56 protein-coding genes, 1 tRNA gene, 1 rRNA gene and 1 other annotated feature (1 of these 59 running past the window's edge) are annotated in these 57671 nt (G+C 38.2%); of the genes, 40 read left to right on the forward strand and 18 right to left on the reverse strand.

All coding sequences use genetic code 11. From position 1 onward, the window contains the following. From O3793_RS04400 to rpmH, 7 genes are all read right to left on the reverse strand, one after another. A 16S ribosomal RNA gene (locus O3793_RS04400) occupies positions 1–76 on the reverse strand; the annotation flags it as partial. 453 nt (positions 77–529) lie between these two features. Beyond that, positions 530–739, reverse strand: coding sequence for a hypothetical protein (locus O3793_RS04405; protein ID WP_048783664.1), 210 nt, complete (start codon positions 737–739; stop codon positions 530–532). A 2-nt stretch (positions 740–741) separates the two neighbouring features. Beyond that, positions 742–1602, reverse strand: a complete 861-nt coding sequence (locus tag O3793_RS04410) for a helix-turn-helix domain-containing protein (RefSeq protein WP_371445947.1) — start codon at positions 1600–1602, stop codon at positions 742–744. Positions 1603–1913: 311 nt separating this feature from the next. Beyond that, complete coding sequence (gene jag / locus O3793_RS04415; protein WP_371445949.1) at positions 1914–2705, reverse strand: RNA-binding cell elongation regulator Jag/EloR; 792 nt, start codon at positions 2703–2705, stop codon at positions 1914–1916. A gap of 76 nt (positions 2706–2781) precedes the next feature. Beyond that, positions 2782–3594: a membrane protein insertase YidC gene (yidC, locus tag O3793_RS04420; protein WP_371445951.1), complete on the reverse strand. Its 813-nt coding sequence runs from the start codon at positions 3592–3594 to the stop codon at positions 2782–2784. 60 nt (positions 3595–3654) lie between these two features. Beyond that, on the reverse strand, positions 3655–3999 hold the full coding sequence (rnpA, locus tag O3793_RS04425; RefSeq protein WP_285252849.1) for a ribonuclease P protein component: 345 nt from the start codon (positions 3997–3999) through the stop codon (positions 3655–3657). 66 nt (positions 4000–4065) lie between these two features. Further along, positions 4066–4200 carry a 50S ribosomal protein L34 gene (gene rpmH / locus O3793_RS04430; RefSeq protein ID WP_005608206.1) on the reverse strand — a complete coding sequence of 45 codons (135 nt, stop codon included), beginning with the start codon at positions 4198–4200 and terminating at the stop codon, positions 4066–4068. Positions 4201–4732: 532 nt separating this feature from the next. Here rpmH and dnaA point away from each other — a divergent pair. From dnaA to O3793_RS04465, 7 genes are all read left to right on the forward strand, one after another. Then, positions 4733–6091 (forward strand): chromosomal replication initiator protein DnaA, encoded by a 1359-nt coding sequence (gene dnaA / locus O3793_RS04435; RefSeq protein WP_371445954.1) that lies wholly within the window; start codon positions 4733–4735, stop codon positions 6089–6091. A gap of 174 nt (positions 6092–6265) precedes the next feature. Then, on the forward strand, positions 6266–7423 hold the full coding sequence (dnaN, locus tag O3793_RS04440; RefSeq protein ID WP_048783672.1) for a DNA polymerase III subunit beta: 1158 nt from the start codon (positions 6266–6268) through the stop codon (positions 7421–7423). Positions 7424–7789: 366 nt separating this feature from the next. Continuing rightward, complete coding sequence (yaaA, locus tag O3793_RS04445; RefSeq protein ID WP_005608200.1) at positions 7790–8044, forward strand: S4 domain-containing protein YaaA; 255 nt, start codon at positions 7790–7792, stop codon at positions 8042–8044. Continuing rightward, positions 8041–9168 carry a DNA replication/repair protein RecF gene (gene recF / locus O3793_RS04450; RefSeq protein WP_371445956.1) on the forward strand — a complete coding sequence of 376 codons (1128 nt, stop codon included), beginning with the start codon at positions 8041–8043 and terminating at the stop codon, positions 9166–9168. The genes yaaA and recF overlap by 4 nt, the downstream gene beginning before the upstream one ends. 3 nt (positions 9169–9171) lie before the next feature. Then, positions 9172–11109 (forward strand): DNA topoisomerase (ATP-hydrolyzing) subunit B, encoded by a 1938-nt coding sequence (gene gyrB / locus O3793_RS04455; RefSeq protein WP_371445957.1) that lies wholly within the window; start codon positions 9172–9174, stop codon positions 11107–11109. Between the two features lie 45 nt (positions 11110–11154). Next, complete coding sequence (gyrA, locus tag O3793_RS04460) at positions 11155–13731, forward strand: DNA gyrase subunit A (RefSeq protein ID WP_371445959.1); 2577 nt, start codon at positions 11155–11157, stop codon at positions 13729–13731. 737 nt (positions 13732–14468) lie between these two features. After that, positions 14469–14624, forward strand: coding sequence for a hypothetical protein (locus tag O3793_RS04465; protein WP_371445961.1), 156 nt, complete (start codon positions 14469–14471; stop codon positions 14622–14624). 477 nt (positions 14625–15101) lie between these two features. Here O3793_RS04465 and O3793_RS04470 read toward each other — a convergent pair whose 3' ends face one another. Beyond that, on the reverse strand, positions 15102–15311 hold the full coding sequence (locus tag O3793_RS04470; RefSeq protein WP_371445963.1) for a hypothetical protein: 210 nt from the start codon (positions 15309–15311) through the stop codon (positions 15102–15104). Between the two features lie 697 nt (positions 15312–16008). Here O3793_RS04470 and O3793_RS04475 point away from each other — a divergent pair. The 7 genes from O3793_RS04475 (at position 16009) to O3793_RS04505 (ending at position 24318) form a co-directional block, all read left to right on the forward strand. Then, complete coding sequence (locus O3793_RS04475; protein ID WP_371445965.1) at positions 16009–16752, forward strand: ABC transporter ATP-binding protein; 744 nt, start codon at positions 16009–16011, stop codon at positions 16750–16752. Continuing rightward, the gene (locus tag O3793_RS04480; RefSeq protein WP_371445967.1) at positions 16742–18385 is read left to right on the forward strand and encodes a hypothetical protein; all 1644 of its coding nucleotides are present in this window, start codon (positions 16742–16744) and stop codon (positions 18383–18385) included. The genes O3793_RS04475 and O3793_RS04480 overlap by 11 nt, the downstream gene beginning before the upstream one ends. Positions 18386–18547: 162 nt before the next feature. Continuing rightward, positions 18548–18786 (forward strand) — a binding site (T-box leader). 44 nt (positions 18787–18830) lie between these two features. Continuing rightward, entirely contained in the window at positions 18831–19967 is a 1137-nt protein-coding gene (locus O3793_RS04485) for a 5-methyltetrahydropteroyltriglutamate--homocysteine S-methyltransferase (protein WP_371445970.1), read from the forward strand. 46 nt (positions 19968–20013) lie between these two features. Next, positions 20014–21144: a 5-methyltetrahydropteroyltriglutamate--homocysteine S-methyltransferase gene (locus tag O3793_RS04490; RefSeq protein WP_371445971.1), complete on the forward strand. Its 1131-nt coding sequence runs from the start codon at positions 20014–20016 to the stop codon at positions 21142–21144. A gap of 46 nt (positions 21145–21190) precedes the next feature. Next, positions 21191–22321, forward strand: coding sequence for a 5-methyltetrahydropteroyltriglutamate--homocysteine S-methyltransferase (locus tag O3793_RS04495; RefSeq protein WP_371445972.1), 1131 nt, complete (start codon positions 21191–21193; stop codon positions 22319–22321). Positions 22322–22407: 86 nt separating this feature from the next. After that, a complete protein-coding gene (locus O3793_RS04500; RefSeq protein ID WP_371445973.1) occupies positions 22408–23160 on the forward strand; it encodes a cyclase family protein in 753 nt (250 codons plus the stop codon). A gap of 18 nt (positions 23161–23178) precedes the next feature. Continuing rightward, a complete protein-coding gene (locus tag O3793_RS04505) occupies positions 23179–24318 on the forward strand; it encodes a 5-methyltetrahydropteroyltriglutamate--homocysteine S-methyltransferase (RefSeq protein ID WP_371445974.1) in 1140 nt (379 codons plus the stop codon). A 66-nt stretch (positions 24319–24384) separates the two neighbouring features. Here the strand turns inward: O3793_RS04505 and O3793_RS04510 are convergent, their stop codons facing one another. Next, entirely contained in the window at positions 24385–24675 is a 291-nt protein-coding gene (locus O3793_RS04510; protein ID WP_371445976.1) for a helix-turn-helix domain-containing protein, read from the reverse strand. A gap of 253 nt (positions 24676–24928) precedes the next feature. Between O3793_RS04510 and rpsF the strand changes: the two genes are divergently transcribed. From rpsF to rlmH, 14 genes are all read left to right on the forward strand, one after another. Next, complete coding sequence (gene rpsF, locus O3793_RS04515; protein WP_005608182.1) at positions 24929–25228, forward strand: 30S ribosomal protein S6; 300 nt, start codon at positions 24929–24931, stop codon at positions 25226–25228. A 46-nt stretch (positions 25229–25274) separates the two neighbouring features. Then, positions 25275–25772 carry a single-stranded DNA-binding protein gene (ssb, locus tag O3793_RS04520; RefSeq protein WP_371445978.1) on the forward strand — a complete coding sequence of 166 codons (498 nt, stop codon included), beginning with the start codon at positions 25275–25277 and terminating at the stop codon, positions 25770–25772. A 22-nt stretch (positions 25773–25794) separates the two neighbouring features. Then, positions 25795–26037 (forward strand): 30S ribosomal protein S18, encoded by a 243-nt coding sequence (gene rpsR, locus O3793_RS04525; protein ID WP_048713756.1) that lies wholly within the window; start codon positions 25795–25797, stop codon positions 26035–26037. 321 nt (positions 26038–26358) lie between these two features. Further along, positions 26359–28386 (forward strand): DHH family phosphoesterase, encoded by a 2028-nt coding sequence (locus tag O3793_RS04530; protein WP_371445980.1) that lies wholly within the window; start codon positions 26359–26361, stop codon positions 28384–28386. Positions 28387–28401: 15 nt separating this feature from the next. Next, complete coding sequence (gene rplI / locus O3793_RS04535; RefSeq protein WP_175815035.1) at positions 28402–28854, forward strand: 50S ribosomal protein L9; 453 nt, start codon at positions 28402–28404, stop codon at positions 28852–28854. A 197-nt stretch (positions 28855–29051) separates the two neighbouring features. After that, positions 29052–30437, forward strand: a complete 1386-nt coding sequence (dnaB, locus tag O3793_RS04540; RefSeq protein ID WP_371445983.1) for a replicative DNA helicase — start codon at positions 29052–29054, stop codon at positions 30435–30437. 43 nt (positions 30438–30480) lie between these two features. Beyond that, positions 30481–31770, forward strand: coding sequence for an adenylosuccinate synthase (locus O3793_RS04545; protein ID WP_371445984.1), 1290 nt, complete (start codon positions 30481–30483; stop codon positions 31768–31770). A 29-nt stretch (positions 31771–31799) separates the two neighbouring features. Beyond that, entirely contained in the window at positions 31800–32516 is a 717-nt protein-coding gene (yycF, locus tag O3793_RS04550; protein WP_371445985.1) for a response regulator YycF, read from the forward strand. Positions 32517–32598: 82 nt separating this feature from the next. Next, positions 32599–34455 (forward strand): cell wall metabolism sensor histidine kinase WalK, encoded by a 1857-nt coding sequence (gene walK / locus O3793_RS04555; RefSeq protein WP_371445987.1) that lies wholly within the window; start codon positions 32599–32601, stop codon positions 34453–34455. Next, a complete protein-coding gene (locus O3793_RS04560; protein WP_371445988.1) occupies positions 34445–35800 on the forward strand; it encodes a YycH family regulatory protein in 1356 nt (451 codons plus the stop codon). The genes walK and O3793_RS04560 overlap by 11 nt, the downstream gene beginning before the upstream one ends. Then, positions 35790–36659 carry a two-component system regulatory protein YycI gene (locus O3793_RS04565; RefSeq protein WP_371445990.1) on the forward strand — a complete coding sequence of 290 codons (870 nt, stop codon included), beginning with the start codon at positions 35790–35792 and terminating at the stop codon, positions 36657–36659. Before O3793_RS04560 ends, O3793_RS04565 begins: the two co-directional genes overlap by 11 nt. Before the next feature lie 13 nt (positions 36660–36672). After that, positions 36673–37476 carry an MBL fold metallo-hydrolase gene (locus O3793_RS04570; protein WP_371445991.1) on the forward strand — a complete coding sequence of 268 codons (804 nt, stop codon included), beginning with the start codon at positions 36673–36675 and terminating at the stop codon, positions 37474–37476. A gap of 107 nt (positions 37477–37583) precedes the next feature. Then, positions 37584–38795 (forward strand): S1C family serine protease, encoded by a 1212-nt coding sequence (locus O3793_RS04575; protein WP_371445992.1) that lies wholly within the window; start codon positions 37584–37586, stop codon positions 38793–38795. Between the two features lie 517 nt (positions 38796–39312). Further along, the gene (rlmH, locus tag O3793_RS04580) at positions 39313–39792 is read left to right on the forward strand and encodes a 23S rRNA (pseudouridine(1915)-N(3))-methyltransferase RlmH (protein ID WP_371445994.1); all 480 of its coding nucleotides are present in this window, start codon (positions 39313–39315) and stop codon (positions 39790–39792) included. 383 nt (positions 39793–40175) lie between these two features. Here the strand turns inward: rlmH and O3793_RS04585 are convergent, their stop codons facing one another. Next, positions 40176–40961 carry a type II toxin-antitoxin system PemK/MazF family toxin gene (locus tag O3793_RS04585; protein ID WP_371445995.1) on the reverse strand — a complete coding sequence of 262 codons (786 nt, stop codon included), beginning with the start codon at positions 40959–40961 and terminating at the stop codon, positions 40176–40178. Positions 40962–41141: 180 nt separating this feature from the next. On the opposite strand from O3793_RS04585, the gene O3793_RS04590 reads away from it, so the two are divergent. Beyond that, a tRNA-Ser gene (locus tag O3793_RS04590) sits at positions 41142–41229 on the forward strand. Between the two features lie 105 nt (positions 41230–41334). Continuing rightward, the gene (locus tag O3793_RS04595) at positions 41335–41673 is read left to right on the forward strand and encodes a hypothetical protein (protein ID WP_175815059.1); all 339 of its coding nucleotides are present in this window, start codon (positions 41335–41337) and stop codon (positions 41671–41673) included. 67 nt (positions 41674–41740) lie between these two features. Here the strand turns inward: O3793_RS04595 and O3793_RS04600 are convergent, their stop codons facing one another. Beyond that, a complete protein-coding gene (locus O3793_RS04600; RefSeq protein WP_371445997.1) occupies positions 41741–42844 on the reverse strand; it encodes an ABC transporter ATP-binding protein in 1104 nt (367 codons plus the stop codon). A gap of 241 nt (positions 42845–43085) precedes the next feature. On the opposite strand from O3793_RS04600, the gene O3793_RS04605 reads away from it, so the two are divergent. Genes O3793_RS04605 through O3793_RS04615 form a run of 3 tightly spaced genes read left to right on the forward strand, consistent with a single transcriptional unit; the run spans position 43086 to position 46186 of the window. After that, a complete protein-coding gene (locus O3793_RS04605) occupies positions 43086–43649 on the forward strand; it encodes a dUTP diphosphatase (protein WP_371445999.1) in 564 nt (187 codons plus the stop codon). 12 nt (positions 43650–43661) lie between these two features. Beyond that, complete coding sequence (radA, locus tag O3793_RS04610) at positions 43662–45047, forward strand: DNA repair protein RadA (RefSeq protein ID WP_048711112.1); 1386 nt, start codon at positions 43662–43664, stop codon at positions 45045–45047. A gap of 14 nt (positions 45048–45061) precedes the next feature. Then, on the forward strand, positions 45062–46186 hold the full coding sequence (locus O3793_RS04615; RefSeq protein ID WP_371446001.1) for a PIN/TRAM domain-containing protein: 1125 nt from the start codon (positions 45062–45064) through the stop codon (positions 46184–46186). Positions 46187–46485: 299 nt separating this feature from the next. On the opposite strand, the gene O3793_RS04620 is transcribed toward O3793_RS04615, so the two are convergent. Both O3793_RS04620 and O3793_RS04625 read right to left on the reverse strand, forming a co-directional pair. Then, a complete protein-coding gene (locus tag O3793_RS04620; protein WP_005608052.1) occupies positions 46486–46689 on the reverse strand; it encodes a hypothetical protein in 204 nt (67 codons plus the stop codon). 2 nt (positions 46690–46691) lie between these two features. Continuing rightward, complete coding sequence (locus O3793_RS04625; RefSeq protein ID WP_371446003.1) at positions 46692–47714, reverse strand: SPFH domain-containing protein; 1023 nt, start codon at positions 47712–47714, stop codon at positions 46692–46694. A 273-nt stretch (positions 47715–47987) separates the two neighbouring features. Here O3793_RS04625 and O3793_RS04630 point away from each other — a divergent pair, with 273 nt between their 5' ends. From O3793_RS04630 to O3793_RS04650, 5 genes are all read left to right on the forward strand, one after another. Continuing rightward, the gene (locus tag O3793_RS04630) at positions 47988–48692 is read left to right on the forward strand and encodes a metal ABC transporter ATP-binding protein (RefSeq protein ID WP_371446005.1); all 705 of its coding nucleotides are present in this window, start codon (positions 47988–47990) and stop codon (positions 48690–48692) included. Then, a complete protein-coding gene (locus tag O3793_RS04635) occupies positions 48641–49450 on the forward strand; it encodes a metal ABC transporter permease (protein WP_371446006.1) in 810 nt (269 codons plus the stop codon). The genes O3793_RS04630 and O3793_RS04635 overlap by 52 nt, the downstream gene beginning before the upstream one ends. Positions 49451–49562: 112 nt before the next feature. Next, complete coding sequence (locus O3793_RS04640; RefSeq protein ID WP_371446008.1) at positions 49563–50279, forward strand: MBL fold metallo-hydrolase; 717 nt, start codon at positions 49563–49565, stop codon at positions 50277–50279. After that, on the forward strand, positions 50261–50851 hold the full coding sequence (locus O3793_RS04645; protein ID WP_371446010.1) for a TetR/AcrR family transcriptional regulator: 591 nt from the start codon (positions 50261–50263) through the stop codon (positions 50849–50851). Before O3793_RS04640 ends, O3793_RS04645 begins: the two co-directional genes overlap by 19 nt. 29 nt (positions 50852–50880) lie before the next feature. Next, on the forward strand, positions 50881–51819 hold the full coding sequence (locus O3793_RS04650; RefSeq protein ID WP_371446012.1) for an AEC family transporter: 939 nt from the start codon (positions 50881–50883) through the stop codon (positions 51817–51819). Positions 51820–51900: 81 nt separating this feature from the next. On the opposite strand, the gene purR is transcribed toward O3793_RS04650, so the two are convergent. The 5 genes from purR to O3793_RS04675 all read right to left on the reverse strand — a co-directional run bounded on the left by purR (position 51901) and on the right by O3793_RS04675 (position 56781). Then, positions 51901–52728: a pur operon repressor gene (purR, locus tag O3793_RS04655; protein WP_371446014.1), complete on the reverse strand. Its 828-nt coding sequence runs from the start codon at positions 52726–52728 to the stop codon at positions 51901–51903. 231 nt (positions 52729–52959) lie between these two features. Continuing rightward, on the reverse strand, positions 52960–53304 hold the full coding sequence (locus O3793_RS04660; RefSeq protein ID WP_175815074.1) for an ASCH domain-containing protein: 345 nt from the start codon (positions 53302–53304) through the stop codon (positions 52960–52962). A 2-nt stretch (positions 53305–53306) separates the two neighbouring features. Then, positions 53307–54128: a sugar-phosphatase gene (yidA, locus tag O3793_RS04665; protein ID WP_048711321.1), complete on the reverse strand. Its 822-nt coding sequence runs from the start codon at positions 54126–54128 to the stop codon at positions 53307–53309. A gap of 347 nt (positions 54129–54475) precedes the next feature. Next, the gene (locus O3793_RS04670; RefSeq protein ID WP_175815078.1) at positions 54476–55828 is read right to left on the reverse strand and encodes an HD domain-containing protein; all 1353 of its coding nucleotides are present in this window, start codon (positions 55826–55828) and stop codon (positions 54476–54478) included. Between the two features lie 128 nt (positions 55829–55956). Beyond that, positions 55957–56781: a biotin/lipoate A/B protein ligase family protein gene (locus tag O3793_RS04675; protein WP_371446015.1), complete on the reverse strand. Its 825-nt coding sequence runs from the start codon at positions 56779–56781 to the stop codon at positions 55957–55959. A 189-nt stretch (positions 56782–56970) separates the two neighbouring features. Here O3793_RS04675 and O3793_RS04680 point away from each other — a divergent pair, with 189 nt between their 5' ends. Both O3793_RS04680 and O3793_RS04685 read left to right on the forward strand, forming a co-directional pair. Further along, positions 56971–57663 (forward strand): response regulator transcription factor, encoded by a 693-nt coding sequence (locus O3793_RS04680; protein WP_371446017.1) that lies wholly within the window; start codon positions 56971–56973, stop codon positions 57661–57663. Next, positions 57650–57671 carry the start of a sensor histidine kinase gene (locus tag O3793_RS04685; protein WP_371446019.1) on the forward strand. 1187 nt of this gene lie beyond the right edge of the window, so only the first 22 of its 1209 coding nucleotides appear in the window; it begins with the start codon at positions 57650–57652; its stop codon lies beyond the right edge, outside the window. Before O3793_RS04680 ends, O3793_RS04685 begins: the two co-directional genes overlap by 14 nt.

The raw sequence follows: 57671 nt of genomic DNA on the forward strand, positions 1-57671 counted from the left end.
GTCGCTCTCGTTCGACTTGCATGTATTAGGCACGCCGCCAGCGTTCGTCCTGAGCCAGGATCAAACTCTCATGAAAAAATTGAATTTTCATGAGCTTTGAAAAGCTCATTTTAATTACTGACTTATTGTATCTCTTTAAAGAGATAAGAAATTGTTGTTTCTTCATCACTAAGATGAAGTCCCTACACATTTGGTTTGTCTTCTTTGTTCAGTTTTCAAAGGTCAATCGTTGTTTTGCAACAACTCCTATATATTATCATAATATAGGCTCTGCGTCAAACGATTACGTCTGCTGTTTTCAAAACTTTTTTGAAAATGTTTTAAAAGCGAACGTTCGCTTCACAGTGATATTAATTTATCATAACTGATAGGCAATTTCAACTAAAATGCCACTGTTTTTACTAAGAATTTTTTATGAAAAAACTTCAAATAAAATATTTACAGAAATGCTTTTTCAAACATAAAAGAAGACCTCGGCGAACTCACCAAAGTCTTCTTTTTGAATTTGTTTACTATATTATAGTAGAAACTAGTTTTCGAAATCCTCGAGCCACTCTTTTTTGATGTTCTTTTCTAGGTTTTGTTGACGTTTATCTTCTTCCATTTTTGGCATCATAATAAACGCATCTCCAAAACTATCTAAATCATATTCATCATTGACTAGTTCCTCTTTTAATGTTTCAGGAACTTCGAGTTTTTCTTTTTTGAGGAAATCTTCCTTTTTGAGACGAATAGACATATCTATTCTCCTTTCACCACACGGTCTTCAAATACTTTTATCTTTTCTAATAATACAGTATTTTTATTCAGTCTGGCAAATGCGGCAGCGTCTCTAATCAATTCTTTAACTTCTTCTTGACCAAATTCATTTACATATGCATTTTCAGCTTGTAAATATTTAATACGTGCTAAATAGTAAGTAACATGATTTTCCCCACAAATCGTTACCCCACGGCGTAATAACACATCACTTGTATCATATTCCTTAATCGTCGCATAAAATGTTGCTGCGTAATATAGGACTGTTAGGACACGACAAACATCTTCTACAGACTCGATGGTATACGAATCAATTTGGTGAATAGCTTTTTCAAAGAAGTACTCTGCCTTATCGTAATCGGCTTGATTCATATAAATAAGGCCAATTCCGGTGTAGGCTAAAAAGATATACTTATTATCTACGTCTGAATGATCCGCCAATAATTGATTAAAATAGAAGAAACTGTCCGCATCATCTTTGTTCATTAATGTATGCGTGAAGCCCTTTAAATATAGATATCGCCACTCTTGTTGCGTTGTTAAGTGTGCAACATTAATACTCTTAATCAGCTCTTCTGCTTCTTCATATTCCATACTCACGATATTGAATTCTATTTTATCAAGTTTCTTATTTAACACTGAGTCTTTAATCGCTACAGATGGAAATAACTCCCCTACGTCCATTTGCAACTTTTTGCAAAGCAAGGTCAATATTTTCATTGAAGGAATTTGACCGTGATTTTCGAATCGACTCAATGTAGCTTGTGTACAAATACCCTCACTCAATTCAATTTGAGATAAACCTAATTCTTTTCTTCGATTCACAAAAATTTGAATATCCATAATATCTCCTTTCTTTTATTTAATATATGTCCCCTATATCAAATTTATTATACCTTTATTTATCGATATATCCAAAGGAAAAACTTCAATTTGGTAGAGTTTTATAGGAATTTTTCTTTTTTTCTGAATGAAAATGGCGATTATATATTTTTTTATATAACCGTCATTTATTTTAATGAAAGTTATTTTCATTACATTTATTTTCGCTAAAATGATTGATATAATAATCATTCTAAGCATTATCCTTTAAATGTCGATTTTGAAAGCACAAAAAAAGCTTATGACCGAAACGGTCATAAGCTTTCATTTTTCTATTCTGCGATTTCAACTACGAGGTAACGATGTGGTTCTTTACCTTCTGAGTGAGTTGAGATGCGTTTATTTTTACTTAACGCAGCGTGAATTTGTTTTCTTTCATACGCTGGAAGTGGTTCTAAGTAAACAGGTTGTTTTGTTTTTAATACTTTACGAGCTGTTCTTTCCGCAATTTGTTGTAATGTTTCACTACGGCGTTGACGGTAATCACCAACATCCACTTGAACTGAAATACGTCCTTTAACGAAACGGTGTACAGATACTTGTGCAAGTACTTGTAAAGCATTCAAGATTTTACCATGTTTTCCGATTAAAAGACCTTGTTTGTCTGTATCGAATACGAAAGTCATGCGGTCACGACGTGCTTCAACCGTTACTGTTGCTTCAGCGCCGTATGTTTTAGCGATGCCTTCTAAGTATTCTTTTGTCACACGAGCAGCTTCTTCTAATTGGTCTACAGTTTCTTCGTAATCTACTTCTCCTGCTTCTTCTTCTTCGAAATCATCTTCATCGAAGTCTTCTTCAGGAACTTCTACTGTTTCTACAGTTACTTCTTCTGCTGTTTCAACAACAGGTTCCACAACTTCTTCTACTACTTCTTCGCTAACCATTGTAGCCACTGGTGTTAATTCCACTTCAGCATTTTTTTGACCGAAGCCAAACAATCCTTTTTTACCTTCAGAAATGATTTCCACAAACACTTGGTCTTGCGGTAATCCTAACTGACGTAATCCTTTTTGGATTGCTTTTTCTACTGAAACGTCACTTACTTTAATTGTATTTGTCATCGTAAACTCTCCTACTCTATAAAAATCATTGTTATTATCTCATGATTGAGACATTTCAACAAGAGCTCTATAAGAATTATTTTCCGTGTCTTCTTTTCGCTTTTTCGAGCGCCCTTGCACGACGTTTTTTCTCAGCGGCAATTGCTTTTTGCTCTTCTTGGAATTTAAATGGATTATTTAATAGTAATGTTTGGCCTACCATAAATACGTTTCCGACTACCCAGTAGAGTGATAACGCACTTGATAACCCAAGAGACATAAATAGGATCATTGCTGGCATGACATACATCATAACTTTACCAGCGCCACCAGTATCTTGCATTTTCATTGATAACCATGTTGTGATGTACGTAGTTAATGCTGCTAAGACTGGTAAGATGAAATATGGGTCTGGTTGGTCTAATTGGAACCATAAGAAATGACCTGTTTTCAATACGTCTGTACGGCTGATTGCTTGATACAATGCCATCATGACTGGCAATTGAATTAATAATGGTAAACATCCAGCATATTGGTTGATACCTTCACGCTCGTATAAAGCGTTCATTTCAGCTTGAAGCAATTCTTGTGTTGCACGGTCGCGTGCTGAATACTTCTCACGTAAAGCTTTAATTTCTGGTTGAAGAATCGCTTGTTTACGCGTGCTTTGGTATTGGAAGTGCATTAAAGGAACCATAATTAAACGAGTAATAATCGTAAAGACGATAATCCCTAAACCGTAACTTCCACCTAATAGGTTTGATAACCAGATGATAAATTGAGATAAATTATATAGAACAATTCGATCCCAGAATCCTGTACTAGACTCCGTAATTGGAGAAGTTCCACAGGCCGCTAAAAATAAAGTTAAAACTGCTAATGATAAAATCAATTGGCTTTTTTTCTTCACTGAAAAGTCCCACCTTTTAGAATATTTAATTTTCAACGATTCCTATTTATAGTAGGAATCTTAATTTTTAGGTATTAATGTAGCTAATTTTAAAACATGCATCATACTGCTTTTCATTTCTTGATAAGACATTTGTACGATGGGTTGACGAGCAATGACGATAAAATCTACATCTTGCGCCAATTGGTCGTCCAGTTCCATTAAAATATGACGGATTCTTCTTTTAAGACGATTACGCGTAACCGCATTTCCAAGTTTTTTGCTGACAGAGATTCCCACACGAAAATGGGATTGGCCTTCCTTATTATATTTATAAATAACGAATTGACGGTTCGCTGTCGATTTTCCCTTGTGGAATACCTTTTGAAATTCGCGGTCTTTCTTTACTCGAAACGATTTCTTCATCTACTTGAATCTCTCCAGTCACTCAAATGGTTTTTAAAAAAAAAGACCACTGAGACGTTCAGTGATCTAAGCTGCTAAAACTTTTCTACCTTTACGGCGTCTGCTTGCTAATACTCTACGGCCATTTTTTGTGCTCATACGTTTACGGAATCCGTGAACTTTTTGACGTTTGCGTTTGCTTGGTTGATATGTTCTTTTCATTCGTGTGCACCTCCTACTGTAAATGAAATATCTAGTCTCCCTAGACAGTCTAGTACATTATAAATATAAAATGTTTAATTGTCAATATAAACTATCTAATCACTAAATTACTGAAGTATCATAACATAATCAGGCTAAAAATTTCTACAAATAACTGTCTATTTTGTTCTATTTTTTTAGTTATTCACATCGATGGTGGATAGCTTTTTTGCATAAAAGACGATTTCCACAGACTTATAAACAATTTATCCACAAAATAACAATCTGTTTACAAAAATTATGCACAATGGTGGATAACTCTATTAAATTCCTTTTATACCAACTTTCTTTATTGTTTATAACTGCTATTTTTATGTGCATATCTCTGTGAATATCCACTTTTTTCTTCGACTTATCCACCGTTTTGTGGATAAAGTTATCAAAAATAATCTTTTTTTGTGATTTTATCAATCCGATTGTGGAAAACTTTTTGGAAAGATGGTACACTGTTAAATGGATTAGAATCTTGAAAACGATATAAGGAGGTGCATTTATGAATTCCATCCAAGAATTTTGGAAACTATTATTAGAACACTTTGAAAAAACAAATTCCGAATTTACCTTTAATCACTGGATTAAACCAGCTGAACCGATTCGAATTGAACAAAATATTCTCTATATTAAAGTGCCTTCTAAGACATTTGCGAGATATTGGCAAGATAACCTCATTAGAGACATTATGGAAATTGGATATGATTACTTTAGACAATCTTTTGAACCACGTTTTATCGATTCAGAAGATGAAGGTCCAGTAAATACTCCATTCCATCAAGGAGTCGAAGAAATTCAACCAAATATTCCTGAAACTCCAACAATGGTTGCCATCGAGGAAGACTCGCATTTGAATCCTAAATATACATTTGAAACTTTCATTATTGGGAAAGGAAATCAAATGGCCACGGCTGCCGCGCATTACGTTGCGGATAATCCTGGTAATACCTATAACCCTCTTTTCTTCTATGGTGGTGTAGGTCTTGGAAAAACTCATTTAATGCAAGCCATTGGGAATAAATATAAGAAGAGCCATCCAAACGCACGTGTCAAATACGTGACGAGTGAAGAGTTTATGAATGAAATGATCGCTTCGATTGGATCAAAAACGCCGCAAGAATTCCGCAATCGTTACCGTAATGTGGATATCTTATTGGTCGATGATATTCAATTCTTAGCCAAAAAAGAAGCGACTCAAGAAGAGTTCTTCCATACATTTAATGCGCTTTTCAATAACCAAAAACAAATCGTATTAACGAGTGACCGTCAACCAACGGAAATTAAAGAATTACAAGAACGTCTCGTATCTCGTTTCGTATCTGGTTTATCCGTAGATATTACGCCACCAGACTTAGAAACGCGTATTGCGATCTTACAAAATAAAGCCACTTCTCTTGGATTTAATATTCCTATTGAAGTATTGAGTTATGTCGCAGGTCATATTCAATCAAACGTCCGTGAATTAGAAGGAGCATTAATGCGTCTTCAAGCGTACTCAGTTATGGTCGGACAAGATATTTCAACAGACCTTGCTGCAGAAGCGTTGCAATCGTTCCTTCCTGGAGGCGACGAGAAGCTTCTTACAGTTCATGATATCCAAAGCGCCGTTGCGAAATACTACAATATTACAGTAGAAGATATTAAAGGAAAGAAAAGAACGAAGACGATGGTTCAACCGCGTCAAATCGCGATGTATCTTTCTCGTGAATTAACACGTGTTTCTCTTCAAAAGATTGGTGCTGATTTTGGTCGTGACCACTCAACGGTTATTCACGCCTATGAAAAAATTAGCCAAGAAGCTAAAGATGATCCAGAAACGATTCGCGTGATTAATGAAATCAAGCATTCGCTCGGTTATTAAGCTGTGGATAAGTACCATAAAACGGTGGAGTTTTCCACAATGATTATCCACAATTAAAATTGGTCTCTGTTATAAGGAAAATTGACTTTTCCACAATATACACAGGCCCTACTACTATTACTATTTTATTAATAAATAAATTAAATATAAAAGCACACCCTAAAGGAGGCAGTTATGAAATTTTCAGTAAACAGACAAGGGTTCTTAAAAAATCTTGTAGATGTGCAACGTGCAATTCCATCAAAAACAACAATTCCGATTTTGACAGGGATTAAATTAGTTGCAAGTGAAGAAGGATTAACATTAACAGGTAGTGATTCAGAAGTTTCTATCGAAGTATTCTTACCAATCGAAGACGAAGAATTACAATTAACAGTCCAAGAACCAGGTAGCATCGTTCTTCCTGCTCGTTTCTTTGGAGAAATCGTTAAAAAATTACCTTTAAATGTATTCACACTTGAAACAAACGATCAATTACAAGCAACGATTACAGCAGGTAATGCATCATTTACATTAAATGGATTATCAGCAGTAGATTATCCACAATTACCAGAAATCGAAAAAAATCATGTCATTACAATTCCTGTTCCATTATTTAGACAAGTGATTGTACAAACAGCGGTTGCCGTTTCAACTGCAGAATCTCGTCCAATCTTAACAGGGATTCATATGGTGATTAAAGACAACCAATTAAAAGCAGTCGCAACGGACTCTCACCGTTTAAGCCAACGTATCATTCCATTACAAATGCCAGCTGGCAGTGATGCATTGACTTTCGAAATGACATTACCTGGTAAAACATTATTAGAATTATCTCGTATCATCGACGGATTAGAAACAATCGATTTTGCGATTACAGATAATCAAATCTTGTTCCAAACAGAAACATTATCCTTCTACTCTCGTCTATTAGAAGGAATGTACCCTGATACAGACCGTTTAATTAACGACGGAGCGAACACTTCAATTACAGTCGTTGCTAGCGAATTAGTAGCAGCTGTAGAACGTGCTTCATTAATGTCACATACGGATAAAAACAATATCGCGACATTAACACTTTCTCCAGAACGTATTCTATTAACAGGGAAATCTCCTGAAGTCGGTACGGTTGAAGAAGAAATCGCTGTGGAAAACTTCGAAGGAGCTCCACTTGAAATTTCATTCAACCCAGACTACTTAAAAGAAGCGTTGAAATTATTCGGTTCTTCAGAAGCGGTTATCAACTTCTTAGAAGCAAACCGTCCATTCACATTGAAACTAAAAGAAGACCACTCTGGTATTCCACATAGCTTCATTCAATTAGTGACACCTGTTCGTACATTCAATGGGTAATCATAGAGAATCAAACTTTTACTCGAGCTTTCATTTTGAAGGCTCGATTTTTTTTATTTTCAACTGTATTTTTGCATTTTCCCGAAATTCACTTATAAGTGAATTTTGGACAGTGTGATTTTGGGGTGATTTTTGGTCCAAAACTTTCAATTTTTGAAAAAATCCTATTAAATTTTGTTTTTTGTTTTTTTAGGCTTTTTTGTTATTTTTGACCTAAAATTGAAATAACCCCCTAAATTTTGCAATTTCTTTGCGAAAAGCGTGTAAAAATTGTATAATATTGTAGAGTTATTCTACTTAAAAATATGTGAGCATGCATGAGTTTAATGGAGTTCTCACCAATATCCATTAGAAAAGAGGAAGTTCATGACAACTATCGTATCGATCTCTGATGAGTACATTACATTAGGGCAATTTTTAAAACATATTGACGTCATTACAACGGGCGGACAAGCAAAATGGTACCTGCAAGAATATACAGTTTTTGTAGATGGAGAGTTAGAAAATCGACGTGGTAGAAAATTATATCCGAATACACGTGTCGAAATACCTGATGAAGGTATTTTTATTGTGAAAGAAATGAAATCGGATGAAAATGATTTGAACACACATGACGCATGAAGCTGACTAATTTACAATTACAAAACTTTCGTAATTATGAATCTGTCCAACTAGAGTTTACAGACGGTGTGCATGTTTTTATTGGTGAAAATGCACAAGGGAAAACCAACCTGATGGAGTCGATTTATGCCTTGGCGATGACAAAGAGCCACCGCACTACAAACGACAAAGAACTGATTGGATGGAAAAAAGAGTTTGCGACGATTAAAGGGACTGTTGAGAAAACAGCGACAAAGACGAATTTAGAATTGCAATTTTCTAAAAAAGGAAAAATCGCGAAAGTGAATTATTTGGAGCAAAAACGACTCAGTTCCTACCTTGGAAACTTGAATGTCATTCTATTTGCCCCAGAGAACCTCACGCTTGTCAAAGGGTCTCCGCAAAACAGACGTAAATTCGTGGATATGGAACTTGGACAAATGAGTTCCCTCTACCTCTATGATTTAGTGGAATATAATCGCGTCTTAAAACAGCGCAATACGTATTTGAAGCAGCTAGCCATTAAGAAAAAGCAGCCGGACGAATACTTAGAGGTTTTAAGCGAGATGTTAAGCGAGTTAGCTAGTAAAATCGTCTTTCATCGTCTCGATTTTATGAAGCAATTGGAGGCTTTAGCCATTCCGATTCATGACCAGTTATCGCTTGGTCGTGAGAAATTCTCGGTTTCATATCAAGCAACGATTCCGTTGGAGGATGGTTTAACCCCTTCGCAAATGAAAGAAATTTATATCGATCAATTCAAAAAGAATCAAACTCGTGAGGCGGATCAAGCCACAACGCTGATTGGACCGCACCGTGACGATTTGATTTTTTATTTGAACGAGATTCCGGTTCAAACGTACGGTTCGCAAGGACAGCAACGTTCGACCGTTCTCAGTTTGAAGCTTGCGGAAATCGAATTGATGAAATTATCGACAGGTGAGTATCCTCTTCTATTATTAGATGACGTACTTTCCGAACTCGATGATGATAGACAAACTCATCTGATTAAGGCCATTGAAAATAAGGTGCAAACCTTTATTACGACAACGAGCCTGGATGGGATTAAGCAACAATTTATTAATGAACCAGTCGTAATACCGATTGAAAAAGGAACTATTTTAAAAACGGAGAGTGAGAATTAGCATATGACAGAAGAAAACAAAGCTGAATTAGCTGCGCAATATGATGCCAGTCAGATTCAAGTATTAGAAGGACTCGAAGCTGTTCGTAAACGTCCTGGGATGTATATTGGTTCAACAAGTAGTGCCGGGTTGCACCACCTTGTTTGGGAAATCGTGGATAACTCAATCGACGAAGCGTTGGCTGGGTTTGCGACACATATCGAAATCGACATCACTAAAGAAAATCACATTCGCGTAACTGATGACGGACGTGGGATTCCGGTCGATATTCAAGAAAAAACAGGTCGTCCTGCCGTAGAAACTGTATTTACAGTGCTTCACGCCGGTGGTAAATTCGGCGGCGGAGGCTATAAAGTTTCTGGGGGTCTTCACGGGGTTGGGGCTTCTGTTGTAAATGCTCTTTCAACAGACTTAACCGTTCAAGTATTTAAAGAAGGCAATATTTATGAGCAATCTTATAAACGTGGTGCCGTTTTAGATGACTTAAAAATCATTGGGACAACAGATAAACACGGTACAAGCGTTTATTTCGTACCAGACCCAGAAATTTTCCAAGAAACAACAGAGTTCGATTTTGATAAATTAGCAAACCGTGTGCGTGAATTAGCGTTCTTGAACAAAGGATTAAAATTAACGATTACGGATTACCGACCAGAAGAGCCAGTGAGAAAATCTTTCTGCTACGAAGGCGGGATTAAGAGCTATGTAGAACACCTGAATAAATCAAAACAAGTGTTATTCGAAGAGCCAATTTATGTAGAAGGAGAACAAGATGGCATTCAAGTAGAAGTAGCCATGCAATACACTTCTGGATACCATACAAACCTTCTCAGCTTTACGAATAATATCCATACTTATGAAGGTGGTACTCACGAATCAGGGATGAAGACGGCCCTCACACGTGTGATTAATGATTATGCACGTCGTCAAAAATTGATGAAAGAAAACGAAGAAAAACTAAGCGGTGAAGATGTTCGTGAAGGGTTAACAGCCGTTGTTTCTATCAAACACCCTGATCCACAGTTCGAAGGACAAACAAAAACGAAATTAGGAAACTCTGAAGCTCGTACGATTACAGACCGCTTGTTCTCAACACACTTCGATAAATTCTTAATGGAAAACCCTCAAGTCGCACGTAAGATTGTTGAAAAAGGGATTTTAGCTTCGAAAGCACGTCTTGCTGCAAAACGTGCGCGTGAAGTGACTCGTAAGAAATCTGGTTTAGAAATTTCAAACTTACCAGGTAAATTAGCAGACTGCTCAAGCAATGACCCAACGATTTCTGAATTATTCATCGTCGAAGGGGACTCTGCGGGTGGTTCAGCAAAACAAGGACGTTCACGTCATTTCCAAGCGATTCTACCAATCCGTGGGAAAATCTTGAACGTTGAAAAAGCAACACTCGATAAAATTTTAGCCAACGAAGAAATTCGTTCGCTCTTTACAGCGATGGGAACTGGTTTTGGTGGAGATTTTGATTTATCGAAAGCTCGTTACCAAAAATTAGTCATCATGACCGATGCCGATGTCGATGGAAGTCACATCCGTACATTGCTCATTACTCTTTTCTATCGTTATATGCGCCCTGCAGTGGAAGCTGGATATATTTATATCGCGCAACCACCTCTTTACAAGTTGAAACAAGGTAAGAATGAATACTACATTCAAAATGATGAAGAGTTAGAAGCGAAACTAAAAGAATTACCAGCACATCCAAAACCACAATTATCACGATACAAAGGTCTTGGGGAAATGGATGCGGAACAATTATGGGAAACAACCATGAACCCTGAAAACCGTTCAATGTTACAAGTATCTGTGGAAGATGCTGCAGAAGCGGATCAAATTTTAGATATCTTGATGGGCGACCGTGTAGAACCACGTCGTGAATTCATCGAAAGCAATGCGAAATACATCAATATGGAAGATTTAGATATCTAATTTAGTAAACGAATTTGAAGAGAAGAATAGAAAAGGAGACGAATTATGTCTGAAGAAGTGAAACACTTTGAAGAAACTTTTGAATCAACTGATTTAGTGCATACCATGCGTAAATCATTTCTAGAGTATTCGATGAGTGTTATTGTATCGCGTGCCCTACCAGATGTACGCGATGGATTAAAACCAGTACACCGTCGTATTTTATATGGAATGAGTGAACTTGGAGTGACACCGGACAAACCGCATAAAAAATCTGCGCGTATTGTCGGGGACGTAATGGGTAAATATCACCCACACGGTGACTCTGCAATTTACGATGCCATGGTTCGTATGGCACAAGATTTCTCATACCGTTACCCATTAATTGATGGACACGGTAACTTCGGTTCTGTCGATGGAGACGGCGCCGCTGCGATGCGTTATACAGAGGCTCGTATGAGTAAAATTGCTCTTGAAATGCTTCGCGATATTAACAAAGATACGATTAATTTCCGTGATAACTACGATTCAACAGAACGTGAACCGGAAGTTTTACCAGCACGTATTCCAAACTTATTAGTAAACGGTGCAACAGGGATTGCCGTAGGGATGGCGACAAATATTCCACCACATAACTTGGCGGAAGTCATCTCTGCTCTTCACTTATTAATGAAGAACCCTGATGTTACAACTACTGAATTGATGGAAGCTCTCCCTGGACCTGACTTCCCAACTGGAGGACTTGTCTTAGGTAAATCTGGAATTCGCCGTGCGTACGAAACAGGACGCGGATCGATTACGGTTCGTGGACGTGTACAAATCGAAGAATTGAAAAACGGAAAAGAACGCATCATCATCACTGAATTACCATATATGGTAAATAAAGCGCGTTTAGTAGAACGTATCGCACAATTACACCACGAGAAGAAAATCGAAGGAATTACTTACTTAAACGATGAATCTGACCGTGTCGGTATGCGTGTCGTGATCGAAGTGCGTCGTGATGTTTCAGCATCCGTTGTATTAAATAATTTATACAAATTAACACCATTACAATCAAACTTCGGCTTCAACATGCTTGCGATTGTAAATCAAGAGCCAAAAGTATTGAGCTTAAAAGAAATTTTACGCCACTACTTAGATCACCAAGAAGAAGTCGTTCGTCGTCGTAGCTTATTCGATAAGAAGAAAGCAGAAGACCGCGCTCATATTTTAGAAGGATTACAAATCGCCTTAGACCATATCGATGCGATTGTAGCCATCTTAAGAAGTTCAGCAAGTGGAGATATCGCCAAAGACCGCTTCATGAATGAATACGGCTTAAGCGATAAACAAGCACAAGCGATTCTTGATATGCGTATGGTTCGTTTAACAGGATTAGAACGCGAGAAAATCGATGCAGAATACAACGAATTACAAGCTACAATTCAATACTTAGAAAAAGTATTAGCGAGCGAAGAACTTCGTTACGAAATCATCGAACAAGAGCTTCTTGAAATCCAACAACGTTTCGATAATCCTCGTCGTACAGAATTATTAGTCGGAGAAGCATTAAGCCTTGAAGATGAAGATTTAATCGAACAAGAAGATGTCGTCATTACATTAACGAAGAATGGATATATCAAACGTCTTGCCAACACTGAATTCAAGGCACAACGCCGTGGAGGACGTGGGGTTCAAGGAATGAGCGTCCATGATGATGACTACGTGGAAAACATGATTTCATGTTCAACACACGATTCACTCCTCTTCTTTACGAATACAGGGAAAGTTTACCAAGCAAAAGGGTACGAAATTCCTGAATATAGCCGTACAGCAAAAGGATTACCAGTCATCAACTTATTAAACATTGATTCAGCTGAGAAAATCCAAGCGATTATCAGTGTTCCAGAATCAGATGAATCAGAACGTTACTTGTTCTTCACAACATTACGAGGAACAGTAAAACGTGTTCGTCTATCAGAATTCAAGAATATCCGTACAAATGGTCTACGTGCCATCCAATTACGCGAAGATGATGAATTGATTCGTGTAGTAGTTACAAGCGGAAATGATGGCATCATCCTCGGAACTTATCACGGTAACGCTGTAAGCTTCCATGAAGATAAAGTTCGTGCGATGGGTCGTACCGCTTCAGGTGTTCGTGGGGTTTCTCTACGTGAAGGCGACTATGTCATCGGAATGGATATTTTAACTCCAGACCGTGAAGTATTAGTAGTCAGCGAAAAAGGTTACGGAAAACGTACAGCTGCGAGCGAATACGCGTTGAAAGGCCGTGGCGTGAAAGGGGTTCGTACACTTCGTATTACCGAGAAAAATGGACCACTTGTCTGCCTACGTACTGTAACTGGAGACGAAGACTTACTCATCATGACGAATAAAGGGGTTATCATCAGATTCCATGCCGAAGACGTGTCTCAAACAGGCCGTGGAGCACTTGGAGTTCGTATGATGCGTCTCGATCAAGATGCGATTGTAAGTTCATTAGCGATTGTAGACCGCGAAGAAGAAACAGAAGAAGCTTCTGAAGCCACTGCTGAAACAGCAGCAACAGAAAATCCAACTGCATCCCTTTCAGATGAAGCCATCAAAGGCAATATGAAAGATTTTGCGCAACAATTAGTCGACGAAGAAAACGAATAATTAGTAAGCAAAAAGCCATCATTTCTGATGGCTTTTTTGTTTTACTTTTTTATAGATGAACCTTAATAGAGCAAAAAGTAAGCTCAAAAAGAAAAAAATTGAAAGTATATTGGGATATATTGGAAATAAATCTGGCAAAAAGTAATAAACAACTATTGAACTAAATAAGCCTAAAAATAAACCTAAATAAACTCCATAAGTAAATTTAGTCATATTTTAATCCACCTTACTAACCCCAGTTAATCCGAAAGACAAGAACGTAAACAACATTGCAACTTTTCTTAACCATGGTAAAACCGTCTAGTTTTTATTTTATGTATACACTAATTTTACTCCTCCTATGTTGTTTTTTTCAGTCTTTTTTTTATTTTTTAGTAGTGGTATAATTATTTTTATACAAACACCATGTTTGCTAAAAAAAAAAGAAGGTTGCTGAAGAAGTAAATTTATCTTTTGCAATAATGGTAATAGGACGTCCTATTACAACTTTTTCTAAAAACAATTAAACCGATTTTTGATTTTTTGGAATTTTAATTGCTAGAGGTCGGGTCAAGCGTTGCACGCATGCTCGGGGTTATAGGGGCGGAGTAAGCCCCTAATTCAGTACCGTAAAAATTAATTATACCGTCAATAAAAACGAAAAAAGACTCTTAGCAATAAAAAAAGAGTAGTAAAATTAGTATACACATAAAAACAAAGTAAAAAGTAAAAGAGAAAAAATATAAGGAGGAAGTTATATGAGACAACTGTTTTATTTATTATGGATTGTAACGGTTATGTTTGGAATATATTTAAGAAAGAAAAAAAATGTTGTAGTACCTTTTTGGGTGAAAATGATTTCAGTTATTTTGTATTTAATAGCTTTTTACGCTTATATATCTTTTATCGCATAAATAAACAAAATCACCCTGAAAAGGGTGATTTTTTGTTTTAAAAATTCCTGAAAGGAATTTTTTCTTCTTATCTTGATACTATATAGAATCAATACGAATTTTAAAAAGTGCCGTTAACCCTTGACACAAAAAGAAAAACCTTGCTTTTTAGGGCACTGAGCTCCGTAAATGAGAATGAAAAAAATCCAACAAAAATTGGACTACCTGTCTCCGGTTGAATAACGGAGACGGTAGTCCTAGGGTGTTTTTATTAAATTCTCACTTTTTGGGGTCAGTCCCTATCAATTATATTCCTGTTTTTTCTTAAATAAAATAAAATACGTTTTTCTCAAAGAGACACATAGCATAAAAAAATACAAAAATGATAAACCATCTTTATATTTTACAACATTTAAAACTCCAAAACTTAAACCGACCAAAACCAAAAGCATATATAAACTTTTAAAAATTTTTTTCTTATTCACGTTAATCACTACTTCATTCAGGGGGAGTATTCATATTTTTATATATGTGAATACCCATAGAAATTAATAAAGCAAGTAACATTGATCGTTCAAAAAGAATACTATCACCAAAACTTTCAATTGAAAAAATATCATAAAAAATATCAACTGCAAACTTCGTAAAAATCATGCAACTTAAAAAAGGAATTGAAAAATTATATGAATCTTTTATTTTTTTTAACATGATTACCACCCCAATTGAGTAAATCCCGCTACTAACGCATACGAACTATGCAAAAGCAATCACTACAATAAGTCCGATTAAAGTTTGTACTATACTATATGTCTTTTTCTCATTTCACTGTATCAGATAATTGAAGTTCAATTTATATTTTCTTTACACCATTCTCTTCCAAAAATCCAAAGAAATCGTATCAAAACAATGATATTTGTATGCCTAAAACATAGCTAAAGGTATTTTTTTGCTAGTATCCAAATACCTTGCGCTACTTTGTTTTGGATTATTTTTTATCCTCTTTTAAAAATATTTTTGCAAGAATTAAAGATAGTAGTAAGATGACAGAGATAACATGACGATGCATTTTTATTCACCTACCTTTTCTAAATATTATTTGCCAGATATACTACTTCTAAAAAAAAATAAAACGCTTTCTTATTAAGAATATTTTAGCATAAATCCTCTTTTTAATCATTATAAATTTAGGAAATTTATTGTTTTGTATTGTAAAATAAACAATTTGAAAATTTTAAAAAAATTAAAATAGAAGCATTTATTAAGATTACGAAGAATCACACGGATTCGTAGTAATCGAATGTAAAGCTTTTTAGCAAAAAATTACTCTTTTTACGCAAAAAAGTACTATTTTTTAATATTATTATTGGTATAATAAGGATGAAATAATCCATAAGGAGGAATAAATATGATTGAATTTCGTAATGTAACAAAAGTATATGATCAAACTATCGCTTTAGATGGACTTAACTTAACGATTGAAAGTGGAAAAATTATTGGATTAATCGGTCACAACGGGGCTGGTAAATCAACCACGATTAAATCACTCGTGAGCGTCATTCATCCAACAAGCGGAGAAATTATTGTGGACGGACAAGAATTATCATCTAATCGTCTAGCCATTAAAGAAAAAATTGGCTATGTAGCCGATAGTCCTGACCTATTCCTACGGTTAACAGCTAATGAATTTTGGGAATTAGTTGCTTCTTCTTATGGCATGACTTTAGACGAAGTAGAAAGTCGTCTAGCTTATTTACTAGAATTATTTGATTTCGAAGGACATCGCTATGAAGTGATCGATTCGTTCTCACACGGGATGCGTCAAAAGGTATTCGTTATCGGCGCGCTTTTATCAGACCCTGAAATTTGGGTACTCGATGAACCAATGACGGGTCTTGACCCACAAGCTTCTTATGACTTGAAGAAATTAATGCGCGAACATGCCGATAAAGGTAATACCGTTCTCTTCTCGACACACGTTTTAGAAGTGGCAGAACAACTCTGTGATAAGATTGCCATTTTGAAAAAAGGAAAACTACTCTTCTACGGTACAATTCAAGAGTTGAAAGGCCAACAACCAGAAAGCACGCTTGAAGAAATCTACTTATCACTAGCCGGTAGACAAGAAGGAGTGGATTCACATGCGGTTTAATCGAATTCTGACGCTGGTGAAGACCAATTTAATTTTTGCAACTCAACCGGCACAATTACAAAATTATCGAAAGAAACAGGCGAAAAATCCATCGAAACCAGTGAATGTTGCGATGAAAACCTTGATGCAACAATTACTATTTGCGGTGATGTTTGGAGCTTTATTTGGAATTCCTGGAGCGATTTCGGGACGTTCATACCCTCCACTTCAATTTGCGAGTACGGTCTTCTTATTCTTGATGATTTTAATTTCGCAAGCATTGCCAGCTATTTACAATGTCTTTTATGAAAGTAAAGACTTTGAATCGTATTTACCTTATGCCTTTACAGAATTAGAAGTCATTCTTGGGAAGAGCCTTTCGATTGTGGTGGCTACACTGCAAGGATTTCTGCCAATCGTAATGCTATTTGGAATCCACGTGTATTTTTCAGGAGGAAACTTCCTCTTCACGATTCCAATTGCCTTAATAGGGGCGCTTGTACTCAGTGCGATTGTTTACGTCTTGATGTTTCTTCTCTGCTTCTTCCTAGCGAAGATTCCACTTTTTAGAAAATATCAATCCGTGATTGCGAATGTTTTAATTTTTGGGATTTCTCTTGGGGCCATTATTGGATATCAAATGATTTTGTCAAAATCCGTGGTGAATACTTTTATAACAGGAGAAATGCCAATTTTCCTTCAACCAGTACTTGCCTTCTATAATGCGATTTTAAATCCATTCGATATGAGTGTTTATCCGATGATTGGATTCGTGATTTTAGTATTTGTGGCGATTTTACTACTCGTGAAGTTCATCGTATTGCCAAACTTCTATGAAGCTGTTTCGCAAACATCATCTTCGAATGTAAAAGTCGAACGTGTCAAAGAAATGGAGTTAGATGGCAACAAGCTTTCAACAAAATTCATGATTCGCTATACACTTCGCCAATTAATGGAAGGTTCTGTATTAACGCAAACGATTATTGCTGCAGGAATATTACCATATCTCTTGCTTCTTCCAACAGTTTTAAATTTTTCGGGTGGTCCTACTGGATTTAGTTTTATGAATTTCCTAAATCTAAATACTTTCTTACCATTTGCGATGCTCATTACCTTCATTGCAGGATTCAATACAGGAGGAAACAACTTATTAGCGGTCGGAATTTCACTCGAGCGGGAAAACTATTATTATCTAAAAGTTCTTCCATTCGATATGCATCAATTTTTAGAACGTAAATTCTGGATTCTCTTTGCGATTCAATCTATCATTCCAGTCATTCTTATGACGGTGATTTGTACGGTGCTTCGCTTACCGATTTATATGACCTTGGGCATCATTCTCTCATGGGGAATTATCAGTCTAGGGCTTAGCCGTTGGGGATACGCCAGAGACTTGAAGCTCTTTACGCCAACGTGGACGAATGTCATTGAACTCTTAAACCGTATGCGTAGTGGATTTAAGTCGGTCATTTTTGTCGTGGTTCTCTTCGGATTTATCTTCGGAGCGGTTTATCTATTAATTCACTTACCAGAATGGAATCGTACTTTCGTTTGGTTCATTACAATTGCGTACGTTGTCGTGATTCTTGGTTTATCAATTTTCGCAACATTCTACTATAAGAAAAAATTACATGAATTAATCGATTCTGAATAATGATGTAAGACTTAGAGTTTGTCTCTAAGTCTTTTTTTATAACCTGTTTTATAGGGTTTTGCAGTTATATAACGAATAGTTATAACAATTGATAGAAAAACGGTATAAGAAAACCTATTGCTATGCGGTTTGTTCTCTGTTATCCTAAGAACATGTTAATCAGACATCACAAAGAACAGGTGAGTAGAAAATAAGATTTGCTAAGAGAGTCTCGGTTGGTGGGAAGAGATGAAATTGAATTTTTGAAGATGGCCTCGGAGTGATTTTACGTCGAATCATTAGACGTAAATGGGTAGCCCATTATAGCTGTAGAGTATAACACCTAGTGTGCGTACTCGGTAAGGTAGGATTCGTGAGGATTCTACAAAACAAGGTGGTAACACGAAAATTTCGTCCTTGCAGTAGCGATACTGTGAGGATTTTTTATTTATAGGAGGAATGACCAATGTCAAAATTACAAGCACCATTTAGAGTAGATCACGTAGGAAGTTTCTTACGTCCAAAAGAATTAGTAGAAGCAAAAGAAAAATTTGCAAAAGGTGAAATTACACGCGAGGAATTAACAGCCGTCGAAGATAAAGCCATCGAAAAGTTAGTCGAACAACAAAAGAAAGCTGGATTAAAAGGATTCACTGACGGCGAATTCCGTCGCCAATATTGGCACTTAGATTTCTTCTGGGGATTAAACGGAGTGGATCACACTCAAGCAAAAATCGGATACCAATTCCACGATGAAATTACAAAACCTGACTCAGCAGATGTCGTTGGAAAAATCACTGGTGAAAATCACCCATTCGTAGAACACTTCAAATTCTTAAAACAATTCGAAGACGAAGATTTCATCGTAAAACAAACAATCCCTGCTCCAGCTCAATTCTACTTTGAATTGATTCGTGACGCAGAGCATATTGAGCAAACTTTCTCAGTATACCCTTCAAAAGAAGAACTCTTTAAAGATATCATTGCTGCTTACAAACAAGTGATTAAAGAATTATACGATGCAGGTTGCCGTCTCTTACAAATCGATGACTGTACATGGGGTGTAATCGTAGATGATAACTTCTTAAACATCATTTCAAAAGAAAGTCATTTAACACCTGAAGAATTAAGAAGAGAACACAAACGCGAATTCTTAGAACTAAACAACGGAATTCTAGAAGACTTACCAGAAGATTTAACAGTGAACACTCACGTATGCCGTGGTAACTTCCACTCAACATGGGCAAGTTCAGGTGGATATGATTCAGTAAGCGACGCATTATTCGAAGACGAAAACGTACATGCGTACTACTTAGAATACGATACAGACCGTGCCGGCGACTTCAAGCCACTAGCTAAAGTAAACAATGGTAAGAAAGTCGTTCTAGGGCTTCTCACTTCTAAATCAGGAAAATTAGAAGACAAAGATGAAGTCATTGCTCGTATTAAAGAAGCAAGCCAATATGTTCCACTTGAAGACTTATACTTAAGTACACAATGTGGATTTGCTTCAACAGAAGAAGGAAACATCCTTACTGAAGAAGATCAATGGAAGAAAATTGCCTTAATTAGCGAAATCGCTCGTGAGGTATGGGGAGAATAATCATCCCGCAAGAAGAAATTCGAAGATAGATTGGAGAAACACATTTATGACAACACATGCACCATTTAGAGTAGACCACGTAGGAAGTTTCTTACGTCCAAAAGAATTAGTAGAAGCACGCGCTAAATTTGCAAACGGCGAAATCACACGTGAAGAATTAACAGCTGTAGAAGATAAAACGATTCGCGAAATCGTTCAAAAACAAATTGCTGCTGGATTAAAAGGCGTTACAGACGGCGAATTCCGCCGCGCTTACTGGCATCTTGACTTCTTCTGGGGATTCAATGGTGTGGAACATACAGTTGGTGAACATGGTTATAAATTTAACGGTATCGAAACAAAAGCCGATACTGCAACATTAACAGCTCCAATCGATGGACATAATCACCCATTCGTAGAACATTTCAAATTCTTACGTGACTTGGTGAAAGACGAAGATGTGATTGTGAAATTCACAATCCCTTCTCCATCACAATTCTATTTCGAATTAATTCGTACACCTGAACACATTGCAGCGTGGAAAGCAGTTTATCCAACTGAAAAAGAGTTGTTCGAAGCGATTAAAAACGCATATGTAGATGTCATTACAGACTTATACAACGAAGGCCTTCGCACAATTCAATTTGACGACTGTACATGGGGCGCTTTAGCAGACGATGGTTTTTCAAAACGTTTCAACGACAGCCGTCCATTAGAAGAAGTTCGTCGTGACTTTGCGGGTCGTGCATTACAATTGAACAACTCAGTGATTGATGCATTACCAAAAGACTTAGCAGTGAATACACACGTTTGCCGTGGTAACTTCCACTCTACTTGGATTTCTCAAGGAGGATACGAAAAAGTAGAAGACGAATTATTAGCAGGCGAACATGTAAATGCATACTACCTCGAATACGATACAGACCGTGCGGGCGACTTCAAGCCACTTGCAAAAGTTTCTGACGGTAAGAAAGTTGTACTTGGTCTTTTAACTTCAAAATTTGCAGACTTAGAAGACAAAGATGAAGTTATCGCTCGTATTAAAGAAGCGAGCCAATACGTGCCACTTGAAAACTTATACTTAAGTACTCAATGTGGATTTGCTTCAACGGAAGAAGGAAACGTGATTAAAGAAGAAGATCAATGGAAGAAAATTGCATTGATTTCAGAAATCGCTCGTGAGGTTTGGGGAGAATAATCATCCCGCAAGAAGGAATTCGAAGATAGATTGGAGAAACACATTTATGACAACACATGCACCATTTAGAGTAGACCACGTAGGAAGTTATTTACGTCCTAAAGACTTAGTAGAAGCACGCGCAAAATTTGCAAACGGCGAAATCACACGCGAAAAACTAACAGCTGTAGAAGATAAAGAAATCCGCGAACTTGTTAAAAAACAAATCGCTGCTGGATTAAAAGGCGTTACAGACGGCGAATTCCGCCGCGCTTACTGGCACCTTGACTTCTTCTGGGGATTCAACGGAGTAGAACATAGGGTAGGTAAACACGGTTTAAAATTTAACGGTGTCGAAACAAAAGCTGATACGGCAACATTAACAGCTCCAATCGATGGACACAACCACCCATTCGTAGAACATTTCAAATTCTTACGTGACTTAGTGAAAGACGAAGATGTTGTTGTGAAATTCACAATCCCTGCTCCATCACAATTCTATTTCGAATTAATTTTTACACCTGAAAATATTGCAGCGTGGACATCTGTGTATCCAACAGAAAAAGAGCTTTTCGAAGCAATTAAAAACGCATATGTAGATGTCATTACAGACTTATACAACGAAGGTCTTCGCACGCTTCAATTTGATGATTGTACATGGGGCGCTTTAGCAGACGATGGTTTTGTAAAACGTTTCGATGCAGACCGTCCATTAGAAGAAGTTCGTCGTGACTTTGCGGGTCGTGCATTACAATTGAACAATTCAGTTCTTGATGTATTACCAAAAGACCTAGTAGTGAACACACACGTTTGCCGCGGTAACTTCCGGTCAACATGGATTTCTCAAGGGGGATACGAAAAAGTTGAAGATGAATTATTAGCAGGTGAACACGTAAATGCGTACTACTTAGAATACGATACAGATCGTGCCGGCGACTTCAATCCTCTTGCTAAAGTTGGCAATGAAAAGAAAGTTGTACTTGGTCTTTTAACTTCAAAATTTGCAGATTTAGAAGACAAAGATGAAGTCATCGCTCGTATTAAAGAAGCGAGCCAATACGTGCCACTTGAAAACTTATACTTAAGTACACAATGTGGATTTGCTTCAACAGAAGAAGGAAATGTCATTAAAGAAGAAGATCAATGGAAGAAAATTGCATTGATTTCAGAAATCGCACGTGAGGTTTGGGGAGAATAACCTCGCATTATAAAACGAACAAAAAGGCTGTGGGGAGAATAACTTTTGAACCGCAGCCTTCCCCTATTCAGAAAGGAAGTGTCATTATGACAGCATTTCAACAACAATTAGAACAAGCATTCAAAACATTAAAACAAGCAAAATGGGTGAACTTAAGCCATCAAATCGATGCGAATAGCCCTCACTTCCCTGCTCTACCAGCATTGGAACAAAAAGATTTATTTACATTAAAGGATGGATTCCACGTACAACAATTATCAGTGGTGACACAATACGGTACACATATCGACCCACCTTGCCACTTCTATGAAGGCGGACGCTTCCTTGATGAAATCGAGTTGAAAGATTTATTATTACCACTTTACGTCATCGACCGTTCAAAAGAAGTAGCCGAAAATCCTAACTTCGAATTAACAAAAGCAGACGTATTAGCGTTCGAAGAAGAATACGGAAAAATCCAACCAGGTGCCTTTGTAGCCTTCCGTAGTGACTGGTCACACCGCTGGCCAGACCAAGACGCGGTTCGTAATTTAGATGAAAACGACGTGCAACACACACCAGGTTGGGCAAAAGATGCGCTTGAATTCTTAATTCACGAACGTCATGTGAAAGCTGTAGGTCACGAAACATTAGATACAGACTCAGGTGTTCACGCTGCCGCACATGGTTTAACAAACGAATATTACTTATTAAGCCAAGATATCTTCCAAGTGGAAGTATTAGCGAACCTTGATCAAGTTCCAGCAGTAGGTGCTGTGATTTCAATCTCGTACCCTAACTGGAACCATACTCCAGGGTCACCTGTTCGCGTTATTGCGTATTTACCAGAAGCTGAATAAACGAAAAGAGGAAAACACATGTCAAATCACGAAAACTGTAGCTGTTGTCAAAAAGCGCCTTTTAGACTCGATCACGTAGGAAGTTTCTTACGTCCAGAGCGTCTAAAAGAAGCCCGTGCGAAATTTAATGATGGAGAAATCACTGTCGAAGAACTCGAACGCGTTGAAAACGAAGAAATTATCGCATTAATAGAGAAAGAAAAAGAACTCGGCCTTAAATCTGTCACTGACGGTGAATTCCGTCGTGCATTCTGGCACTTAGATTTCTTAGAAAACTTAGATGGGGTTGAACTTGTCGAAGTAGACCACTTCTCTGTTCAATTTAAAGATAAAGATGTGAAGCCAAAAACATTACGTATCGTTGGTAAAGTGGATTTTTCTGAAAACCATCCATTCGTAAAACACTTCAAATTCTTAAAAGAGCACGCTGGCGATACACCGGTGAAACTAACGATTCCTTCACCAAGTATGTTGCATTTGATTACGCAAGTTCGTGAGAAAAACTATGTGCCAATTGAGCGCTACAAAGACAATGAAGCCCTCTTCTATGATGATGTAGTTAAAGCATACCGTAAGGCTCTACAATGCTTCTACGACTTAGGATGCCGCAATATTCAATTAGATGACACTAGCTGGGGTGAGTTCTGTGCGTTAGACAAACGTGAAGCATACGAAGCGCGTGGATTTGACCTCGAAAAAATCGCTCGTGACTATGTGGATGTACTTAACCGTGTGATTGAATGGAAACCAGAAGATTTAGTGGTGAACATGCATATTTGCCGCGGGAACTTCCGCTCAACATGGTTCTCTAGCGGTGGTTATGAACCAGTGGCGAAGACGCTATTTGGTCATTGCCGTGTGGATGGATTCTTCTTGGAATATGATAGCGACCGTGCTGGAGACTTTACTCCTCTTCGCTATATTAAAAATCAAAAAGTCGTTCTTGGTTTAATTACGTCTAAATCAGGAGACCTAGAAGATAAAGATGAAGTCATTGCTCGTATTAAAGAAGCAAGTCAGTACGTTCCTCTTGAACAACTATGCCTCAGCCCTCAATGTGGATTCTCTTCTACAGAAGAAGGTAATATCTTAACGATTGAAGCCCAATGGGATAAATTAAAACTCATCGACGAAATCGTTCATGAAGTTTGGGGATAAATTTAAAAAAATTAAAGCTCCTACAGTTTTTATCTGTAGGAGCTGTTTTTGTTGATTTCATCGTATTTATCGCTTCTTTTTCTTAAAACGAATGTCTAAATCATACCCATTTTTACTCGCAATTTTTTGAAGATGCGCGAGCGTAGGATTATAATTTCCTTTTTCGAGCCTAGAGAGATTTCCTTGCGTCATACCGGCGTTTCTAGCGAATTCGGTTTGAGTCAGTCCAGATTCCCTCCGAAGTCTAATCATCGCTAAAGCATTCTTCTGCAAAAAATATTCTGCTTCAAAATCTTCTCTAAAAGTCTCATATTTCGCGTCAAGACGGTCAAAAAGCCTCTTTAAATAATCCACCATTTTCTCTTTCTCCCCCTCATTCCTTTATAAGCCAATTGTAACATATATGTTTCATATCAGATATGATATATTGAAACTTTTTTTGCTAGAGATTTGCTACTAACAAACTTTCCTGAGCACCTCTGCAGCGCGGTTTTCTGTTGCATTCTATAGCTTTGTTTGCTATAATGATTGAACGTGAGTATTAGAAATGATACTCTCCTTGCTTGCTGAAAATTCAGTAGGCCAAAAGTCCATAAGGAGGTGACAGTCAATGAGTCAAACATCAAAATACGAGATTTTATATATCATCCGTCCAAACATCGATGAAGCTGCTAAAGCTGAATTGGTTGCAAGATTTGATGCTGTTTTAACAGACAACGGAGCAGTTGTTGTTGAATCTAAAGACTGGGCGAAACGTCGTTTTGCATACGAAATTAAAGATTTCCAAGAAGGTATCTATCACTTAGTGAACATCACTGCTGAAGATGCTGCTGCAATCGATGAATTCGACCGTTTAGCGAAAATCAACAATGACATCTTACGTCACATGATCGTTAAATTAGAAGCATAATTGTTTATTATAAGTAAACATAAATCTTGAAAGGAGTAAGAATTAAATGATTAATAATGTTGTATTAGTTGGACGCTTAACACGTGCCGTTGATTTACGTTATACTTCAAACGGAACTGCTTATGCTACCTTCACGGTTGCAGTTGAACGTCGTTTCAAAAACCAAAATGGTGAACGTGAGACAGATTTTATCAACTGTGTAATGTGGAGTAAAGCTGCAGAGAACTTTGCGAATTTCACTCGTAAAGGCTCACTAGTAGGAATTGAAGGACGTATTCAAACACGTAGCTATGATAACCAACAAGGTCAAAAAGTTTATGTAACAGAAGTGCTAGCTGAGAACTTCTCATTATTAGAATCACGTAATGTTACTGAACAACGCCCTGCTAATGATCAAAGCTCTCATGGCGGATTCCAACAAAATCAAACGAATAACTTTAATCAATTTAATACTCCTACTTCATCATTCGGTGGTGGTGCGTCTGACCCATTCTTAAGCAATGGGGAGACAATCAACATTTCAGATGATGATTTACCATTCTAAAGTTTAAAAGGAGGATACTATAATGGCTCAACAACGTAGAGGTGGCGGTCAACGCCGTCGTAAAAAAGTTTGCTACTTCTGTGCAAACCACATCGACTACATTGATTACAAAGATGTAGAATTATTAAAACGTTACATTTCTGAAAAAGGTAAAATCTTACCACGTCGTGTAACAGGTACTTGTGCTAAACACCAACGTACTTTAACTGTTGCAATCAAACGTGCTCGTATCATGGGATTATTACCATTCACAACAGTTGACTAATAATAAGTAAAAGGATTGAGAATTTCTCAATCCTTTTTTATTTTATTAAATTGTTCTTTTTATAGTTGAGTATCTATTTATAAAAATACAGATTATTGATTAACTAGATTGAGTTTTATCTTTTAATCTAAACTTGAATACATAAATCAGAATGTTTCACGTGAAACATTCTATTAGAAATAATGAATCTTAAAAATGTTTCACGTGAAACATTTGCACCCTACCCCCTCTGTCTAAATTGTTTCACGTGAAACAATTTTAGAGAACTGACGAGGGGCCAAAACTGTGGTAAAATAAGGTATATAGAAAGAAGGTGCAAGAATGAAGAAAAGCCTAAAAGAACGTATTAAGGCTTTACCGACATTTCTTAAAAGTGAAACAATGAAGAAATACGGAATCTCATTTATAGCAATCATTCTCTGTATGCTGATTATAGCGTATGTGATGAATATATGGATGGGACTTATCCTTACTTTATTTGTTATTTTATTAGGAACACTCCTCTATTCGTTTGCAAACTACATTATTAAAGAAACGAATCATTATGTAACGAACTTATCGTACAAAATTAATAAAGGTTCGCAAGATGCCTCTATTAAAATGCCAATTGGAATGCTTTTACTGGATGATAATGGTGAAATTCAATGGATTAACCCTTATTTACAAAAGTATTTCGAACGAAAAGAACTATTAGGATTCAAACTTGAAGTTATTGATCCAGAATTAGCGAATATCGTTAAAAATCTGAATGATGATAAAGATAATGTAGTGCATTGGAAAGATAAATACTTCCAAACGGTTTATCATAACGATATTGGAATGCTCTACATGATGGATATTACAGAATATGCGTTGATTAAAGAGACTTATTTAGATGAAAGACCAGTATTTGGACAAATCTTCGTCGATAACTTTGCCGAAGTATCACAATCACTAAGCGACCGTAAGAAGTCTAACTTGAATAACTTCGTAACCAATCAGCTTACAAGCTGGGCGAATCATAATAATATCTACTTGAAACGTGTAAGTTCAGACCGTTTTGTTGCATTTTTAGATAAAAATATCCTTTCAGAGCTTGAAAAAACGAAATTCGAGATTATTGACCGCGTTCGTGAGACAACCGCTCAACAAAATACTCCACTAACGGTAAGTATGGGATTCTCATATGCAGATGATACTCAAGAAGAAATGAATTATGGTGAAATTGCTAAATTCGCACAAGATAACCTTGATTTAGCGTTAGGACGAGGCGGTGACCAAGTCGTTGTCCGTTCTAAAAACGAAGAAACACGCTTCTACGGTGGTAAGAGCAATCCACTAGAAAAACGTACACGAGTGCGTTCTCGTATGGTTTCTCAAGCTTTAGAAAACCTTATTGCCGAAGCAGATCAAGTAATGGTAATGGGACATCAATACCCGGATATGGACTGTATAGGTGGATGTTTAGGAATCCGAAGAATCGCGAAAATGCATGGTAAAACCTCATGGATTGTCACAAATCCAGAGCAGTATTCACATGATATTAAGAAGTTGATGGAAGTTATCAAGGATAATGAACGTCTTTCCTCTGCTATTGTGAATCCAGAAATGGCGGAAGCTCTACTAACTGAAAATACATTAGTGATTATTGTCGATGTAAGCAAGCCTTCCCTATGTGCTGCTCCATCGATAGTCAAAAAAGCTAATAAACTAGTGATTATCGACCACCACCGCCGTGGAGAGGAATTCCCTGAAAATCCTGACTTGGTTTATATTGAACCATACGCTTCATCTGCTGGAGAATTGATTACGGAATTACTAGAATATCAATCAGAAGATGCTGAAAAACTTCAGCCAATCGAAGCAACAACCTTGCTTGCTGGAATCATTGTAGATACGCGTAATTTCACGCTTCGTACAGGGTCCCGTACCTTTGATACGGCTAGCTACCTGAAATCTGTTGGTGCGGATACAATTCTGATTCAACGCTTATTAAAAGAAAATGTAGATACGTACTTAATGCGTTCGCATTTATTGAACTCGCTCGAAATGCTTCCTAACAATGTCGGAATTGTTCACGGTGAAGAAAATACCGTATATCCGACAGTCGTGGCTGCTCAAACGGCCGATATGATGTTATCGATGGAAAACATTGATGCTTCATTTGTGGTTACAAAACGGAATGACGGACGTGTGGGTATTAGTGCTCGTAGTTTAGGAAACAAAAACGTTCAACGTGTGATGGAAAAAATGGGTGGTGGTGGACATTTATCGAATGCTGCGACTCAGTTATCCGATATCACGATTGAAGATGCAATCCGCCAATTAATTCAAGTCATCGAAGAAATTGGTAGTGAAATTAATTTATAATTAGGAGGAAGAAACATGAAAGTAATTTTCTTGAAAGATGTAAAAGGTAAAGGAAAAAAAGGTGACGTTAAAAACGTTGCAGATGGATACGCACAAAACTTCCTAATCAAAAACGGTTTAGCTAAAGAAGCAAATTCAGCAAACTTAGCAACTTTATCAGGTCAAAAGAAAGCTGAAGAAAAGCACAATGCCGAATTATTAGCAAAAGCCAAAGAAATTAAAGAGTTCTTAGAACGCGAAGATACAGTTGTAACCATTAAAGCGAAAGCAGGGGAAGATGGCCGTCTATTCGGAGCTATCCCAGCGAAGCAAATCGCAGAAGAATTCAACAAAAAATTCAATGTAGAGCTTGATCGTCGTAAATTCGAATTAGCAGCACCAATCCGTGCCTTAGGATACACTCGTGTACCTGTTAAATTACACCACGATGTAACAGCGATTATGACTGTAAATATCGTCGCTCAATAATAAGAACTAGTAAGGATTTTCCCGTTGTGGAGAATCCTTTTTCTTTTGGTTTTAAATATGTGATACAATTCACAAAGTTATAAATGAACATACAAGTTTTCATGTTCGAAAAGACTCACTCTTCTGTTTTATTACAGCGTTTTATGATACAATGAAACTGTATTTTTATGGTTATTTTTAGTAGAAAGGGTGTTTGAATGGAAGAACTATATCCAAATTTAGTTCCACCACAAAATATTGAGGCAGAAGAAGCCGTTCTTGGGTCTATTCTTCTTGTAAGTGACTCGATTATTTCGGTTATGGAATTTTTGACACCGGAAGATTTTTATCGTGTTTCTCATCAATTAATTTTTGCGGCAATGATTGAATTAAATCAAAACAATATCGATATTGACGCAATCACCGTTTCAGAGATTTTAAGACAAAAGAATCAAATGGAGAATATTGGTGGAGAAGTAACGTTAATCGAACTTCTTGATAAAGTGCCAACTGCAGCCAACGTAGAGTATTATACGCAAATCGTATTAGAAAAATCTACGCGCCGTAAATTAATTAAAACTTCGACAAATATTGTAAAAACGGCTTACCAAGAGGATGAACCAATTGCCAACGTCTTGGATACTGCTGAGAAAGATATTCTTTCAGTATCGGAAGGACGTAATAAGGCTGGTTTTATTCCAATCAGCTCGGTTCTTCGTACCGCTTATGAAAGCTTAGAAGAGCGTGCGAAAAACAATGGTGAAGTGACAGGAATTGCAACAGGATATATCGGCTTAGACAGAATGACGTCAGGACTGCATGCGGATGAGTTAATCATCTTAGCGGCTCGTCCATCTGTTGGTAAAACGGCCTTTGTATTGAATATTGCAAAGAACGTTGCCGTGAATTTGAACGAAACGGTAGCTATCTTCAGTCTTGAAATGGGGGCTGAGTCCCTTGTAGAGCGTATTATCTGTTCCCATGCTAGCATCAACGCAGGGCATTTGAAAACAGGTAAATTAACGCCTGAAGAATATACACAATATTTCGTTGCAACCGGAGCATTATCTGAAGCACCAATTTTTATTGATGATACTCCAGGGATTCGTGTTGCTGAGATTCGTGCAAAATGTCGTCGCTTAAAACAAGAGCGGAATAATCTTGGATTAATCGTCATCGACTACTTGCAGTTGATTGAAGGAAACGGAAAAGAGAGTCGTCAACAAGAGGTTTCTGAAATCTCTCGTAACTTGAAGAAATTAGCGAAGGAATTAAAAGTTCCTGTTATCGCACTTTCGCAATTATCGCGTGGTGTGGAACAACGTCAAGATAAACGACCAATCATGTCAGATATTCGTGAATCTGGATCTATCGAGCAAGATGCCGATATCGTAGCGTTCTTATATCGTGATGATTACTATCGTCAAGAGCCAGATGAGAATGGACATGTTCCAGAGGTGGAACCAAATAGTACCATTGAAGTGATTATCGAGAAAAACCGTAGCGGTCCTCGTGGAACGGTTGAATTGAACTTCATGAAAGAATTTAATAAATTTACAAATCTTGTGCCAGATGGAGTCGAGCAAAACGCTCCAATGGCCTAATAACAGACATTTAAATGAATAATACAAAGAAGAGGTGCGTCAAATGTCATCAGTAGTAGTAGTAGGAACACAATGGGGAGACGAAGGTAAAGGAAAAATTACAGACTTCCTCAGTGAGAACGCAGAAGTCATTGCCCGCTATCAAGGGGGAGACAATGCAGGACATACGATTCAATTCAATGGAGTGACTTATAAACTTCACTTAATTCCATCAGGAATTTTTTCACCAGAGAAAATCAGTGTAATCGGGAATGGGGTTGTATTGAATCCAAAATCTCTAATCACAGAACTTGCGTATTTACACGAAAGAAATGTGACTACTGATAACTTACGTATTTCAGACCGCGCGCATGTCATCTTGCCATACCACATTCGCTTAGACCAATTACAAGAAGAAGCTAAAGGCGACAACAAAATTGGGACAACGAATAAAGGGATTGGACCTTGCTACATGGATAAAGCAGCGCGTGTTGGGATTCGTGTGGCAGATTTACTAGACCGTGAAGTATTTGCAGAACGTCTAAGAATCAACTTAGCCGAAAAGAATCGCCTCTTTACTAAAATGTACGATGCAGAACCAATCGAATTCGATGATATTTTTGAAGAGTACTACGAATATGGTCAACAAATGAAACAATACGTTTGCGACACTTCAGTGATTTTAAACGATGCATTAGACCAAGGAAAACGTGTATTATTCGAAGGGGCACAAGGGGTTATGTTGGATATCGACCAAGGTACTTATCCATTCGTAACATCTTCAAACCCAGTTGCTGGTGGGGTAACGATTGGTAGCGGTGTTGGACCTTCAAAAATTAATAAAGTCGTTGGGGTATGTAAAGCGTACACTTCTCGTGTAGGGGATGGACCTTTCCCAACAGAATTATTCGATGAAATCGGCTCACGTATTCGTGAAGTCGGACGTGAATACGGTACAACAACTGGACGTCCAAGACGTGTTGGTTGGTTCGATAGCGTTGTAATGCGTCACTCTAAACGTGTATCAGGCATTACAAACTTAAGCTTAAACAGTATCGATGTTTTAACAGGTTTAGAGACAGTTAAAATCTGTGTAGCTTACCGTAAACCAAATGGAGAAGAAATTTCTCACTACCCAGCAAGCCTAGTAGAACTAGGACAATGCGAACCTGTGTATGAAGAATTACCAGGTTGGAGCGAAGATATTACAGGTTGCCGTTCACTCGAAGAGCTTCCTGAAAATGCACGCAACTATGTTCGTCGTATTTCAGAATTAGTCGGCGTACGTATTTCTACATTCAGTGTAGGACCAGATAGAGAACAAACCAACATTTTAGAAAGTGTTTGGGCATAAAAAAAGTAATAGAGTAAAGGAGGATTTATATGAAAAAAATCCTAGTTGTAGATGATGAGAAGCCAATCTCAGACATCGTCAAGTTTAGTCTTACAAAAGAGGGCTTCGAGGTAATCACAGCCTTTGACGGTGAAGAGGGTCTAGTGACTTTCAATGAAAAAAATCCAGATTTAGTTATTTTAGACTTAATGTTACCGAAAATGGATGGCTTAGAAGTATGCCGCGAAATCCGTAAAACAAGCAATGTCCCAATTATCATGGTGACTGCGAAAGATTCTGAAATTGATAAAGTTTTAGGTCTTGAACTTGGAGCCGATGACTATGTGACAAAACCTTTCTCAAACCGTGAGTTAATCGCGCGTGTGAAAGCAAACTTACGTCGTCAGCAATTAGCTCCAGCGGAAGCCGAAGAAGAAAAAACAGCTAACGAAATCGTATTAGGCTCACTCATTATTCATGAAGATGCTTATGTGGTTTCAAAACGTGGCGAAGAAATTGAATTAACGCACCGTGAGTTCGAATTACTTCACTACTTAGCAAAACATATCGGACAAGTAATCACACGTGAGCACCTATTGCAAACGGTGTGGGGATATGATTACTTCGGAGATGTGCGTACAGTGGACGTTACGGTACGTCGCTTACGTGAAAAAATCGAAGATACACCGAGTCACCCAACATGGATTATGACTCGTCGTGGGGTAGGTTACTACATTAAGACCCCAGATCAAGAAAAAGAAGCTTAAGATTGAAATGCGCTTTTCCTTGCCACCTGATCTACCGGCAAGAAAAGCGTATTTTTCTAAAAAGTAGAGGGGAAAATGACTCATGAAGAAAATGAAACGATTCTTTCGTTCCATTCAATTTAAGATTCCGATGCTGTTCATCTTGCTCTTAGTTATTTCGCTGCAACTCATTGTTGCGAACTTCTTAACACAATTAGAGTCGCAAATGGTGTCTAACTTCCAGGAACAAATCCAACTGCAAGTAGGGTTCTTGAAAAATAACGTGCAGCCGATTTTGGCAAAAGATGCGACCGATGAAGCAAAGATGGCTGAAATTTCGCAATTGCTACAAGATTATCCAACGGGAAATAGTATTGTGGAAATTCGCATCATGGACATGCAAGGATATATTTTGGGAACAACCAATCAAACGCAACAATCTGTTGTTGGAACGCGTTCTACAGAAGCCGATGTTCAACAAGTTGTTGTGTCTAATACCGTTCAAAGCTACAACTTCACAGAAGGCGAAACGCGTTATTGGAAATATGTTTCACCAATTGATCCAGTGAATAGTGCCTCAGGAAATCCGGTTGGGATTATTTCGGTAACGTCGAATATCGAATCGCGTTACACACAAGTAAAAGATATCGGGGTTATCTTTATTAGTTCTTCTATCTTTGTCATTATTTTGGCCATCGTGATTACTGTGATGATTTCGCAAGGGATTACTAGACCAATCGCAGAGATGAAGCAACAAACCGAGCAGATTGCTGAAGGAAACTATACGGGTGAAGTGATGATTTACGGAGACGATGAGCTTGGACAACTTGGACAAGCGATTAATGATCTCTCTGTGAAGATTAAAGAAGCACAAGAAGGGACCGAAGCGGAAAGACAAAGGTTGGATAGTGTCTTACGTCATATGAGTGACGGGGTAATTGCTACAGACCGTCGTGGACGTATTGTGATTATCAATGCGGCAGCGTTAGATATTTTAAACTTACGTAGCGAACGTATTGTCGGAACACCACTATTAGATGTATTAAGACTCGATCATACTGTGACTTTCAGAGATTTATTGGAGTCTCAAGAAGAACGGTTAATTACTTTTGAAGAAGATGGCGAAGATACCATCGTTCAATGTGAGTTCTCAGTCATTCAACGTGAATCAGGATTTATTAGCGGTCTTGTCTGCGTATTGACCGACGTTACTGAACAAGAGAAGATTGACCGTGAACGTCGTAATTTCGTATCGAACGTTTCCCACGAATTACGTACTCCACTAACAAGTATCAAGAGTTATACAGAAGCATTAGTGGATGGGGCATGGGAAAATAAAGAAATTGCGCCAGAATTCTTAAACGTTATCGAAACGGAAACGGACCGTATGATGCGGATGATTACCGACTTACTCAACTTATCGCGTATGGACCAAAACCGTCTCGAGCTCGATAAGGAATTCGTGAATATGAACGAGTTGGTGAAACATATTGCAAACCGTTTCGATATGGTGCTTTCAAGTGACCAATATCGTGAAAAGAATTACCGTATTTTAACGGATATTACACAACGAGACTTATGGGTAGAAATCGACCAAGATAAGATGACGCAAGTGCTGGATAATATTATTAATAATGCGATTAAATATTCTCCAGACGGGGGTCGTATTATCGTTCGTCTGATGGAAACTCATACCGACTTAATTGTCAGCGTCAGCGATGAAGGGTTAGGAATTCCGCGTAAGGATATTCCACACTTATTCGATCGATTCTATCGTGTAGATAAAGCTCGCTCAAGAGCGATGGGTGGTAGTGGTCTTGGACTGGCTATCGCGAAAGAAGTCGTTCAATTACACGGTGGTAAAATTTGGGTGAACAGTATTGAAAACAAAGGATCAACCTTCTTTGTTTCTCTACCTTATGTTCCATTTGAAGAGGACGGTGAATGGGATGAATTTTAAACGTTATCGAGCAATGCTAACGGCGCTCTTTGTATTAATGGCCATTAGCTTTGTGTTTACGTATCTCATCGTAGTACGTCCGGTTGATTTCTTTACGAATCAAAAGCAAAATAATAATGTCGCAACGACACAAGATACAGGTGTGCAAGTTCGTGCAACTTATACAACAGAAGATGTGTTTAGACCAACTCGAATGGTTCTAACGAACAAAAATAAGTTCGAAATGACGAGCAGTGCTTCCATTATGAAGGAAGTCAATGCACACTTAAATAAACAATTTACGAATTTAACGCGTTTGGAAGTCATGGACGAAACTAGTTATGAAAATCTCGTCTTACGTGAAGCCAGAATTCAGATTTTATTTGATGGATTGCATTCATTTGGAATTGTGAACCGATTCTTTGATGGAAATATGGACGACTTAAATAATGACCGTTTTTCTCGTATTGTGATTCGCACAGATGATCCTTCTACTGCTTATTTCATCAATGATGACACGAAACAACTCTACAGTGCTAAAGTAAATGAAAGTTTCAAAACATCATTAGAGGGATTATACGCGGATAGTGATTTTTACGAAGTTGAATCGTATCGTGGAAAAACAAAACAATTCTTTGTCGAACAAGACAACTTGAATGTGGAGCAGTCTGCCTATTTAATCGAGCAGATTCCAATGAGTTTCTATATTACTCAGTTATTTACGAATCAATCAGAAATTCGTACGCGTGGAGACGGAAAGACCGTTGTATACAATGATAATTTATCGCAATTGAAATTAGACCGTACGACAAATGTGGTCACTTTCTTCGAGAACCGCTCAGGAGAGGAAACGTTACTATATACTAATAACTTAACGCAAACTTTCGGCCAGATGAAACGTCTTGGAGGCTGGCAAATGGGCGTGAGTCTATTCTCGGTAGATTTAAATAATAATCTCGTTGAATATGTTCGTTACGTGGATTCTTATCCGATCTTATCCAGTGGCAAAGAAGGTTTCACGCAAATAAAGGTCAATTCAACAGGAATCGAGAAAATGAGAACCTCATCACTGATTGCACAAACGCCGTTACCGACAAAAAGTAAGAAGGTAATGGTTGTTGGTGGGAAGACGATTGTCACTGAATTGTTGAACGAAGGATTTGTCATGAATGAAATTGAAGATGTTCGTATCGGATATTCATGGACGATCAGTAGTGAGAGTGTACAAATTGTTGAGTTTACACCAACGTGGTACATTAAAAAGAATGGTACTTGGAAGACTCTGGCTGAATTAAAAGCCGAGAAGAGTCAAACAGAACCAGCGAATGGACCGACAACAACGGGAGGTGACGCAGATGGATTTTAAGAGAAGCGCAGTCGTTCTCATCGTCTGCTTCTTTATCCTCGATTTATTCTTATTCGGATTAGTGTGGCAAAAACGAACCGACACGAAGAATCCATTGAATACAAGTATTAACGTCATCGACCAAATGAAGCTAGACGGAATTACATTACCAACGCTGAATGCGACGGTAGAAGCCGTTCCGATTGTACAAGTGACACCAGAGTCCACTGACGGAAAACTCTCTAGTTTACCAAACCAAGTCGTGACGGTTGAAAAAAGTGTCATTAATGGCCAATTCATTACTCCTATTCAATTAGACTTAAGCGGATCTGTATCTGCAGATAGTTTTGCCGATTTAACAAAAATCGTTGAAAATAATCAAGTGGCTTTTGGAGACCAATACACATGGTCATCCTATAATCCAACAACCCGCAAAGTGATTTATACACAAAAAGCAGATAAGTTAACGATTATGGATGGCTCGAGTCAAATCATCTTTACAGTAAATGCCAATGACCAAGTCGTAAGCTATGAACAGACTTATGCGGGAAGTGTGCAAGTACTCGGGAAAGAACGTGAATTGATTACAGCTCAAAGGGCGGTTGAGGTTCTATACTTAGCCGGACGAATTTCGTCGAAGGCCACCGTTCAATCGGTGAAATTATCGTATTATCAATCGCTTGTATTAAAAGATTTTTCAATTTACTCACCTGCGTGGTATATTGAAATTCGTCAAGCTGATGGACAATTAATTGCCCGTCGTGTAGATGCGATTCATGGGACAGTATTAGCCAATGAAACGCTAGAAACAACGAATACGCAAACGCAGCGTACAACAACGAATAACACAACAACAACGCAAAGTGTACAACAACAATAAGAAGGGAATAACTATGCAAGAATCAGGTTTGAAAGTGAGTTTACTCGCGAGTGGTAGCTCTGGAAATGCTACTTACATCGAAACACCAAAACAAAAAATATTAGTGGACTGTGGACTCACTGGTAAAGCCATTACTGCGCAAATGGAGAAGATTGATCGCTCCATTTCAGATGTGGATGCCATTCTGGTTACCCACGAACATTCCGACCACATTAAAGGGATTGGAGTTCTCGCTCGTAAGTATGGAATTCCAATTTATGCCAATGAAAAAACGTGGCAAGCTATGTCTGGTAAAATCGGGAAAGTGGCTCTCGAACAACAGGAAATCTTCAATACCGGAGACACGCTCACGTTTGGAGACTTAGATGTGATGAGCTTTGCAGTATCACATGATGCGGCAGCTCCTCAATTTTATAGTTTTCAACGCGAGGGCAAGCAGTTCGTGATGCTGACAGACACGGGTTATGTGAGTGATAAGCTAAGAGGATTGTTGAAAAATGCAGATGCCTATCTCATTGAGAGCAATCATGATTTAGAAATGCTTCGAATGGGGCCGTACGCTTGGCATTTGAAACAACGTATCTTAAGCGACAAGGGACACTTATCGAATGACGATGGCGCGCTTGCGATGTGTGAAATGATGGGGGACCGCACAAAACGGATTTATCTAGGCCACTTAAGTCAGGATAATAATATGAAGGAAATCGCCTATCAGACTGCGGAAAGTATCTTCCAAACGCATGACAAAGGCGTTCATCAGGCCTTCGAGCTTTATCATACAGATCCGTATGAACCTACAAAGTTATTTACCGTTTAAAAACTTAGCAAGAATGAAAGAGTTTTTTAAGGACTCCGTAAGCTTTATTTCATATAAATTTCATATGAAAAAACTATTGTATATTTACAAACGAGAGGAGTGAGCAGATGTCACAAGAACAATTACAAAGAAAAAAATCATCGAAAGCTTTTAAAAATGGCTTTATCGGCGGATTATTGGGAGGAGCAGTCGCTGTTGCCGGAGGAGTTGGAATTATGGCTGTAACGAATCCAGCAAACCAAGCAACAACACCTGCTACACAACCCTCACAAACACAAGTGGAAACAACAAAAACATCCACAGCCACAAAAGGTGGAACAGAAATCACAAAAGTGGTTGCTGAAGTGAAGAACGCGGTTGTTTCAGTGATTAACAAACAATCAACTTCAAGAAATAACTTATACGGCACACAACAAACCGGAGGAGAATTAGCTACTGCGTCTGAAGGTAGTGGGGTCATTTATAAAAATGAGGGTGGATATGCCTATATCGTGACGAACTATCACGTTATTGCGAAATCACAAGAATTAGAAGTTCTTTTAGCAGACGGGACACGTGAAAAAGCTGAGCTTGTTGGTAGTGACCAATGGACAGACTTAGCGGTGATTCGTATTGCCAATACAAATGTTTCAACTGTCGCTGAATTTGCAAATTCTGATGATGTTGAAGTTGGACAAACCGCGATTGCGATTGGTTCTCCTCTTGGAAGTGAATTCGCAACAAGTGTAACGCAAGGAATCGTGTCAGCAACTAACCGTGCTGTTGCCACAGACGTTGATGGCGATGGACAAGAAGACTGGGTCGTAACGGCCATTCAAACAGATGCAGCGATTAACCCAGGGAACTCAGGTGGTGCGTTAATTAATAGCGCTGGCCAAGTCATCGGAATCAACTCAATGAAGATTTCTAAGTCGTCTGTTGAAGGGATGGGATTTGCAATTCCAAGTAACGAAGTTGTTTCGATTATTAAACAACTCGAAGAAAATGGTAAAATCACTCGTCCAGCTCTTGGTATTTCAATGGTGAACTTAACGAGCGTGAATACACGTGTTATTCAACAAATGAACTTACCAGCCGATGTGAAGAGTGGGGTTGTGATTGCTGAAGTGGATTCTAAAGGAAGTGCCAAAGCAGCAGGGTTACAAGCCTACGATGTCATCGTTGAAATGGACGGACAAAAGATCGAAGGAATTCAAAACTTACGTAAAGTTCTTTACAGCCATAAAGTTGGCGATAAGATGGAAGTCACTTACTATAGAAATGGACAAAAACAAACAACAACAATTTCTCTAACAGAAACAAGCAGCCCAAGTTTATAGTAATAACGAACAAGGAGTCGGATAGCGAAGTGCTATTCGACTTTTTTTGTGTATTTCCACAAAGTTATCCACAAAAATGTGGATAAGTCTGTGGAAAACTGTGGGTTAACCCCTTGTCAAGTCTGTGAAGTGAAAAATCGATGTTGAAAATGGATAGGCTAAAAAGGGCTTAATTATCGGATTTTATTGAAAAAAGTTATTCACATGATAAAATTTTATTGTGGATAACTTTTGGGGTGAGTTTCTTAAAACGTTGATATAACAAGGTTTCTATATACACAAAACCGGTGTGGATAACTGTGGATAACTGGTATTTTTACACCAGTTGGAAATATAACAATTAGATAACAAATAAAAATTTTGAATCTATATCTAGTGTTTTTCATAAAAGAAGCCCAAAATTTAGGGGCGAACATGTGTACATGTGGATAACTTTGTGGATAACTGTGAAAAAAGGGATAAAACAAGCAATTTTTGTCAAAAAAAGGTAAGATAATTTGTGAAATGAGGGGATCAAATGAATATTACCATTGTGAGTGTAGGAAAACTGAAAGAAAAATATTTAAAACAAGGAATCGACGAATACGCGAAACGCTTAGGCAGCTACTGTAAGTTCCAAGTAGTAGAAGTGCCAGACGAGAAGGCGCCTGAGAATTTAAGCGACAAAGAAATGGAACAAGTGCTCGAAAAAGAGGGAGAACGCATCCTTGCTAAAATTAAAGACGGGGACGTTGTTGTCGCAATGGCGATTGAAGGGGATTTAGTGAGTTCTGAACAATTAGCTAAAGAAATGGATAGCTTTGCGCTACACGGCAAGAGCTCAATGGTCTTTGTGATTGGTGGCTCTCTTGGGTTAAGCCCTGCCGTGAAAAAACGTGCCGACCGTAAAATCTCATTTGGGCGTATAACTTTACCCCATCAACTCATGAGACTTGTATTAACCGAACAAATTTACCGTGCATTCCGTATTAATGCCGGACATGCATATCATAAATAAGTAAAGATTCTCATAGAAAAAGTGAAAAGAAAGTGCAAAATGAAAATTGTATTTTCATACTATTTTCATAATGTACCTCTATACTCTAATTATTCCCAAAGAGAATATTTATCCTCCCAAATAAATATTTCTAATCCTTTTTTCCACCGGCCGTGAGTCGGTGGTTTTTTTGTTTTGTTTAGATATAAATTGACTATCCTTTTGACCTTCTATTCATACCTTAATAATGGATAGTATCAATCGAGTTAGTAGTGCGATGTTTTAAAATAAAAAAGGACACCTAATTAGGTGTCCTATGCAGAGCCGGTAAAACCTCTCTGAAAAATATCATCTGTAGAGCCTACGATAAATCGCACCTCTAATGTATGTTCATTATAATAAAACTATGAATGAATGTCAATTTTTGAATTGGATAGTTTTTTTAAGACAGCTATATCAATTAAGTCCATACTATCTTCTGATAATGTTGCTTTTCCAATTGGATCAGCAGGATTTTTTGGGAGTATAACTCTTAATTTACTGATGGTTTGAATATTATCTATTGCAGCATAAGTATTTTTGTTAAATTTTTTATAGTATTCGGATATTTCATCTATCCATTGTTTTTCCACAGAAATCCATTTCTTAGCTATATAGCCATTTAAATTATGAATTTTTGGATTATGTCTATTCACGAATTCCTGCAATATTTGTCTTGTTTCATCGTCATTAGGAAAATATCTTTCTTTTTTCTTCCCTGAAAGTCGATGAATTATATCTACTTCAGCAATTCTTTGAACTACTGAAACGACTTTTTCACTATATTTATTTGCCTCATTTACTAAATTGACGATTAAATTATCTCCTAAACTGATATATTGTTTTTTATTTTTCGAACTTAACGGTATTACAGTAAGTAACCCTTTTTTAGGATGATCTTTTTTATCCAAAACAATAGCAAAATGTGGTAATGAAAATTCATTTCCAACACCAGTACCAAAATCTACGAATAATATAGTTCCTCTTTTATATTTCTTAAAAAGAGGTTGGTCTTCGGAGTTTTCTTTTTTGAATCTTTTTGCTCTGTAGTAATCGGACTTCCCAATATATTTGAATTTTTTATTATTTGTATTATTGGATATATATAGCAAAATATCTCTAGCTAGTGTTAAATTTCTTTTTGTATTCATAATTCTCCCCCAAAATAAATACCTAAATTTAAAACCAATTTTAACAAACTTCTTTTACCTTAATTTTAGACCTGAAAAGGTTGCAACAATATGAAATCTTATGAAAGTGAGCAGTGTTATTTAACTCTATTGATAAAAAAGGATTGATTGAAGAATATCTCCGTACTATACTAGAACCATGGAGAAGTACCCAAGAGGCTGAAGGGGTCGCACTCGAAATGCGATAGGTCGTGAAAGCGGCGCGGGAGTTCAAATCTCCTCTTCTCCTTATCTTTTTGTGGCTATATCGAGGTTACGGCAAGTTTTGTTCCGTGAATGTTCCGTAGCTTCTTATTTAGATAGGTTTTTATAGAGTAATGGAGGCTAAACTAAGATGACAAAAGTAAAATTAAATCTCAATCAAACACACTGCTGTGGTATTTATTCTGATAAGACGGTGTACAGTTTTACGGCTGATAGTTATCCAGAATTGTTTTACCTTCTTCAAAAACGTGGACTTATCGAATCGTTTATTGATGGGGACTTCATTGTTTATGATGAGTTAAGAAAGTATTCTGATTTACCACCTTATCAAAAGCTGACGGAGGAAGAACTAGAAGCGATTGATTTCGATGCGATTATTCAAAAGCTAAGTACGGATGAACTCAAAGCCGTTATCGAGAAGTTCTTTGAATATCGTTTTGAATGTGAGTTTCAAGAAGTAGACGAATAAATTTGTAAAAGAAAAAAGCTGACGGCTCGTTCGAGCTGTCAGCTTTTGTTGTTTCTATAGTTTATTCTTAGCGAATAACTTCCTCAGTTTCTTTGTCGAAGAAGTGAGATTTGTTTAAGTCGAATGCTAATTCAACTGTTTCGCCTGGGTTGTGGAAGTCACGAGCATCCACTTTAGATACGAATTCAGTATCGTCAACACGAGTGTAAAGCATTGTTTCTGCACCAAGTAATTCTGATACGACAACTTCTGCTTTCACTGAAGATGATGGGTAAGTATCGATAGCGATTTGAGAACTTTCGATATCTTCTGGACGGATACCGAAGATTAATTCTTTTCCATTGTAACCTTTGTCTTCAAGAAGTTTTCTCTTCGCTTCAGGTAATTGTAATGATAAACCTTTACCATTTGAAATCACGCCATCTTTCAATGTTACATTGAAGAAGTTCATTGCTGGTGATCCGATGAATCCAGCTACGAATACGTTGTTAGGAGTGTTGTACACTTCTTGTGGTGAACCGATTTGTTGTACGAAACCATCTTTCATGATTACGATACGGTCAGCCATTGTCATCGCTTCTGTTTGGTCGTGAGTTACGTAAATTGTTGTTGTTTCTAAACGACGGTGTAATTTCGCAATTTCAGCACGCATCGCAACACGTAATTTAGCATCTAAGTTAGAAAGAGGTTCGTCCATTAAGAATACTTTCGCATCACGAACGATCGCACGTCCTAAAGCCACACGTTGACGTTGACCACCAGATAAAGCTGCTGGTTTACGTTCTAAGTATTGAGCTAATCCTAAGATTTCTGCTGCGTTTTTAACACGTTTGTCGATTTCAGCTTTGTCGTATTTACGTAATTTCAAACCGAATGCCATGTTGTCATATACGCTCATGTGAGGATATAGGGCATAGTTTTGGAATACCATCGCGATATCACGATCTTTTGGAGCTACGTCGTTCATTACAACGTCGCCAATTTTTAATTCCCCTTCAGAAATATCTTCAAGACCAGCGATCATACGAAGAGTTGTTGATTTACCGCATCCTGAAGGGCCTACGAATACGATGAACTCGCGGTCTTTGATGTGTAAGTTAAAGTCTGTTACGGAATAGTTTTCCGCATTGTCATATTTTTTGTGAATATGATTTAATTGCATTTCTACCATTAGGATTTCCCCCTATAATTTGTTTTACAGTAACAGTTTACGATTTTTAGGGGAAAAGAGATAGGGGAAGTTTGCACAAAAACGACTGTAAAAATTGTGCACTTTGCCCAAAAAGTATCCCTTATTCTTAAAATTTGGACGTAACTTATAATAAAGAAGTAAAAAAGTATTGAGAAGGATGCAACTAGTCACAAACAATGTTATGATAGGGGATAGAAACTTACATGAAAAAGGTGATGAAATGGAAAGAAAACGTGGATTTGAAATCGTATCTGCTTATGAAGGAAAAGGAATCACTGTTCCAAAACGTTCGACAAAACATTCAGCGGGATATGACTTCGAAGCTGCCGAAGATATCGTATTACCAAGCATTTGGAAAATGCTTTTCAAATTTGCAGCCACTCAATTAAAACAATGGATTTATACAACGGATAAAGAAAAAGTAGAAGAAGAATTGGCGAAAGAGCAAAAAGTCTTAAAACCGGTTCTTGTTCCAACGGGAATCAAGTCTTATATGCAAGAAGATGAGTATTTACAATTGGCGAACCGCTCAAGTAACCCATTGAAACACTTCCTTGTCTTACCAAACGGTGTGGGAATCGTGGATAGCGACTACTACAACAACCCTGACAACGAAGGGCATATTTACTTCCAATTATTAAACTTCGGATTATTCGATAAAGAAATTAAAAAAGGCGATCGTATCGGCCAAGGAATCTTCCTACCATTCTTAAAAGCGGATGCGGATGAAGAAAACGATATGAATGAACGTACAGGCGGCTTTGGTTCTTCTGGCGTTCGTTAGAAAGGAGCCAAAATGGCAAAAGCAGCCACAAGTTTTGTATGTAGAGAGTGTGGATATAATTCACCAAAATATTTAGGGAAATGCCCAAACTGCGGCAACTGGTCTACGATGGAAGAGTTCAAGGAAACGACGAGCAATGCGAAACGTCCTTCCTTAGTGCAACATTCAGAAGAAGCACATAAGACAAAACCAATGCGTCTTGATCAAGTAGCGTATGAGCGTGTGAATCGTGTGAAGACATCGATTAGCGAACTCGACCGCGTGCTTGGAGGCGGCGTGGTGCCTGGTTCTCTTGTATTGATTGGTGGAGACCCAGGGATTGGGAAATCGACTTTATTATTACAAGTGTCTAGTGAATTACAACAAACACAAGGAACGGTTCTCTATGTCTCGGGAGAAGAAAGTGCGTCTCAAATTAAAATGCGTGCGGAGCGTCTCGGGATGCAAGCAGACGGATTTTATATTTACGCTGAAACAAACCTAGAAGATATCGTTGCGCAAGTAGAAGCATTGAAACCAGACTATGTCATTATCGACTCGATTCAAACGATGACACATCCGCAAGCAAATGGGGTTGCAGGAAGCGTGTCTCATGTTCGTGAGGCGACAGCTACATTGATGCGACTAGCAAAGCTCAATCAGATTGCCATCTTTATCGTAGGTCACGTGACAAAAGAAGGAGCATTAGCAGGGCCACGTATGTTGGAACATATGGTGGATACCGTTCTTTATTTCGAAGGGGATAAACATCATAGCTTCCGCGTGCTTCGTTCCGTGAAAAACCGTTTTGGATCCACCAACGAGATCGGCGTTTTCGAAATGCATCAAGAAGGGCTGAACGAAGTAACGAACCCTTCCGAAGTCTTTTTAGAAGAACGTCTGGCTGGCGCAACAGGTTCGGCAATCGTCGTATCTCTTGAAGGAACAAGGCCAATTTTAACCGAGGTGCAATGTTTATTGTCACCAACGGCCTTTGGAAATGCACGCCGTACGACAAGTGGTCTGGACTATAATCGTGTAGCGCTCTTGATGGCAGTTCTTGAGAAACGTGCAGGACTTCTATTACAAAACCAAGATGCTTACTTTAAATCAACAGGTGGTTTGAAACTGGGCGAACCAGCAGTCGACTTAGCGATTGCAATGAGTATTGTTTCAAGCTACAAGGAAAAAGAAACGCAAATGGGTGATTGCTTTATCGGAGAAATCGGCTTGACTGGTGAAATTCGTAAAGTGAATCGTGTTTATGACCGTGTTCGCGAAGCTGAAAAGCTCGGATTCAAGCGTGTCTTTATTCCAAAAAATAATTTAGATGGATGGGAACTTCCAAAAAATATCGAAGTCGTTGGAGTATCTTCTGTCAAAGAAGCTATTTACAAAGCCTTCGGAAAAGAAAATTAGAAAGGAGCACTTTTATGGAACAACCTAAAAAATTTCGAGCATACGGAAGAAAGTTATTACAACTGATTTTCGTATTGCTCGGAGGGTCTTTAGGTGCAACGTATTTTCCAAGTCTATGGCAAGCATTCGACATTACGAATGAATGGTTAACATCGCAAGTTACGAGTATTTTGTTAGGTGCCATTATTTTATTCTTTATTTCCCTATTCGTGACGGATCCGATTTTAGCGGGAATTCGTAGACTTGAAAAACTCGTTAGCCAACTTTCTGTGAGCTATTTACTCTTTGGAATGATTGGCGCACTGATTGGACTCTTAGTCGCATGGCTCGTTGGATTGCCATTTACAAACTTACAAATTCCAGCAATTACGCAAGCTTTACCAATCGCCTTAAGTATTATCTTTGGGTACCTTGGCTTTTATGTTGGAACGACGCGTCGTGAAGATATTTTAAAAGCTTTTACAGCGACAAGAAAGAAAACGGAGGATTCTCCAGTGCTTGAACGTAAAGCAGGAGATAACTTCAGAAAATACAAACTGCTCGATACAAGCGTCATTATCGATGGACGAATTTACGATATCGCTAAAACAGGCTTTATCGAAGGGGTACTGGTGATTCCAGTATTCGTACTGAATGAATTACAATATATCGCCGATAGCGCCGATAGCTTAAAACGCGTGAGAGGGCGCCGTGGATTAGATATTTTAAATGCTCTTCAAAAAGAAGAGAATATTAAAGTAGAAATTTACGATGGAGACTATGACGATATTAATGAAGTGGACCGCAAGTTAATTCGCTTGGCAAAGGCGATTGACGGCATTATTATCACGAACGACTTTAACTTAAATAAAGTCAGCGAGTTCCAAAATGTTCCGGTCTTTAATATTAATGCGTTAGCGCAAGCCATCAAGCCAGTTGTGATTCCAGGGGAAACCTTGAAGACAACGGTTGTTAAATCGGGAACGGAGCGCCAACAAGGGGTTGCGTACTTGGATGATGGTACGATGATTGTCGTGGAAGATGGACAATATTATATGAACCAAGAGATTGAAGTGGTCGTAACGAGCGCCCTTCAAACTGCAGCAGGTCGTATGATTTTCGCTAAACCACTGCATAGCCAAAAGAAAATTAAACAATAAAGTGCAAAAAGATTACTTCGAATCCTTGCGGATTTGTTTATAATAACGGTAACGTTGCACCGGCTCGAGCCTAGAGTCTCTCGCCTAAAAAACTCAAAAAGGGAGTACGGAATCAATTCCGAACTCCCTTTAATTCGTCTTTTTTGCGAAACACGTTACTGTTATTATAAAATCCGCACGATTCTTCGTAATCATAGTGCTTATATTTAATTTTCTTTTTGGAGCTACATGAAATCAACGACTGCTGATAGTTTGAAGAGAAAATAAAGAGGATGGACGAATTTCGTCCATCCTTTTTGTTATTCAATATCGATTTCAAATGGTTCGTCAATCGTTTCCGAGACGTATTTACCATCTTTCTTACGTTGTTTCACACATTCTGTTAATAAGTATTCGATTTGTCCGTTGACTGATCTAAAATCATCTTCTGCCCATGATGCGATAGCAGCATATAATTTAGATGACAGTCGTAATGGAATTTGTTTTTTCTTTAAATCAGCCATCGTTAGTACAGGCTTCCTGTGTTAACGATTGGTTGAGCATCATGATTGCCGCAAAGAACAACGAGTAAGTTAGAGACCATCGCAGCTTTACGTTCTTCATCCAATTCTACGAGTTCTCCTTCGTTTAAGCGTTCTAGCGCCATTTCAACCATTCCAACAGCACCGTCTACAATCATCTTTCTAGCGTCAATAATTGCAGAAGCTTGTTGACGTTGAAGCATTACTGCAGCGATTTCTGGGGCGTAAGCAAGGTAAGTGATACGTGCTTCGATAATTTCAAGACCCGCATTTTCAACACGTGCTTGGATTTCATCACGAATACGTTTTGCAACGACTTCACTTGAACCACGTAAGCTACCTTCATCGGCAATACCGTCTCCAGTTGTATCAACGTTTGGAGCTACATCATATGGATAAATACGTACAATGTTACGAAGCGCGCTATCACATTGAAGAGATAAGTATTCTTTGTAGTTATCTACGTTGAAGACTGCTTTAGCCGTATCGACCACTCTCCAAGTCACAGCAATTCCGATTTCAACAGGGTTCCCTAGGCAATCGTTAATCTTTTGACGAGAGTTGTTTAACGTCATAATTTTTAGAGAAATTTGATTTTTTAAGGCATTTAAATTAGTTTCAACGCCGCCTGTAGTGCTAATTGTGACCGGAGTGCTTTGACGGTCGACATCACCGCTTTGGCCTAATTTTGTTTTGGCAGCAGGGTTTACAGACACGCTAAATGGGTTTACAAAATAGAAGCCAGGTTCTTTAATACTTCCTGTGTACTCACCAAAGAGCGTCAAAACAATCGCTTCTTGAGGTTTAACAACTTTTAGTCCTCCAAAAAGGATAAGACTACTGATAAATACTAGAATGCTGAGGATAATACAAACTACTTGTAGGCCTTCATTTTTTATCAACGCAATTGAGGAGATAAAGCCCACAACTGAAAGGATGAGTAGAAGTAAAATGCTAAACAACGCAGCAAAACCGTTAGATTTTGTTTTTAAAATTTTTTCGTTCATAAAAAAGACTCCTTTGTCTATTTGATATCTAAATGATATCACTGTGAAATCCAAAAAGCAATATAAATAAAGAATTATTGGTAAAATTTCCCAATAATTCTTAAAGATGCTATTTAAACTATAAAACAAATAGTAAAATGAACGTTACAATCGCTAGTCCACCTTGTTTCCAGAGGATGCTTCCAAAGCCCGAAACATTGACGGAGTGCACTCAATATGCTATTCTATCCATTGTATAAAAAAGAATCACTACGATTTAGAAAGGAGAAAGGCATGAGTTATATTTCAGTAGAACATCTTTCTTTCTCATATGAACAAGAGACAGTACTTGAAGATATTAGCTTTACAGTGGAACCAGGTCAGTTTGTGATTTTGACTGGGGAAAACGGAGCAGCGAAGTCTACTTTAGTAAAAAATATATTAGGACTCTTAACACCAAAGAGTGGGAAAGCCACGATTGCAAAGAAAAATAGCAATGGCGAGAAGTTATCGATTGGATACGCTCCGCAACAGATTTCTTCTTTTAATGTAGGGTTCCCATCAAATGTATATGAACTTGTGGCGTCAGGTCGTTACCAACAAGGGCGCTGGTTCAAAAAAATAAATGCAGAAGATCATGAACATATCGAACGCTCTCTTAAATCCGTAGGAATGTGGGAGCAACGCAATAAACGTATCGGAGATTTATCAGGAGGACAAAAACAACGTATCTGTTTAGCACGAATTTTTGCGACGGACCCAGATTTATTCGTCCTCGATGAACCAACTGCCGGTATGGATAAGGCTTCGCGCGAGAGATTTTATCATTTATTACACCATGCTTGCGCTCATCACGGGAAAGCCATTTTAATGGTCACTCATGAGGAAGAAGCACTTGAACAATACGTGGATAAACATATCCATCTGCAACGAAAGGAGGATTCTCCATGGAGATGTTTTTCTATGGTTTCATGCAAAGAGCATTCATCTCAGGAATAGCGATGGCTTTTATCACGCCGATTCTTGGATTGTTCTTAATTCTTAGAAGACAGTCGCTGATGGCCGACACCTTATCGCACGTATCCCTTGTTGGGGTGGCGCTAGGATTTCTTTTGGGGATGAATCCAACACTCACAACGCTAATTGTGGTGATTATCGCAGCGATTTTTATTGAAGCGATTGGAAAATACTTTAGAGGATATTCTGAAATTACCGTTGCCATACTAATGTCGGGAGGAATGGCGATTGCCCTTATCTTGATGAATATGCAAAAGGGACGTTCAACATTAAGTGTGGACCAGTTCTTATTCGGTTCTATCGTGACGATTACAAATGAGCAAATGTGGATTATGATTCTACTAGCAGTTGTCGTCGTTGCGTTATACGTGATTTTCCGTAAACCACTGTATGTATTATCGTTTGATGAAGATACAGCGATGACAGCAGGATTACCCGTTCGCTTGATGACGAACCTCTTTACGATTATCACAGGAGTTGTGATTGCAGTGATGATGCCAATCGCAGGGTCCCTTCTAGTGTCCGCCGTTATTGTACTGCCAGCATCCATTGCACTTCGAGTAAGCAGTAAGTTTAATGGCGTTATAATCGGAGGGATTATCATCAGTCTGATTGGTTTCTTTGCAGGGCTTTCAGCATCTTATATTTACGAAGCGCCTCCGGGAGCCGCGATTACATGTGTGTTCCTTGTCATTTTATTCATCTCATTTATCGTGAGTGCCTTCCGTAAAAAAGCATAATCACTAAGCTTACCATTGATTTGGTAGGCTTTTTTTATTTCTTGAATTGAATGGAAAAAGGGTTTATACTAAGTGGTAACCAGTGGTTAGTAGTGGAAATTGAGGTGTTGAAATGAATCAATTCATTTATCGTTTAATTTCAAAAAGAAAGAGAATCAGTCCACATATTGAAAAGTTTGAGTTTGATATTGGGATATTCATTGTTAGTATTTGGGTTGTTGAAAAGGATAACCAATACTTCTTAATTGATAGTGGGTTAGCTAAATTTTTACCACGAATGGCAGAGTATGTTGTTCGTAATTTTTATGATAAGGAAAGAGTTTCTGGAGTATTTTTAACGCATGGACATTCTGATCATATTGGAGGAATTCCAAGATTAAAAACACTATTACCAAATCTTCCTATTGTTATCGACAGCAGAGAAATCTCTTTTGTCTCAGGAGAAAAACCATATCCTGGTCGAGAAAAGCTAGAGCCTATCACTTTTAAAAAGCAGGATTTCATTGAACTGGGAACTCCCGAATCAAATGCATTGTTGGAAAAAGCAGGGCTCACGGCAATTCATTCACCAGGGCACTCGCCGGGACATACCTGTTATTATCATTCAGAGGATAATCTATTAATTGGAGGAGATCTTCTGACGACGGACAGAGCGGGAGTGTTAAGCGCACCAATGAAAGAATATACAGCAGATATGCCGAAAGCTTTACAGACAGCTCATTCCGTATTAAAAGAATATAGCCAAGCTATACTTTCTGTTGCTCATGGTGGAGAAGTGAAGAACGCATTGCAAGAAATGGAGAAAAGTGAATGGTTTCAGAACAGTTAACAAGGGATAGAATCTTAGAAGCGGCAAGTAGTCTTTTTGCAGAAAAATCTTTTCAGGAGGTTGGGATTCGAGAAATTGCCAAACGTGCAGGATGCTCTCATACAACCATTTATCTTTATTTCAAAAATAAGGATGAAATTCTGTTTGAAGTTGCCAGTGCCCCACTAGAAAAGTTATATCAAACTTCTTTAGAAATCTATCAATCGAACGAGAGTGTAGAGGATAGATTATTAGGAGTTTGCCATCATTTTATTCGCTTTGGATTTCAATATGCGAGTTCTAATCAGCTTCTATTTATTGTTGAAGGGGAAGAAGTTGATTTACCCGAATTCACAAAACCAATTAATCAGTTAAGAATGAAGAGTTTCAACATACTAAAATCTTTAATTGAAGCAGTATTACCTCACTCAATCAGTGAAGAAAAATTATTCAATATTGTCCGAGGAACCTATTTGTTTTTACAAGGAATGGTGATTAACTACGCTTCTGGGGATTGTGGATATAACGAAAGACTGCAGACAATTGTTACAGATTACTTAACTTTCACATTATTGGATCGAAAGAATCTGTAAGAAAATAACTATTTTTGGAGGACAAGCATGTGATTATACAGGCGTTATCGAGTCTGGTGACGATTCTAGCGGTCATCACGCTCGGCTATCTCTTGCAGGCCAAGGGATGGTTTCAAGAAGGATTCAGTAAGAGCATTGCGGATTTGATTTTGAAGATTGCTTTGCCAGCGTCCATCTTTGTTTCGGTATTAAAATTTATAACAAAAGAACAACTCGTGAGCTTCTTTGGAGCGAGTCTATATCCGTTGATTACGGTGATTCTAGGGTACATCGTGGCATGGGGCGCTGTAGTTTTGTTCAAAGTTCCGGTTGGAAGACGCGGGGTGATGCTCAATACATTCGTGAATGCGAACACCGTCTTTATGGGATTGCCGCTGAACCTCTCTCTTTTTGGGGAAGAAGCGATGCCGTACTTTTTGGTTTACTACGTGATTAATACATTGTCGATTTTTACCGTGGGAACTTATGTCGTAGCGATTGACCGTCCTGATGGAAATAAAACTAGAGGGATCCAGTGGAAGAGCCTCTGCTCACCGCCGCTCATTGCGTTCTTAGTGGCATTAGCAGTTGTGGCGCTTGGCATTCCAGTTCCAACGTTTGCACAAAATTCGATTAATATAGTAGGAAGCTTAGTGACGCCATTGTCCCTTATGTATATCGGAATTAACCTTCAGCAAAGTGGTCTTGGAACGTTGCGCATAGACCGTGATATCGTACTTGCTCTAGCAGGGCGCTTTATTATTTTCCCAATGTTAATGGTATTAGTGTTACTTGTTGGAGGAGCGGATAACACCTTATTAAAAGAAACCTTTATCATTCAATCGACCATTCCAACCCTCGTGATTATGCCGATTTTAGCGGCAGAAGCTAAAGGAGATGTTGATTTTGCCACGAATGTGGTGACAATGACAACCATTGCCTACTTAGCGGTATTGCCATTGTGGTCCCTATTCTTATTTTTCATTTAGCGAAATTATCATATATGATAATTTTTCATGCATACAAAAAGCGAAGAACCAATTTGGCTCTTCGCTTTATTTCATTTTATCTTATAAAAATTCATGCGTATCAAAGAAGTTTCCTACTTCTGCTTTGATCGTTTGTGCTTCGGTATCAATCTCTGTAATTTTAATGATGGAAGAGTAGTCTGTTACGTTGTGGTTTGAAACTCCTGATTCACAGAATACAACTGCACCCGCTGTTGTTGAATCAAACTCTTGAATAAGGCTACGCATACCGTTGATTGTACCGCCGGCTTTCAAGAAGTCGTCGACGATTAATACATTTGATCCGCTAGCTAATGTACGTTTTGATAATTCCATTTTCTCAACGCGAGAAGAAGAACCTGAAACGTAGTTAATACTTACCGTAGAACCTTCCGTAATTTTTGAATCACGGCGCACGATGACGAATGGCACGTTTAAGTAGTTCGCAACGGTTTGTGCGATTGGCACCCCTTTTGTTGCAACCGTCATAACGGCATCGATTTTTTTATCTTCGTAAGCAGATGCAATCATTTTCCCTAAATCATGTAATACATCTGGTTTTGCAAGTAAATCAGAAAGGTAAATATATCCCCCTGGTAATAGACGGCTTGCATCGTTCATTTGCTCTCTTAGTTTTTCCGCAGCAGCCAATGCTTGTTCGCGTTTGATTTTCGGAACAAAAATCACGCCCCCTGCAGCACCCGGTACTGTGCGAATAATCCCTACACCTTGCTTTTCAAAAGTCTTCTTAATAATAGCAATATCTTCACTAATAGAAGATTTTGCGGACTGATACAATGCTGTAAATGTTGTTAATGAGATTAACGTATGTGGGTTATCTAATAGACGTTGTGTCATATCGATTAAACGTTCACTTCTTTTTAATTTCATCGTTTCGTCCTCCTTTTTTTCTTTAAGACACTATTATAGTATACATAAAAGTACGGAAATTACAACTTTTTAAACCTGTAATATTCGGGAAATGAGCAAATGAAACCTTGAAAATCAAAAGAATGTTCCTAAATTCATTTGGAAAAGATAAAAATTAGTCTTCTTTCAGGAAATCTACGTTGCTATTCCTGAAAATAATAAAGAAAAACGAGCCTAATTAGGCTCGTTTTGTTAAATAAGTTTCAGTTCGATGCCGACAACGCCATATTGTGCTTGTTTTTCTTTGGAATAGTAAGTCAACATATCGTCGGGATGCGCATTGACCACGTCTTCTGGAGTATAACCGCATTTTAATAGCGGAAGGCGCTCGTACAGTTCTGCAAAGTTTTTAAAAACATGCAACTGAACCACTTCGCAGAGTGTTGTTTGCGAAGCGTCCAGGGTATTGGTAAATCGAATGTGATCACCAATTTGAATCGATTGACGCTTTTCATCGTAAAGACGAAGCTCAATCGTTTTTTGACCGGAGGCGATGGAAGCATACGGTTTTGGAAAGAGAGTCATCTCATGAAGCATGACTAGTTCTCCTTGTTTAAAACGAATTTTTCAACGGCAACAGCAACACCATCTTCGTCGTTTGTTGTTGTCACGAAGTTAGCAATTTCTTTAATCGAATCAATCGCATTTCCCATCGCAACCCCAAGGCCAGCGTATTCAATCATGTCACGATCGTTTTCGTGGTCACCAAGGCACATTACTTCATCGCGTGTAAGGCCAAGTTTATCGGCTAGATGATGCACGGCTTTTCCTTTGCTGGCTTCAGGATGAATGACTTCGAGGTAGAAGCCCGCACTACGGAAAATGTTGTAGCGGCTCTTGAAGTCGTCAGAAAGATTTGGTATTAATTCTTCTAACACTTCAGGTTCATCCACAAACATGATTTTGACGAATTCTTTATCGGTTGGAATATCTTTGTATAATTGGTGCACGATTGGCATTCCAACAAGTTCACTTTCATGAATCGAGTATTTACCAACTGTTGCAGTTGGAACGTAAATCGCTTCTTCGTCGATGGCGTGGTAGTGCACATTGTATTTTGTAGCGTAGTCGTTCACGCGCTCTAGGTCATCATGTGTCATTGAGAAGCGAACGAGAGCTTTCTTCGAACCTGTTTGTTGCACCAGAGTTCCGTTGTAAGTTACGACATAATCATGGTCGTTCACGAGGTCGAGTTCTTGAAGCAATCCTTCTACACCAGGATATGGGCGTCCTGTACAAAGAACGACATAGACTCCTTGTGCGCTTGCGGCGTTTAAAGCAGCCTTTACGCGTGGTGTGATTTCGCGTTTTGAATTGAGTAGTGTGCCGTCGATATCGATGGCGATTAATTTGATAGCCATAGTTCCTCCTTGAAAATTGTTCAATAGCGTTAAGTAGCGTTTTAAGCTGGATAATTGGAGCTCTTTAAAATAAGAATCTGAGCAAAAATACAATGCTTATACATAATTCCATTACGTAAAACTTTCGGAGTGTTCCGTAAAATATGGAAAACACAATATACCTTATAAGGTATATTGTGTTTTTTTATTTATAAAAAGTAATTGGTAGATGATGCTTAGATCCTGTGTAGTTGAACTCGGGCTCACAGGACTGACGTCCACTTCCCGAAACGTACGCAGAACGTTACACGTTCCTTCCGTCGTTTCGGTCCAGTGATTCAGTCCTGAGCGTTCGCCCTCGTATCCTGTTATTTCATTTGATTAGAGAACACGTCCAACTGTGCGGCGATATTTTGAAACTCTGCATAGTCGTCCATGAAGAGGCCGTTTTGCATTTCGCCGCTGACCATTTCGCGAGGGAAGTAGAGGCGTTCGTCACCACGTACTTTTCCGGAAATAGCATCTACAATCGAACTTACTTGAGACAACTCAACCATATTACCATTGCGTTCTACAAGCTCGATTTGCGTTCTTGGTTTAATCGAATCTGGACGATAGAAATCATATGGTAAGTCGAAACTGTTGTTAATGGCAGTGTAGTATTCTGGATCGAACCCAACTTCTTCTACGATTTGTTTCATGCGTTCGATTTGAGCGCCATCGTTTGTACGGTTAAATGGCACTGATTTGAACGGACGACGGTTAATGAAACGATCTGACAAGTCGCTTAAGATGGCATCTTCTTCTAATAACCAGTGAGAGAAGTATGTGTTCAATACGCCGTCATCGAGACGTAAGTAGTCTTCCAATGTCCATGTTCCCTCGAAGAAAGGTTTCAAGAACGTTGCAGAGTGTCTTAATGGATTCAATTCTGAGTGGTAGCAAGCCGAAGCGCGTTTCAATAAATGATTTAACACGACTTCCATCCCGCGAGAAACTGGGTGGAAGTATACTTGCATATACATTTGATAACGACTCACGATGTAGTCTTCTACCGCGTGCATTCCTGAATAGGTAAAAGCAATGCCGCCTTTATACGGACGAATCACACGAAGAATACGCGTGAGGTCGAAGGTTCCGTAGTTTACCCCTGTGAAATAAGCATCACGAAGTAAGTAGTCCATACGATCCGCATCGATTTGACTCGAAATCAATTGCACCACTTGAGGATTTGGATGTGTTTTTTGAATCACGCTAGCTACTTCTTGTGGGAAAGTAGAAGAGACTTTACGTAAAATCTGATTGACTTCCGTTTCCTCAGACAAGATGATGTCGATGGTGATTTGTTCATGGTTTGTATCAAAGATTTTCTCGAAAGTATGTGAGTATGGTCCGTGCCCAACATCATGCAAGAGGGCAGCACAGAGTACAACAAGGCGATTGCTGTCGTCCCATAGTCCATCTCCTTCTTCTTTGGTCGCATAGTTACGAGCAAAGTTGTCGCAAATACGACGGGCGATTTCATATACCCCTAAAGAGTGAGAAAATCGTGAATGTTCTGCTGTATGGAAAGTATACATCGAAGCTCCGGTTTGTTTAATTCTGCGGAGTCGTTGCAATTCACGACTATTAATTAATTCAAGAATAATTGGATGTTGCACGTGGATATAATCGTGTACTGGGTCACGAAATACTTTTTCACGTTTAAATGCTTCAGTCATGCGTTTGACGCCTTCTTTCGATTAGATTGTGAATAATACTCATAAGCACTTTCAGTTTATGCTATTTTCGGTAGAAAAGCAAGAGGGCCAGCCTTTTAAAATGCTTTTACACCGCGATTTTTGATGGATTATTGTCGTTTCACAAAACGTTCAAGTGCTTTTTGAAAATCTGGAGTGTGAATAAAGTCTGTTTCGTTTTCTTCTAGCGTGCACCCAAGTTTAGTTAAAGCCTGCAAGACGCGAACTTGCACGTCTTCAATCGTAAGGTCGCATCCAAGCGCGTCACTAATATTCCACATACTGTCGGCGTTGACTTCTGGGAAATGCCATTTTGTCTCTTCGCCTTGAAGTGCGTGATCATAGAAATCACGAACCACAAGCCCACGACGGTTTTGGTCTCCATAGACGCTTAAGTAAATCGAAACGCACACGACATCTTTTAAGCGGCGTTGCGCAATTCCAGCGATTTTACGGTTTTGAATGCTTAAATCATAATCTCCTGGACAATAGGAGTCTGCTACTTCGAATGCTTGAATCCCACCAAGCGCCTCCGCTTCTGGGAAAGTCTCCTGGATAAGTTGTTGCATCCATTCGTAGGCTTCGTTAATCGTTGGCATTTGTTTATTTTTAAAGAGAAGGCTGATGTTTAAGATACCTTCGTTACTCACAACGGCCAGTCCACCTGCTTGGCGCACAATCGGCGTAAATCCGTTGGCACGCAGTCTTTCTAGCCCTTGTTCAAGATAAGGAACCTTTGTATCGGTCATTCCAAGAATCACGATATCTTCAAGCGCCCAGAAGTGAACGAATGGCCCGTCTTCTTCTTTTGTGAGATGACGAATCAGTGTCTCATCGAGCGCGAACGGCGTCAGCATTTCTTCGAGTTTTTCAGTTTTTGAAATTTGTGTTGCAACCAATTGAATGGTTTGCTGCCTAATAGGTGATTGAGTCATACGATTCTCCTTTAGAGTTGTTCGTATTTTATTATAACAAAACTTCGCGTGATGGTCGTGTTGGAGGCCGTTTTTAAGCCATTTCTTAGGAATTTATTAAGTAAAAGTCAAGAATCGTAAAAATTACTAGCAAAAATGGTTTATTTTTAATAGGATAAAGTAGAAAAAGAATGAAAAGAGGGAATACTCATGAAAATTTTAGTAGTAGATGATGATCGCGAAATCGTTGAATTATTGACGATTTACTTAAAGAACGAAAATTATGAAATTGTAAAAGCCTATGACGGGAAACAAGCCCTTGAAAAATTAAAAATGTATCCAGATATCGATATGATTATCTTGGACATTATGATGCCACGCTTAGACGGAATCTCAGTGGTGCATGAAGTGCGTAAGGAAAATGCACAATTGCCAATTCTATTATTAAGCGCGAAATCAACAGATATCGATAAAATCCAAGGCTTAACAAATGGTGCCGACGACTACGTTACAAAACCATTTAACCCACTTGAAGTCATTGCGCGTGTGAAATCATTATTACGCCGTTCAACGATTACGCAAGAAGGCCCAGCTAACGAAGAAATTACGATTGGACCTTTAACGATTAAGAAAGAATCTCACCAAGTGACAACAACAGATGGCAAAGAAATCCAATTAACGGTATTAGAATTCGGAATTCTATACTTACTTGCGAGCCATCCAAACCGTGTATTTAGTGCAGATGAAATCTTCGAAACGGTATGGCAACAAGAAAGTATCGTTTCAACGAAAACAGTTATGGTACACGTAAGCCACCTTCGCGACAAGATTGCCGAAGCGACTGGCGGAGAAAAAGTCATTGAAACAGTATGGGGAGTAGGCTACAAGATTGAAGACAAATAATAAAAAAG

It is taken from the genome of Granulicatella sp. 20925_1_28, assembly GCF_041433575.1.
Taxonomy (GTDB): Bacteria; Bacillota; Bacilli; order Lactobacillales; family Aerococcaceae; genus Granulicatella.

Excerpts from the sequence above, each read along its gene's own strand:
- O3793_RS04405 (WP_048783664.1), bottom strand. The coding sequence starts at position 739 with ATGTCTATTCGTCTCAAAAAGGAAGATTTCCTCAAAAAAGAAAAACTC.
- O3793_RS04410 (WP_371445947.1), bottom strand. The coding sequence starts at position 1,602 with ATGGATATTCAAATTTTTGTGAATCGAAGAAAAGAATTAGGTTTATCT.
- jag (WP_371445949.1), bottom strand. The coding sequence starts at position 2,705 with ATGACAAATACAATTAAAGTAAGTGACGTTTCAGTAGAAAAAGCAATC.
- rnpA (WP_285252849.1), bottom strand. The coding sequence starts at position 3,999 with ATGAAGAAATCGTTTCGAGTAAAGAAAGACCGCGAATTTCAAAAGGTA.
- rpmH (WP_005608206.1), bottom strand. The coding sequence starts at position 4,200 with ATGAAAAGAACATATCAACCAAGCAAACGCAAACGTCAAAAAGTTCAC.
- dnaA (WP_371445954.1), top strand. The coding sequence starts at position 4,733 with ATGAATTCCATCCAAGAATTTTGGAAACTATTATTAGAACACTTTGAA.
- dnaN (WP_048783672.1), top strand. The coding sequence starts at position 6,266 with ATGAAATTTTCAGTAAACAGACAAGGGTTCTTAAAAAATCTTGTAGAT.
- yaaA (WP_005608200.1), top strand. The coding sequence starts at position 7,790 with ATGACAACTATCGTATCGATCTCTGATGAGTACATTACATTAGGGCAA.
- recF (WP_371445956.1), top strand. The coding sequence starts at position 8,041 with ATGAAGCTGACTAATTTACAATTACAAAACTTTCGTAATTATGAATCT.
- gyrB (WP_371445957.1), top strand. The coding sequence starts at position 9,172 with ATGACAGAAGAAAACAAAGCTGAATTAGCTGCGCAATATGATGCCAGT.
- gyrA (WP_371445959.1), top strand. The coding sequence starts at position 11,155 with ATGTCTGAAGAAGTGAAACACTTTGAAGAAACTTTTGAATCAACTGAT.
- O3793_RS04465 (WP_371445961.1), top strand. The coding sequence starts at position 14,469 with ATGAGACAACTGTTTTATTTATTATGGATTGTAACGGTTATGTTTGGA.
- O3793_RS04470 (WP_371445963.1), bottom strand. The coding sequence starts at position 15,311 with ATGTTAAAAAAAATAAAAGATTCATATAATTTTTCAATTCCTTTTTTA.
- O3793_RS04475 (WP_371445965.1), top strand. The coding sequence starts at position 16,009 with ATGATTGAATTTCGTAATGTAACAAAAGTATATGATCAAACTATCGCT.
- O3793_RS04480 (WP_371445967.1), top strand. The coding sequence starts at position 16,742 with ATGCGGTTTAATCGAATTCTGACGCTGGTGAAGACCAATTTAATTTTT.
- O3793_RS04485 (WP_371445970.1), top strand. The coding sequence starts at position 18,831 with ATGTCAAAATTACAAGCACCATTTAGAGTAGATCACGTAGGAAGTTTC.
- O3793_RS04490 (WP_371445971.1), top strand. The coding sequence starts at position 20,014 with ATGACAACACATGCACCATTTAGAGTAGACCACGTAGGAAGTTTCTTA.
- O3793_RS04495 (WP_371445972.1), top strand. The coding sequence starts at position 21,191 with ATGACAACACATGCACCATTTAGAGTAGACCACGTAGGAAGTTATTTA.
- O3793_RS04500 (WP_371445973.1), top strand. The coding sequence starts at position 22,408 with ATGACAGCATTTCAACAACAATTAGAACAAGCATTCAAAACATTAAAA.
- O3793_RS04505 (WP_371445974.1), top strand. The coding sequence starts at position 23,179 with ATGTCAAATCACGAAAACTGTAGCTGTTGTCAAAAAGCGCCTTTTAGA.
- O3793_RS04510 (WP_371445976.1), bottom strand. The coding sequence starts at position 24,675 with ATGGTGGATTATTTAAAGAGGCTTTTTGACCGTCTTGACGCGAAATAT.
- rpsF (WP_005608182.1), top strand. The coding sequence starts at position 24,929 with ATGAGTCAAACATCAAAATACGAGATTTTATATATCATCCGTCCAAAC.
- ssb (WP_371445978.1), top strand. The coding sequence starts at position 25,275 with ATGATTAATAATGTTGTATTAGTTGGACGCTTAACACGTGCCGTTGAT.
- rpsR (WP_048713756.1), top strand. The coding sequence starts at position 25,795 with ATGGCTCAACAACGTAGAGGTGGCGGTCAACGCCGTCGTAAAAAAGTT.
- O3793_RS04530 (WP_371445980.1), top strand. The coding sequence starts at position 26,359 with ATGAAGAAAAGCCTAAAAGAACGTATTAAGGCTTTACCGACATTTCTT.
- rplI (WP_175815035.1), top strand. The coding sequence starts at position 28,402 with ATGAAAGTAATTTTCTTGAAAGATGTAAAAGGTAAAGGAAAAAAAGGT.
- dnaB (WP_371445983.1), top strand. The coding sequence starts at position 29,052 with ATGGAAGAACTATATCCAAATTTAGTTCCACCACAAAATATTGAGGCA.
- O3793_RS04545 (WP_371445984.1), top strand. The coding sequence starts at position 30,481 with ATGTCATCAGTAGTAGTAGTAGGAACACAATGGGGAGACGAAGGTAAA.
- yycF (WP_371445985.1), top strand. The coding sequence starts at position 31,800 with ATGAAAAAAATCCTAGTTGTAGATGATGAGAAGCCAATCTCAGACATC.
- walK (WP_371445987.1), top strand. The coding sequence starts at position 32,599 with ATGAAGAAAATGAAACGATTCTTTCGTTCCATTCAATTTAAGATTCCG.
- O3793_RS04560 (WP_371445988.1), top strand. The coding sequence starts at position 34,445 with ATGAATTTTAAACGTTATCGAGCAATGCTAACGGCGCTCTTTGTATTA.
- O3793_RS04565 (WP_371445990.1), top strand. The coding sequence starts at position 35,790 with ATGGATTTTAAGAGAAGCGCAGTCGTTCTCATCGTCTGCTTCTTTATC.
- O3793_RS04570 (WP_371445991.1), top strand. The coding sequence starts at position 36,673 with ATGCAAGAATCAGGTTTGAAAGTGAGTTTACTCGCGAGTGGTAGCTCT.
- O3793_RS04575 (WP_371445992.1), top strand. The coding sequence starts at position 37,584 with ATGTCACAAGAACAATTACAAAGAAAAAAATCATCGAAAGCTTTTAAA.
- rlmH (WP_371445994.1), top strand. The coding sequence starts at position 39,313 with ATGAATATTACCATTGTGAGTGTAGGAAAACTGAAAGAAAAATATTTA.
- O3793_RS04585 (WP_371445995.1), bottom strand. The coding sequence starts at position 40,961 with ATGAATACAAAAAGAAATTTAACACTAGCTAGAGATATTTTGCTATAT.
- O3793_RS04595 (WP_175815059.1), top strand. The coding sequence starts at position 41,335 with ATGACAAAAGTAAAATTAAATCTCAATCAAACACACTGCTGTGGTATT.
- O3793_RS04600 (WP_371445997.1), bottom strand. The coding sequence starts at position 42,844 with ATGGTAGAAATGCAATTAAATCATATTCACAAAAAATATGACAATGCG.
- O3793_RS04605 (WP_371445999.1), top strand. The coding sequence starts at position 43,086 with ATGGAAAGAAAACGTGGATTTGAAATCGTATCTGCTTATGAAGGAAAA.
- radA (WP_048711112.1), top strand. The coding sequence starts at position 43,662 with ATGGCAAAAGCAGCCACAAGTTTTGTATGTAGAGAGTGTGGATATAAT.
- O3793_RS04615 (WP_371446001.1), top strand. The coding sequence starts at position 45,062 with ATGGAACAACCTAAAAAATTTCGAGCATACGGAAGAAAGTTATTACAA.
- O3793_RS04620 (WP_005608052.1), bottom strand. The coding sequence starts at position 46,689 with ATGGCTGATTTAAAGAAAAAACAAATTCCATTACGACTGTCATCTAAA.
- O3793_RS04625 (WP_371446003.1), bottom strand. The coding sequence starts at position 47,714 with ATGAACGAAAAAATTTTAAAAACAAAATCTAACGGTTTTGCTGCGTTG.
- O3793_RS04630 (WP_371446005.1), top strand. The coding sequence starts at position 47,988 with ATGAGTTATATTTCAGTAGAACATCTTTCTTTCTCATATGAACAAGAG.
- O3793_RS04635 (WP_371446006.1), top strand. The coding sequence starts at position 48,641 with ATGGAGATGTTTTTCTATGGTTTCATGCAAAGAGCATTCATCTCAGGA.
- O3793_RS04640 (WP_371446008.1), top strand. The coding sequence starts at position 49,563 with ATGAATCAATTCATTTATCGTTTAATTTCAAAAAGAAAGAGAATCAGT.
- O3793_RS04645 (WP_371446010.1), top strand. The coding sequence starts at position 50,261 with ATGGTTTCAGAACAGTTAACAAGGGATAGAATCTTAGAAGCGGCAAGT.
- purR (WP_371446014.1), bottom strand. The coding sequence starts at position 52,728 with ATGAAATTAAAAAGAAGTGAACGTTTAATCGATATGACACAACGTCTA.
- O3793_RS04660 (WP_175815074.1), bottom strand. The coding sequence starts at position 53,304 with ATGCTTCATGAGATGACTCTCTTTCCAAAACCGTATGCTTCCATCGCC.
- yidA (WP_048711321.1), bottom strand. The coding sequence starts at position 54,128 with ATGGCTATCAAATTAATCGCCATCGATATCGACGGCACACTACTCAAT.
- O3793_RS04670 (WP_175815078.1), bottom strand. The coding sequence starts at position 55,828 with ATGACTGAAGCATTTAAACGTGAAAAAGTATTTCGTGACCCAGTACAC.
- O3793_RS04675 (WP_371446015.1), bottom strand. The coding sequence starts at position 56,781 with ATGACTCAATCACCTATTAGGCAGCAAACCATTCAATTGGTTGCAACA.
- O3793_RS04680 (WP_371446017.1), top strand. The coding sequence starts at position 56,971 with ATGAAAATTTTAGTAGTAGATGATGATCGCGAAATCGTTGAATTATTG.